The organism is Nocardiopsis synnemataformans (assembly GCF_965343085.1).
In the GTDB taxonomy this organism is placed as follows: Bacteria; Actinomycetota; Actinomycetes; order Streptosporangiales; family Streptosporangiaceae; genus Nocardiopsis; species Nocardiopsis alborubida.
Map to the genome: position 1 here is coordinate 1 of NZ_CBDRFA010000064.1, position 50,742 is coordinate 50,742.

At 72.5% G+C, this 50,742-nt stretch carries 40 protein-coding genes; 18 read left to right on the top strand and 22 right to left on the bottom strand.

The features are described from left to right. Positions 1-109: 109 nt before the first annotated feature. Positions 110-1,153 (bottom strand): SIS domain-containing protein, encoded by a 1,044-nt coding sequence (locus tag ACSIH6_RS28880; protein WP_435111486.1) that lies wholly within the window; start codon positions 1,151-1,153, stop codon positions 110-112. Positions 1,154-1,472: 319 nt separating this feature from the next. Between ACSIH6_RS28880 and ACSIH6_RS28885 the strand changes: the two genes are divergently transcribed. Both ACSIH6_RS28885 and ACSIH6_RS28890 read left to right on the top strand, forming a co-directional pair. After that, on the top strand, positions 1,473-2,210 hold the full coding sequence (locus tag ACSIH6_RS28885; protein ID WP_013154738.1) for a GntR family transcriptional regulator: 738 nt from the start codon (positions 1,473-1,475) through the stop codon (positions 2,208-2,210). A gap of 42 nt (positions 2,211-2,252) precedes the next feature. After that, positions 2,253-3,731: a PTS transporter subunit EIIC gene (locus tag ACSIH6_RS28890; protein WP_435111487.1), complete on the top strand. Its 1,479-nt coding sequence runs from the start codon at positions 2,253-2,255 to the stop codon at positions 3,729-3,731. Between the two features lie 232 nt (positions 3,732-3,963). Here ACSIH6_RS28890 and ACSIH6_RS28895 read toward each other — a convergent pair whose 3' ends face one another. Continuing rightward, a complete protein-coding gene (locus ACSIH6_RS28895; protein WP_435111488.1) occupies positions 3,964-4,578 on the bottom strand; it encodes a LysE family translocator in 615 nt (204 codons plus the stop codon). Positions 4,579-4,690: 112 nt separating this feature from the next. Here ACSIH6_RS28895 and ACSIH6_RS28900 point away from each other — a divergent pair, with 112 nt between their 5' ends. Next, positions 4,691-5,143, top strand: coding sequence for an Lrp/AsnC family transcriptional regulator (locus ACSIH6_RS28900; RefSeq protein WP_435111489.1), 453 nt, complete (start codon positions 4,691-4,693; stop codon positions 5,141-5,143). A 133-nt stretch (positions 5,144-5,276) separates the two neighbouring features. Here ACSIH6_RS28900 and secA read toward each other — a convergent pair whose 3' ends face one another. Continuing rightward, positions 5,277-8,120: a preprotein translocase subunit SecA gene (gene secA / locus ACSIH6_RS28905; RefSeq protein WP_435111490.1), complete on the bottom strand. Its 2,844-nt coding sequence runs from the start codon at positions 8,118-8,120 to the stop codon at positions 5,277-5,279. 458 nt (positions 8,121-8,578) lie between these two features. On the opposite strand from secA, the gene ACSIH6_RS28910 reads away from it, so the two are divergent. Then, the gene (locus ACSIH6_RS28910) at positions 8,579-9,103 is read left to right on the top strand and encodes a hypothetical protein (protein ID WP_435111491.1); all 525 of its coding nucleotides are present in this window, start codon (positions 8,579-8,581) and stop codon (positions 9,101-9,103) included. A gap of 144 nt (positions 9,104-9,247) precedes the next feature. Here ACSIH6_RS28910 and hpf read toward each other — a convergent pair whose 3' ends face one another. From hpf to mtrA, 6 genes are all read right to left on the bottom strand, one after another. Then, positions 9,248-9,922: a ribosome hibernation-promoting factor, HPF/YfiA family gene (hpf, locus tag ACSIH6_RS28915; RefSeq protein WP_435111492.1), complete on the bottom strand. Its 675-nt coding sequence runs from the start codon at positions 9,920-9,922 to the stop codon at positions 9,248-9,250. Positions 9,923-10,664: 742 nt separating this feature from the next. Further along, the gene (locus ACSIH6_RS28920) at positions 10,665-11,423 is read right to left on the bottom strand and encodes a ComF family protein (RefSeq protein ID WP_435111493.1); all 759 of its coding nucleotides are present in this window, start codon (positions 11,421-11,423) and stop codon (positions 10,665-10,667) included. Positions 11,424-11,546: 123 nt separating this feature from the next. Continuing rightward, on the bottom strand, positions 11,547-11,852 hold the full coding sequence (locus tag ACSIH6_RS28925) for a hypothetical protein (RefSeq protein ID WP_435111494.1): 306 nt from the start codon (positions 11,850-11,852) through the stop codon (positions 11,547-11,549). A gap of 87 nt (positions 11,853-11,939) precedes the next feature. After that, positions 11,940-13,814 carry an LpqB family beta-propeller domain-containing protein gene (locus tag ACSIH6_RS28930; protein ID WP_435111495.1) on the bottom strand — a complete coding sequence of 625 codons (1,875 nt, stop codon included), beginning with the start codon at positions 13,812-13,814 and terminating at the stop codon, positions 11,940-11,942. Then, the gene (gene mtrB, locus ACSIH6_RS28935; protein ID WP_435111496.1) at positions 13,811-15,649 is read right to left on the bottom strand and encodes an MtrAB system histidine kinase MtrB; all 1,839 of its coding nucleotides are present in this window, start codon (positions 15,647-15,649) and stop codon (positions 13,811-13,813) included. Before mtrB ends, ACSIH6_RS28930 begins: the two co-directional genes overlap by 4 nt. 16 nt (positions 15,650-15,665) lie before the next feature. Then, the gene (mtrA, locus tag ACSIH6_RS28940; RefSeq protein ID WP_013154750.1) at positions 15,666-16,343 is read right to left on the bottom strand and encodes an MtrAB system response regulator MtrA; all 678 of its coding nucleotides are present in this window, start codon (positions 16,341-16,343) and stop codon (positions 15,666-15,668) included. A gap of 422 nt (positions 16,344-16,765) precedes the next feature. Here mtrA and ACSIH6_RS28945 point away from each other — a divergent pair, with 422 nt between their 5' ends. The 6 genes from ACSIH6_RS28945 to ACSIH6_RS28970 all read left to right on the top strand — a co-directional run bounded on the left by ACSIH6_RS28945 (position 16,766) and on the right by ACSIH6_RS28970 (position 24,524). After that, positions 16,766-18,253 carry a glycerophosphoryl diester phosphodiesterase membrane domain-containing protein gene (locus tag ACSIH6_RS28945; RefSeq protein WP_435111497.1) on the top strand — a complete coding sequence of 496 codons (1,488 nt, stop codon included), beginning with the start codon at positions 16,766-16,768 and terminating at the stop codon, positions 18,251-18,253. Beyond that, on the top strand, positions 18,250-18,873 hold the full coding sequence (locus tag ACSIH6_RS28950) for a DUF4129 domain-containing protein (RefSeq protein WP_435111498.1): 624 nt from the start codon (positions 18,250-18,252) through the stop codon (positions 18,871-18,873). Before ACSIH6_RS28945 ends, ACSIH6_RS28950 begins: the two co-directional genes overlap by 4 nt. Next, the gene (locus tag ACSIH6_RS28955) at positions 18,870-20,084 is read left to right on the top strand and encodes a DUF4350 domain-containing protein (protein WP_435111499.1); all 1,215 of its coding nucleotides are present in this window, start codon (positions 18,870-18,872) and stop codon (positions 20,082-20,084) included. Before ACSIH6_RS28950 ends, ACSIH6_RS28955 begins: the two co-directional genes overlap by 4 nt. A gap of 58 nt (positions 20,085-20,142) precedes the next feature. Continuing rightward, positions 20,143-21,126 (top strand): AAA family ATPase, encoded by a 984-nt coding sequence (locus tag ACSIH6_RS28960; protein ID WP_435111500.1) that lies wholly within the window; start codon positions 20,143-20,145, stop codon positions 21,124-21,126. Next, the gene (locus ACSIH6_RS28965; protein WP_435111501.1) at positions 21,126-22,430 is read left to right on the top strand and encodes a DUF58 domain-containing protein; all 1,305 of its coding nucleotides are present in this window, start codon (positions 21,126-21,128) and stop codon (positions 22,428-22,430) included. The genes ACSIH6_RS28960 and ACSIH6_RS28965 overlap by 1 nt, the downstream gene beginning before the upstream one ends. A 66-nt stretch (positions 22,431-22,496) precedes the next feature. Then, positions 22,497-24,524: a tetratricopeptide repeat protein gene (locus ACSIH6_RS28970; protein ID WP_435111502.1), complete on the top strand. Its 2,028-nt coding sequence runs from the start codon at positions 22,497-22,499 to the stop codon at positions 24,522-24,524. Between the two features lie 131 nt (positions 24,525-24,655). Here ACSIH6_RS28970 and ACSIH6_RS28975 read toward each other — a convergent pair whose 3' ends face one another. Further along, positions 24,656-24,910 (bottom strand): DUF397 domain-containing protein, encoded by a 255-nt coding sequence (locus ACSIH6_RS28975; protein WP_435111503.1) that lies wholly within the window; start codon positions 24,908-24,910, stop codon positions 24,656-24,658. Positions 24,911-25,014: 104 nt separating this feature from the next. Then, a complete protein-coding gene (locus ACSIH6_RS28980; RefSeq protein WP_435111504.1) occupies positions 25,015-26,019 on the bottom strand; it encodes a stage II sporulation protein M in 1,005 nt (334 codons plus the stop codon). A 162-nt stretch (positions 26,020-26,181) separates the two neighbouring features. On the opposite strand from ACSIH6_RS28980, the gene ACSIH6_RS28985 reads away from it, so the two are divergent. Beyond that, entirely contained in the window at positions 26,182-27,039 is an 858-nt protein-coding gene (locus tag ACSIH6_RS28985) for an RDD family protein (protein WP_435111505.1), read from the top strand. A gap of 76 nt (positions 27,040-27,115) precedes the next feature. On the opposite strand, the gene ahcY (ACSIH6_RS28990) is transcribed toward ACSIH6_RS28985, so the two are convergent. Together ahcY (ACSIH6_RS28990) and ahcY (ACSIH6_RS28995) are read right to left on the bottom strand one after the other, a co-directional pair. Further along, entirely contained in the window at positions 27,116-28,378 is a 1,263-nt protein-coding gene (ahcY, locus tag ACSIH6_RS28990; RefSeq protein WP_435111506.1) for an adenosylhomocysteinase, read from the bottom strand. Between the two features lie 7 nt (positions 28,379-28,385). Beyond that, entirely contained in the window at positions 28,386-29,822 is a 1,437-nt protein-coding gene (gene ahcY, locus ACSIH6_RS28995; RefSeq protein ID WP_435111507.1) for an adenosylhomocysteinase, read from the bottom strand. 128 nt (positions 29,823-29,950) lie between these two features. Between ahcY (ACSIH6_RS28995) and ACSIH6_RS29000 the strand changes: the two genes are divergently transcribed. Both ACSIH6_RS29000 and ACSIH6_RS29005 read left to right on the top strand, forming a co-directional pair. Next, positions 29,951-30,361: a MerR family transcriptional regulator gene (locus ACSIH6_RS29000; RefSeq protein ID WP_435111508.1), complete on the top strand. Its 411-nt coding sequence runs from the start codon at positions 29,951-29,953 to the stop codon at positions 30,359-30,361. Positions 30,362-30,456: 95 nt separating this feature from the next. Further along, positions 30,457-31,602 (top strand): hypothetical protein, encoded by a 1,146-nt coding sequence (locus tag ACSIH6_RS29005; RefSeq protein WP_435111509.1) that lies wholly within the window; start codon positions 30,457-30,459, stop codon positions 31,600-31,602. 4 nt (positions 31,603-31,606) lie between these two features. Here ACSIH6_RS29005 and ACSIH6_RS29010 read toward each other — a convergent pair whose 3' ends face one another. The 4 genes from ACSIH6_RS29010 to ACSIH6_RS29025 form a co-directional block, all read right to left on the bottom strand. Further along, a complete protein-coding gene (locus tag ACSIH6_RS29010; protein ID WP_435111510.1) occupies positions 31,607-32,977 on the bottom strand; it encodes a protein kinase domain-containing protein in 1,371 nt (456 codons plus the stop codon). A 141-nt stretch (positions 32,978-33,118) separates the two neighbouring features. Further along, the gene (locus tag ACSIH6_RS29015) at positions 33,119-33,295 is read right to left on the bottom strand and encodes a Trm112 family protein (protein ID WP_013154764.1); all 177 of its coding nucleotides are present in this window, start codon (positions 33,293-33,295) and stop codon (positions 33,119-33,121) included. Positions 33,296-33,345: 50 nt separating this feature from the next. Further along, complete coding sequence (locus ACSIH6_RS29020) at positions 33,346-34,722, bottom strand: phosphomannomutase/phosphoglucomutase (protein WP_435111511.1); 1,377 nt, start codon at positions 34,720-34,722, stop codon at positions 33,346-33,348. 77 nt (positions 34,723-34,799) lie between these two features. Continuing rightward, positions 34,800-35,201, bottom strand: coding sequence for a DUF3499 domain-containing protein (locus tag ACSIH6_RS29025; RefSeq protein ID WP_150252010.1), 402 nt, complete (start codon positions 35,199-35,201; stop codon positions 34,800-34,802). Positions 35,202-35,472: 271 nt separating this feature from the next. Between ACSIH6_RS29025 and ACSIH6_RS29030 the strand changes: the two genes are divergently transcribed. Further along, positions 35,473-35,868, top strand: a complete 396-nt coding sequence (locus tag ACSIH6_RS29030) for a metallopeptidase family protein (RefSeq protein ID WP_435111512.1) — start codon at positions 35,473-35,475, stop codon at positions 35,866-35,868. A gap of 193 nt (positions 35,869-36,061) precedes the next feature. Here ACSIH6_RS29030 and ACSIH6_RS29035 read toward each other — a convergent pair whose 3' ends face one another. The 4 genes from ACSIH6_RS29035 to ACSIH6_RS29050 form a co-directional block, all read right to left on the bottom strand. After that, positions 36,062-37,792, bottom strand: coding sequence for a DUF5719 family protein (locus ACSIH6_RS29035; protein ID WP_435111513.1), 1,731 nt, complete (start codon positions 37,790-37,792; stop codon positions 36,062-36,064). A 102-nt stretch (positions 37,793-37,894) separates the two neighbouring features. Next, positions 37,895-41,314: a glycosyltransferase gene (locus ACSIH6_RS29040; protein ID WP_435111514.1), complete on the bottom strand. Its 3,420-nt coding sequence runs from the start codon at positions 41,312-41,314 to the stop codon at positions 37,895-37,897. A gap of 420 nt (positions 41,315-41,734) precedes the next feature. Beyond that, positions 41,735-42,022: a WhiB family transcriptional regulator gene (locus tag ACSIH6_RS29045; protein WP_013154770.1), complete on the bottom strand. Its 288-nt coding sequence runs from the start codon at positions 42,020-42,022 to the stop codon at positions 41,735-41,737. 238 nt (positions 42,023-42,260) lie between these two features. Then, on the bottom strand, positions 42,261-43,559 hold the full coding sequence (locus ACSIH6_RS29050; protein WP_435111515.1) for a hypothetical protein: 1,299 nt from the start codon (positions 43,557-43,559) through the stop codon (positions 42,261-42,263). Positions 43,560-43,799: 240 nt separating this feature from the next. On the opposite strand from ACSIH6_RS29050, the gene cofD reads away from it, so the two are divergent. The 4 genes from cofD (at position 43,800) to ACSIH6_RS29070 (ending at position 49,411) form a co-directional block, all read left to right on the top strand. Continuing rightward, on the top strand, positions 43,800-44,789 hold the full coding sequence (gene cofD, locus ACSIH6_RS29055; RefSeq protein ID WP_435111516.1) for a 2-phospho-L-lactate transferase: 990 nt from the start codon (positions 43,800-43,802) through the stop codon (positions 44,787-44,789). Next, positions 44,786-46,081, top strand: coding sequence for a coenzyme F420-0:L-glutamate ligase (locus ACSIH6_RS29060; RefSeq protein WP_435111517.1), 1,296 nt, complete (start codon positions 44,786-44,788; stop codon positions 46,079-46,081). Before cofD ends, ACSIH6_RS29060 begins: the two co-directional genes overlap by 4 nt. Positions 46,082-46,197: 116 nt before the next feature. Next, entirely contained in the window at positions 46,198-47,781 is a 1,584-nt protein-coding gene (locus tag ACSIH6_RS29065) for a Na+/H+ antiporter (RefSeq protein WP_435111518.1), read from the top strand. A gap of 370 nt (positions 47,782-48,151) precedes the next feature. Next, positions 48,152-49,411: a glycosyl hydrolase family 18 protein gene (locus ACSIH6_RS29070; protein WP_435111519.1), complete on the top strand. Its 1,260-nt coding sequence runs from the start codon at positions 48,152-48,154 to the stop codon at positions 49,409-49,411. A 148-nt stretch (positions 49,412-49,559) separates the two neighbouring features. Here the strand turns inward: ACSIH6_RS29070 and cofH are convergent. Next, the coding region (gene cofH / locus ACSIH6_RS29075; RefSeq protein WP_435111520.1) for a 5-amino-6-(D-ribitylamino)uracil--L-tyrosine 4-hydroxyphenyl transferase CofH at positions 49,560-50,742 on the bottom strand (1,183 nt) is incomplete at its 5' end.

Here is a 50,742-nt window from a genome sequence, read left to right on the forward strand (position 1 = left end):
CCTCCGTGTTCTGCCGTGGAACGGGGTGTACCCGAAACCTGAGGGCGAGCTTAGGGGCGGCGCACCGCGCGCACCAGGGTGCGGGTCCGGACGGGGTGTTGTGCTCCGCTCAGGAGGTCTGCGTGACCTTGTTCAGGCCGCGCGGCACGTCCGGGTCGTAGCCCAGGCGGCGGGCCAGGCGCTCGGTGAGCAGCTGGGCGGGGACGATGAGGTTCATCGGGGACACCCACTCGGGCACGTCGGGGACCGGCACGGACACGTCGCTGGCGGCGGCCAGGGCGTCGCCGCCGCCGAAGCCGAAGACCGGCGCCCCGGCGGAGCGGACGCGTTCGGCGAGGGAGACCGTGCCCTGGAGGGTCGGGCCGGTGGGCGCGGCCACCAGCAGCGCGGGGGTGCGCGGGTCCACCACGGCGATGGGGCCGTGCAGCAGGTCGGCGTAGGACAGGCCCATGGCGTGGAGGTAGCAGGCCTCCTTGAGCTTGAGGGCGGCCTCCAGCGCGGTGGAGAAGGCCATGCCGCGGCCGGAGATGACCGCTCCCTGGACGGCGACCATGCGCTCGACGATCTCCTCCAGGGCGTCCGAGGGCGCCGCGAGGGTCTCCTCGATGCCGTCGGAGGCCCGGTTCAGGTCGCCGGGGTCCAGGTCGGCGCCCAGGCCCAGGGCCAGGACGGCGAGGGCGGCCAGCTGGGTGCTGTAGGTCTTGGTGGCGGGCACCGCGACCTCGTTCCCGGCCCGGGTGACCAGGGCGACGTCGGCCTCCCTGGCCAGCGGGGACTCCGCGCCGTTGGTGACGCCGACGGTGCGTGCGCCGCAGTCGGCGGCCCAGCGCATGGTCTCGACGATCTCCTCGGTCCTGCCGGACTGGGAGATCGCGACGGCCAGGACGTCGGACAGGTCGATCCGGGCCCCGTAGGTGGTGGCGATGGACGGCGAGCCCAGGGTGGCCAGGCGGCCGGTGTGCGCCTGGAGGAGGTAGCTGCCGTAGACCGCCGCGTTGTCGGAGGAGCCGCGGGCGATGAACAGCACGTGCCTGGTGCGGCGGCCCAGGGCCTCGATCTCGGGGCGCAGCGGCAGGAGTTCGGCGAAGGTGCGGCGCAGCGCCTCCGGCTGCTCGGCGATCTCGGAGCGCATCGCGCTCGTCGTGGTGGTCATGGAGGGCCTTTCCTGTGGGTGGCGTGGGCGGTGGACGCGGCGGAACGCGTGCCTCGGCTGACGGACCGCGGACAGGGGCGTCCGCACGGTCGGGCCGGACCCCCGGACCGGACCCCGCGGTCCGCCCTGGTAACAGGTGCGAACCGCCTGCCTTTGGGTGGATTGACACGCGGTCGGAGCTGTGGTCTAGTCCGGACTATACCAGTCATGTCCGAATCGTCCCGGAAGTACCCGGGCCAGGTGCGCCGGACACGCACGGTCCGTCCGCGCTAAGGTCTGACGCCAACCCCGCCCGCCGACCGAGAAGGCCGCCCGCTCCATGTCGATCGATCCCAGCAACCCGCTGCCCAAGTACAGCCAACTGCGCGACCTGCTCCTGGACTGGATCACCGCGGCGGGGCTGGGCGTGGACGACATGATCCCCTCCGAGCGCGAGCTCAGCGCCACCTACGGGCTCTCGCGGATGACCGTCCGCCAGACCATCGACCTGTTGGTGGCCGAGGGGCGGCTGTACCGGGTCCCCGGCAAGGGGACCTTCATCGCCCGCCCCAAGATCGAGATGTCCCTGGTCCTGGCCTCCTTCAGCGAGGACATGCGCGCACGCGGCTTCGAGCCGGGAGCGCGCGAGCTGATCCGCCAGGTCATCCCGGCGAGCGGGCACACCGCGCGCATGCTCGACATCGCGCCGGGCACCCTGGTGCACCACATCGAGCGCATGCGCACCGCCGACGACGAGCCGATGGCCGTGGAGCGCTCCAACATCCCCGCCGCCATGGTCCCGGGTCTGGAGGACTACGACCTCGCCGAACGCTCCCTCTACGAGGTGCTGGAAAACGAGTTCGACATCCTGTTGGATTCCGGGGAACAGACCATCGAGGCCGGGATCTGCGACTCGGCCGACTCCCGACTCCTCGGCCTGCCAGCTGGGAGCCCGGTGCTGGTGATGCAGCGCCGGAGCTTCGCCAACGGACAGTGCGTGGAACTGGCGCTGTCCACCTACCGAGCCGACCGCTACCAGCTGCACTCCCGGCTGGACCCCCGGCGGCACGGCGACTGAAGTCCCGCGCCCACGAGGCGCGTGTCCGAGGAAGGACCCCCCATGAGTTCGGACCAGACCCCGGCACCGACCGCGTCGCAGCCCCCGGGCGGCGACGCGAGCCGGTCCAAACGCGGATCGTCGACGCTCGCCGTCCTGCAAAGGCTCGGCCGCAGCCTGATGATGCCCATCGCGGTCCTGCCCGCCGCCGCGATCCTGCTCCGCCTGGGCCAGCCCGACCTGCTCGGCGCCGACGGCCTGGCCGGGCTTTCCGGGATGGGCTGGATGGAACCGGTCGCGGGCGCCGTCGGCATGGCGGGCGACGCGGTCTTCCAGGCCCTGCCGCTGCTGTTCGCGATCGGTGTGGCGATCGGGTTCGCCAAGCGCGCCGACGGTTCGACCGCCCTGGCCGCGGTCGTGGGCTACCTGGTGTTCGACCGGGTGGCCACCTGGACGATGGTGACCTTCGACGGCGCCACGGGCGACCTGGGGTCGCGGCTGACCACGTACCCGCTGGCGGTGGACCCGGTGACCCGCCAGCCCATCACGGATCCCGAGGCCGTCAACGCGGTCATGCCGGTGATCAACCACGCGGTGAAGAACCCGACCGACGTGCTCGGCGGCATCGCGGTGGGCCTGGTGGCGGCCCTGCTGTGGCAGCGCTACCACCGGATCAAGCTGCCGACATGGCTGGGCTTCTTCGGCGGCCGCAGGTTCGTGCCGATCGTGACGGCGCTGGCCGGTCTGCTGATGGGCGTGGCGCTTGGCCTCATCTGGCCGGTCGTGGGCGGATGGATCCAGGACCTGGGCGAGGGCATCATCGGCGCGGGCGCGGTGGGCGCCGGAGCCTACGGGGTGATCAACCGCCTGCTGCTGCCGCTGGGCCTGCACCACGTGGTGAACTCGTTCATCTGGTTCGTGTCGGGCACCTACACCGCGCCCGACGGCACCGTGACGCACGGCGAGATCACCCGCTACTTCGCCGGCGACCCCGACGCCGGCGGTCTGCTGTCCGGGTTCTTCCCGGTGCTGATGTTCGGCCTGCCCGGTGCGGCGCTGGCGATGTGGCTGGCCACGCCCAAGGCCCGGCGGACGCAGATCGGCTCGATCATGATCCCCGCGGCGCTGACCGCGTTCGTCACGGGCATCACCGAGCCGGTGGAGTTCGCGTTCATCTTCGTGGCCCCGGCGCTGTTCGCGGTGCACGTGGTGCTGACCGGCATCTCGATGGCGGTGATGAACGCGTTGGACGCCCAGTTGGGCTTCGGGTTCTCGGCGGGGCTGATCGACATGCTGTTGAACGCCACCAAGGACAACACCCAGGGGCTGGGGTTGATCCTGTTGCTGGGCCTGGTGTACTTCGCGGCCTACTTCGGGATCTTCTACCTGCTCATCACCCGCCTCAACCTGCCCACGCCGGGCCGGGAGCAGGACCCGGACGACCCGGGCGAGACCGTGCGGGCGCACACCGAGACCAACACGGGCGAGGACCCGCCGGAGTCCGGAGGTTCGTCGAAGGGCGGGACGGGCTCCTCCGGCTGACCCGCCGGGGTTGTCCACAGGCCGGAGTCCGCTCTGGCGGCGCGGGGTTCCCCTTGGGACGCTGAAGGAAAAAGGCTGATCAAGGGGGCCTCGCGTCCCCCTCCCTCGGGGTGCTCTCCTTCCGGTCCGACCGCTCCGGTGCGTGGGGCACCCCCTCGGCCACCGACCGGAGCGGACGCGTTCGTCAGCGGCTTCCCCTTGTCTGGCGCCGGGACGGAGGCGGTGACCGTGCTCAGAGGAGGCGTTCGGCCATCAGGCCCACGCCGATGACGATCATCGCCGCCCCCGAGACCCGGCTGATGGCGCGCGCGGCGGCGGGGCGCGTCCCCAGCACCGTACGGGCGAGCACGCCCACGCACAGGTAGACCACCCCGCAGCTGACCGTGTGCACCAGGCCGAGGGTTCCGATCTGCGCGGCCATCGGCCATCCGCCCTCCGGATCGGTGAACTGCGGCAACAGGGCGAGGAACAGCAGCAGGGCCTTGGGGTTGAGACCGCTGACGCCGGTACCGGTCAGCACGCGCGAACTCCGGGAGGAGGGCACCGCGGCGCCGCCCGCTCCGGGCACCGCGGGACGGGCCAGGGTGACCGCTCCGAGCCACACCAGGTAGGCGGCGCCCGCGACGGTCAGGCCGGTGAGCACGGCCGGTGTGCTGGCCACGAGCGCCGCGACCCCGCCTGCCACGACCCCGGTGAGGCCGACGTAGCCCAGCAGCAGCCCGGACACCGCCGGGAGCACCGAACTGTCCCGCAGCCCGGCGGAGATGGTGTACGCCCAGTCCGCCCCCGGCACCAGGATCAGCAGGACGGACACCGTCCAGAACGCCGCGACCGAAGCCGGTTCCACGGACACCCCTCTCCTCGAAATACCTGTTCAGAGGGGAAGAGTAGTCATAAAACGCCCGAAAATGGTTCCACTTCTTGCGCCCGAAACGGCCACTGGTGGAAGAATCTTCTCCATGGACAACGTCGACCGGAAGATTCTTGCGGAGCTCCAGGAGGACGGCCGCCTGAGCATCACCGAACTGGCCCACCGCGTCGGACTCAGCGTCTCCCCGTGCCACCGCAGACTGCGCGAACTCGAACGCGTCGGGGTGATCAGCGGGTACCGCGCGGTCGTGGACGCCGAGGCGGTGGGACTGGGCTTCCAGGCGCTGGTCTTCGTCACCATGCGTCAGGAGGACCGGGACACCGTCGCGGCCTTCGAGCGGGCGGTCGAGGACATCCCCCAGGTCGTCCAGGCCGAACGCCTGTTCGGAGACCCCGACTACCTGCTGCGCGTGGTCAGCGCCGACCTGTCCGCCTTCCGCGTGCTCTACGACGAGGCGCTGGCCACGCTGCCCGGCGTCCAGCACCTGAGCTCGACGCTGGTGATGAAACACGTCGTCCGGGAACGGCCCCTGCCCGCCTGAGTCTGGCCCCGTGTCCGAACGGCGGGACCGCCGCCCGGACACCCGACCGGCGAACGCGCGTGGGCGCGGCCCCCCCGGGGGAGCCGCGCCCACGCGCGTTTCTTTCCGGCTGTCGCCGGGGCCTACCGTCCGCCTACTTGGCTGCCGGGTCGCCGTGGCACTTCTTGTACTTCTTGCCGGAGCCGCAGGGGCAGGGCGCGTTGCGCGCCGTGCCGGAGTACTCGTCGGCCGTCTCGCTGTGGCGCTCGACGGTGCCGTCCTCGCTCGGCGCGGAGTACTGGAGCCGGTTGGGCTGGCCCTCGCCGAAACCGGGGACGACCACGTCCTCGGCGGGCTCGGCCTCCTCCACCGGAGAGGCGGCGTCCTCGACCTCCTCGTCCTCCTCCACCGCGGTCGCGACGGCCGTCGCGCTGGCGGAGCCGCCGACGGCCGCGGCGGTCTTGGCCGCGGCGGCGGTGGTGAGGGCGGGCTCCTCCTTCTTGCGGACCTGCACCTCGACGTTGAAGAGGTAGCCGACGGACTCCTCCTTGATGGCCTCCAGCATCTGCTGGAACATGTCGAATCCCTCGCGCTGGAACTCGATCAGCGGGTTGCGCTGCGCCATCGCGCGCAGCCCGATGCCCTCCTGGAGGTAGTCCATCTCGTAGAGGTGCTCACGCCACTTGCGGTCCATGACCTGGAGGATGACCCGGCGCTCGACCTCGCGCATGGCCTCCTCGCCCAGCTCGGCCTCGCGGGCCTCGTAGGCGCTGTTGGCGTCCTCCACCACGCGGTCCGCGATCACCTCGGTGGTCAGCGTGTGCAGGTCGCCGTTCTCCTCGATGAACTCGTCGACCGTGACGCTGATCGGGTAGACCTGCTTGAACGCCCGCCAGAGCTTGTCGAGGTCCCAGTCGCTGGGGTCGCCGTTGGCGGTCTCCTCCACGACGTAGCCGCGCAGGACCTCCTCCAGCATGCTGACGACCTGGTCGCGCAGGTCCTGGCCCTCCAGGACCTTGCGGCGCTCGGCGTAGATGACCTTGCGCTGGCGGTTGAGGACCTCGTCGTACTTGAGGACGTTCTTGCGGATCTCGAAGTTCTGCGTCTCGACCTGGCCCTGCGCGGAGGCGATCGCCTTGCTGACCATGCCGGACTCGATGGGCTGGTCGTCCGGGATGTTCAGCTGGTTCATGAACGCCTCCAGACGGCTGCTGTTGAACAGGCGCAGCAGGTCGTCCTGGAGGGACAGGTAGAAGCGGGAGATGCCGGGGTCGCCCTGGCGGCCGGAGCGTCCGCGGAGCTGGTTGTCGATGCGCCGCGACTCGTGGCGCTCGGTGCCGAGCACGTACAGACCGCCGACCTCGACGACCTTCTCGTGCTCCTCCTCGTAGTCGGCCTTGGCCTTCTCCAGCGCCTCGGGCCAGGCGGCCTCGTACTCCTCGGGGGTCTCCAGCGGGCTCAGGCCTCGGCCCTGGAGCTCCTCGTCTGCGAGGAAGTCGGGGTTGCCGCCCAGCATGATGTCGGTACCGCGACCGGCCATGTTGGTGGCGACGGTGACCGCGCCGAGCTTGCCCGCGCGGGCGATGATCGCGGCCTCACGGGCGTGGTTCTTGGCGTTGAGGACCTCGTGGGACACGCCCTCGCGCTTGAGCATCCGGGACAGCAGCTCGGACTTCTCGACGCTGGTGGTACCGACCAGGACGGGCTGTCCGGCCTCGTTCCGCTCGGCGATGTCCTCGGCGAGTGCCTGGAACTTGGCGTCCTCGTGCTTGTAGACGACGTCCTTGACGTCGTCGCGGATCATCGGCTTGTTGGTGGGGATGGGCACCACGCCGACGTTGTAGGTCTGGGTGAACTCCGCCGCCTCGGTCTGGGCGGTACCGGTCATGCCGGCGAGCTTCTCGTAGAGGCGGAAGTAGTTCTGGAGGGTGACCTTGGCGAGAGTCTGGTTCTCGTCCTTGATCTTGACGCGCTCCTTGGCCTCGATGGCCTGGTGCATGCCCTCGTTGTAGCGGCGGCCCGCCAGGACGCGGCCGGTGAACTCGTCGACGATGAGGACCTCACCGTCCTTGACGATGTACTCCTTGTCCCGCTTGTACAGCTCCTTGGCCTTGAGCGAGTTGTTGAGGAAGCTGATGAGCGGGGTGTTGACGGCCTCGTAGAGATTGTCGATGCCCAGCCAGTCCTCGACCTTGGCCACGCCGGACTCGGTGATGCCGACGGTGCGCTTCTTCTCGTCGACCTCGTAGTCCTCCTCGCGCTTGAGGCGCGGGGCGATCTTGGCGAACTCGGCGTACCAACGGGAGTTCTGCTCCGAGGGACCGCTGATGATCAGCGGGGTGCGGGCCTCGTCGATGAGGATGGAGTCGACCTCGTCGACCAGGGCGAAGTAGTGCTCGCGCTGGACGGTGTCCTTGAGCGAGAGCGCCATGTTGTCGCGCAGGTAGTCGAAGCCGAACTCGTTGTTCGTACCGTAGGTGATGTCGGCCTGGTAGGCGCTGCGGCGGTCCGCCGCGGTCATCTGCGGTCCGACGACGCCGACCTCGAGACCGAGGAAGTGGTAGATGCGGCCCATGTTCTGGGCGTCGCGCTTGGCCAGGTAGTCGTTGGTCGTGATGACGTGGACGCCCTTGCCCGCGAGCGCGTTGAGGTAGACCGCGAGGGTGCCGGTCAGGGTCTTGCCCTCACCGGTCTTCATCTCGGCGATGTTGCCGAGGTGCAGCGCGGCGCCGCCCATGATCTGGACGTCGAAGTGGCGCTGGCCCAGGGTGCGCTTGGCCGCCTCCCGGACGGTGGCGAAGGCCTCGGGGAGCAGGTCGTCCAGGGACTCCCCGTCCTCGTAGCGCTCCTTGTACTCGCCGGTGAGGTCGCGCAACTCCTCGTCGGTGAGGTCGACGTAGTCTTCCTCGAGCGAGTTGACCTGGTCCTTCAGTTTGTTGAGTCGGCGCAGGATCTTTCCCTCACCCGCGCGCAGGAGCTTGTCGAGTATCCCTGGCACTTCCTATGCGCTCCTCGCAGATCGCGGTTGGCTCCACCCACGTGGAGTTCAGATCTAGGCCCGCTGACCGCTTTCCCGTGGCCGCGGAGGACGGCGGGGGGTTCCTGGGCCCTCGGCCCTACATCCTAGAGGACACGAACCCTACGCCCACCCTCTCAGGCGGAGCGGTCCGCCCGCACGTTTCCCTGTGCGCAACGAAGAAAACCAACCGATATGTTCCCGCATGTCACAGACCTGACAGAGGGGCAGGAAGGTTTTTCGCGACGCCCCGATACCAGGGGGGACCGGATACCGGCGCGGGCGGGGCGCCGATCACGTACGCCGACCACCTTCCCACGCTTTTCGCGTGGGCGCCGATGGCTCCCGGCTTTCGTGGGTAGGCACGTCATAGGAGTTCGCACCGCGGTCGAACGGCCGCGGGCGGACCGGACGCGAACGTGTTCCCAGGGGGGATCACCATGCGAACGAACCGAGACAAGAAGGATCGCGGGACCCGGGACGACAAGGGCCGCGAGGCGAGGAACCTGTCGGCCCCCTCCCCTCGTTCTCCCGACGACGTGGCCAAGGAGGTCGTCGGGGAGTCGCCCGTCCTGCGGCGCGACCCGGTGGCCGACGACCCCGCGCTGGCCTGGGAGAAGGAGCATCCCGACGGCAACAGCCGTTTCGGACGCATCCGGGGTTTTCAGCACCAGGGCGGCAGTCTGGCCCCGAGCAACAGCCATCGCGGGCGTGTGTCGTCGTGGGCGGCGGTCCTGCTCGCGTGCGCCGGGTTCGTCGTGGGCGGGGTCGGCGTCGCCATGGGGATGTCCGTGGTCCTGCTGGTGATCGCCGCGGTCCTGCTGGTGGCGGCGGCCGTCGTGGCCCTGCTCTTCGACCTGATGAGCGACGTCGTCCTCGACACGCCCCGGACGGAGGCCGAGGAGCCGCACGACACCCCGCTGCACCGGATCAAGCAGGAAGAGGCCGAGCACCGGCCCGAGTAGGCGGGAGCCCGCGGCCCGACCGACCGGGGACGAGAACCGGGCGTCGGACCGGGCACGGGGGAGAGCGCGCACCGCCGCGGCGGGTCCGAGGGGACCCGCCGTGGCTTCGTGTGCGGGGGATCCGTCGAGGGCGGTCGCGGACGTCTAGTCGACCAGTCGGAGGACGCCGTAGTTGAAGCCCTTGCGCCGGTAGACGACGCTCGGGGCGTCCTTGACCTCGTCGTGGAAGAGGTAGAAGTCGTGGCCCACGAGTTCCATCTCCATGAGCGCCTGGTCGATGCTCATGGGCTTGGCCCTGTGGAACTTCTCCCGGACGACGACGGGAACGTCTCCCTGGGTGTCGAGCTCGACGAACTCGTCGGAGAACCTTCCGTCCACCTCCGTGCCGTTGACGTCCTCCTCGCCGCCGCGGCGCTGGACGGGGGGAGCCTGCGTCGCGGTGGCGGTGGACGAGGGCAGGTCTCCGGGAAGGTCGGCGGTGGCTGACGAGACGGAGACGGGAGCGTGGTTGCCCCGGTGGACCTTGCGCCGGTCCGCGGACTTGCGCAGGCGGGCCTCGATCTTGTCGAGGGCGAGGTCGAGGGCGCCGTACCGGTCCGAGGCGGCGGCCTCGCTGCGAATGACCGGACCGTTGGTCCGGATGGTCAGCTCAACCCGCTCGCAGACGTCGGCGAGCTTGGGGTTGCGCTCTGTGGACACCTCCACGTCGACGGTCATGCCCTTCTTCTCCCACTTGGAGAGCCTGTCGAGCTTGCTGTCGACGTGCTGACGGAACTTCTCACTCACACCGGTGCGTCGACCCTTGACGATGATGTCCATAGGACCCCCTTCATCGCGTGGCCGTCAGAAGACGACGGCCAGGCTGGCTCTGCGTCCCTTCCGCCAGCAGGGGGGCGGAAGGGGTGTCGCTCGCTAGCCCCCTTCCGCTGGTGCCCCTGTCCTGTGGGGGGCACGGCTCGGTTGGAGATGCGTATACCCACCTGCGGGGGTCTCATCACGCGCCCCGCGGACACGATTGGTGAGAACCACCGTGAGGGAGGAAAGGATTACTGGGGCGGGTGAGACGGTGCGCCCTGCAAGAACCCACGGGTTGTTCGGGACCACGGCGGGACGGGCCCGGTGAGGGCGCGAGGGGATCGCCTCCGGGGGTTCGCCGTTGGCGAACCCCCGGACGATGGGATGCCACCCGTCCGGCCGACCTGGTCTTCGTCCCCACATCCGCCTGCTGAGAGTGTCGCCGCTCTTGTCCGCGACTACTGCTCTTCTCCCTGTCATGAGGGACATCTGGACCCTCCGCGGGGCAGGGCTTACCTCTAAGGCGCACCGTGATCGGTCGACGAAAAGTCGCCTTACGTGGGCCGTTTCGCCTGCGCCTGGCATCGGCTTGCCGGAGTGGCGCCCCGGTGTTCCCGGGAGCTCAGAGTCTCCGACGCAACCACGGACCCGGACGGGTGCCATACCGTGACCGTAACCTGTCCTGGCGAGGATGTCAGGTAGCGGCCACCCTCCCAACTCATCGGTAACTGCCTCAAAGCCCTTCGTACATGGACTTTTCACCTGTTCACGAGGATTCGTAAAACCTTCTTGCACCGTCCGCCTCCTCCTCGTTCGAAGGACCGCCGACAACGCCGGGCAGGCGCTCGAGGAGGACCACCGCGCCCGCCACGGGGATCCCGCGGACCCGCAGGGCGCGGGTCGCCTCGGCCACCGTGGCGCCCGTGGTGAGGACGTCGTCCACCACGACCGCGACTCCCCCGACCCCCGCGCCGGGAACCCGGGGAAGCGGACGGTCCGCGACGAGGGTGCCCGCCCGGTTGGCCAGGCGCTCGGCCCGTCCCAGCCCGGCCTGGCGCCGGGGACGGCTCCGGTAGCGCAGCAGGGGCGCCACCCTCCCCGCGCCCGCTCCGCCCGCCTCCGCCAGGCAGGCGCGTGCCAGCCGGGTGACCGGCGCCCGGGGGTCTCCCGGCGGGCCGCGCCCGGGGACGGGGACGAGCAGGGTGTCCGGACGGGCCAGGCCGGACGCGGTGTAGGCGGCGGTCAGCCACCCGCCCAGGGGCGCGGCCAGGGCGTCCGCACCGCCCTCCTTGTAGGTGAGCAGCACCCGGCGGTGGCGTCCGGCGTAGGGACCGGCTGCCCAGACGGGCGGGCAGCCCGGCCTGGGGGCGCATCGGTGGGGACGGCGCCGCAGCGCGGTGAGGCAGTCCGCGCACAGTGGCCCCGAGGGGCCCGCGCACGCCGCGCAGGGCTGCGGCAGGAGCAGGTCGAGCAGCGCGCCGAGTATCCACCGCAGCACGCCCGTGGGGTGTGTCCGATCATCCATACCTCAAGGGTCAGCGCCCGGATCGGTACCCGCCAGCCCCTTCTCGAACCTGTGGACAACGTCGAACCCGTGGACAGCGCGCCCGAAGGCCACCGTGCGCCGCGGGAGCGCCGGAGCCGCCCGCTACGGCCGGGGCCAGCAACCAGCCGGTCCCGGTGCGGGTGACGGTCCACTCTCCGCGTCCGGACCGTCCACGGCCACGCTCACCCGCGTTCCCGTCCGCGCCGTGGCGCCGCGCGGGGTGTGCGGCGGCGCGCGCATGAAGGGGTCCAGCACCAGGGAGCCCGCGGGCCCGGGATCGATGGCCCGCTCCCACTCCCGGTTGTCGCGGTGGACGAACGCCGCCAGCGGCTCCCCCGGCGCCGGGGCCGCCCGGTAGCGGCCGCGCGTCCCCGCGATGCGCCGGTAGGCGTCGCCGAGGTCGTCCATGGCACCGCCCTTCCAGGGCCCCGCGCCGGACGCATCCCGGTTTCGTCCCGGGCGGGCGGCCGGAGTCCGACCGCGCGCCCGGGATCCTCAGCCCGGGAAGGCGGGCGAGCCGCCCTCCACGACGCTCTGCCAGTTGAGCGGGTCGCTGGACACCCAGATGTTGCCGTCGTCGGAACCGGCCACCAGGGGCTGGCCAGGGGCGCCTGAGACGGTCACCATGCTCGCGACGGGGGTCCCGGCGCTGGCGGGCGGCGTGCCGCCGTCCAGCGACACCAGGAGGGCCTGGCTCGTACCGCCCTCGCGGGTGCCGAGCACGACCAGCTGGTCACCCGAGCGCCAGGAGATGTCGGTGACGTCCTCCAGCTCGCGGGCCAGGGTCACGAACGACTCCACGGAGACCTGCCCGTCGGCGTTCTCCACCACGCGGCCCACCTGGAGCGAGCGACGCCCGTCCACCTCGGTCACCACCGCGGCACGGGTGCCGTCCCGGGAGATCCGGAACTGCACCAGCGGCCTCTCGCGCAGGTCGGACACGTCCACCTGGACCACCTCGTGGCCGTCGCGCAGCAGCCACAGGTCCGTCGGGCCCGGGGACGGCGGCGGGCCGTTGAGGTTCGGGCTCTCGGCGTCGGAGTCCTCCCGCGCCTCCTCGCCGTCCTCCCCGTCCTCCTCACGGACCTCCTCGACCACCCACAGGTCGCCGTTGACGTCCCAGGACAGCTCGGTGAAGACCCCGTCGGCCAGGACCTCCCGGACGGCGGCGCCCGGGGTGGCCTCGCTCGTGACGACCTCGCGGCCGCCCGTGGTGACCCCGGCGATGGTCTGCTCGTCCAGCGACACCGCGAACCTCTCCAGAGGAACCTCGCCGGACCCCAGGGGGCCGGGCACCGGCTCGCCACTGCCGAAGGTGTCGGTGTCCCAGTCCGAGGCCGACCACAGCTGGCCCTCGTGGGAGTAGTAGACGTGGACGCCGGGCGAGGTCGCGCCAGGGCTGACCTCCGACCAGTAGGTGCTGCCCGGCCGCGGCCGGTCGGCGCTCTCGCCCTCGGTTCCGGGGAAGTCCACCTCCGTGCCGTTCACCCGCAGCGTGAACTCCTGGATCTCCGGCAGCTGGCGCAGGGTCCAGGCGATCTGGGCACCCATGCCGAACTCGTCGGCCTGCCCGGAGTCGGTCACGCTGACGACCACGCGCTCGTCCTCCACCTCCAGGGTGGGCGCGGCCTCCTCGGGGAAGGAGGAGTGCACGGAGGGGTCCAGCCAGGCGCTGGGACCGCGGATGAGCCTGAGCAGCAGGCGCTCGGTGAGTTCGTCGTTGCTGACCGGCAGGTAGACCGGATCCGGGACCAGGGCGTTCTCGTCGGGGTTGAAGTAGTACAGGTTGAACGGGCGGTGGGTGCGCTCCACGTCGAGCTGGCTGAGGATGAGTTCGTCGGGCAGGCTCTGGATGCGCCACTCGCCCTCGGGGTCGCCGTCCTCCCTGGCCAGGACGAAGGTCTCGTCGAGCAGGCGGCCGGAGTCGCCGGAGACGTACCTGCCGTCCTCGTCGATCGTGGCCACCAGTGAGCTGCGCATCCGCACGGTGGCGGTGAGCCCGTCGCCGCTGATCTCGGTGTCGAGGTCGACGGTGTCGTGGCCGGGGAAGACCTTGACCGTCCCGTCCGGGATCCACGACTCGTCCGTGCTCGACAGCATGAAGCTGCGGGCGGCCTCGTAGTCCTGCTCGAAGCTGCCCATGTCCTTGAGGAAGTCGCTGACCAGGCCCTCCGGGGCCACGCCCTCCTGGGGTCCGGCGGGCAGCAGGCGCACGTAGCCGCCGTAGGGGTCGCCCTCGGACTCGTTGCCGTCGCTGGCCACGACCGGGCCGGTGGTGGGAACGGTCGCGCAGGCGGCCATGGACACGGCCGCCACGGCCGCGGCCATGCAGGCGCGCGCGGCGCGGCCGAACCGGTGCGGTGTCCTCACAGCTTCTCCTCGCCCTCGCACTGCTCGGCGCGGACGGCCGCCGCGCCCTCCTCCGTGGCGTCCGCGCCGTTCCTGGCGGGAACCTTCTCGGCGCGGACGGCGCCGTTGCCGTTCTCGCTCTTGTCGGCCTTGTCGGCCTTGTCGGTGAACGCGGTGTAGGTGCGGCCCAGCGCGAACTCCGGCGGCACCAGCGGCAGGGGGGAGCCGCGCAGCTCGCTGCCGGAGCGGCGCGGCAGGGACAGGCGGAACTGGGAGCCCTGGCCGGGCTGGCCCCACGCCTGGAGCCAGCCGCCGTGCAGGGTGGCGTCCTCCTTGGCGATGGAGAGCCCGAGTCCGGTGCCGCCGGTGGTGCGCACCCGGGCCGGGTCGGCGCGCCAGAAGCGGTCGAAGCACAGGTGCTCCTCCCCCTCCTTGAGGCCCACCCCGTAGTCGCGCACGGCCACGGCGAGCGCGTCGCGGTCGCACGCGGCGGTGACCACCACGTCGCGGCCCTCGCTGTGCTCGATGGCGTTGACCACCAGGTTGCGCAGGATGCGGTTGATGCGGCGGCCGTCGTACTCGGCGGTGCAGGGCTCGGTGGGCAGGCGCAGCACGACCTTGATGCCGCGCCGCTCGGCGATCTGCTCGGCGTCGCCGACGGCCTTCATCACGGCGTCGCGGATGTCGAGCGACTCGGTGCCCAGGGTGGCGGCCCCGGCGTCGTGGCGGCTGATCTCCAGCAGGTCGGAGAGCAGTTCCTCGAACCGCTCCACCTGGCTCTGCAACAGCTCCACCGAGCGGCGCATGGTGGGGTCGAGTTCCTCGCGCTCGTCGAAGAGCACGTCCCCGGCCATCTTGATGGTGGTCAGGGGGGTGCGCAGCTCGTGGGAGACGTCGGAGACGAACTGGCGCTGGAGCTTGGACAGCTCCTCCAGCTCCTGGATCTTCTCCTGGAGGTTGCCCGCCATGTCGTTGAAGGACAGGGCCAGCCGGGCGAGATCGTCCTCGCCGTGGACGGCCATGCGCTCGGTGAGGTCACCCGAGGAGAGGCGTTCGGCGGACTGGGCGGCCGAGCGGACCGGGCTGACCACCTGTCGGGTGATGACGAAGGCGATCAGGCCCAGGAGGATGACCAGCAGCACGCCCACCAGGCCGACCGTGCCCTGGACGAGGTCGAGGATCTGCTGCTCGTGCTGGAGCGGGAAGATGTAGTACAGCTCGTAGGCGCGCGTGAGCTGCGCGCCGACCACCAGCGCGGGCTCCTCGCCCTGGTCGGTGGTGATGCGCGTGTACGTGTGGTACTGCTGCTCGTCCACCTCGGACTCGTGGACCTGGTTGATGAGCCGCTGCGGGACGCTGCCCTCGCCGGTGGCCCAGCCGACCTCGCCGCCCACCGAGGGCAGGATGACCACGCTGTACAGCCCGGTGTCGCCGCTGCGGCTGGTGAGCTCGTTGGCGAGGTTGTACATGAGCCGGTTGCGGTCGCCCGACTCGTTCTCCTGGAGCTCGGCCGACGCGTAGTTGAGCCCGGCGCGGTGGTCGGTGACGGCCGTGGAGATCTTGGCGTCGAGCAGGCCGCCGCGCACCTGCGAGATGAGCACGTACCCCAGGCCCACCATCACCACCAGGGACAGCACCAGGGTGGTGGAGATGACCCGCAGGTGCAGCGAGCGGCGCCAGTTGCTGTGGACGCCGCGCACCAGGGCGCGGGCGGCGCGCTGGGCGAGCGCGTAGGAGCGGGTGAGCCCCGTGCCGCCGTCGCGCCAGCGCCCTCCGGTCGCGGGCGGCGCCCCGGAGGGCGGGATCTGCGTGTCGGAGGCGGTCCCCCGCTCCTCCTCTGGTGTGGCTGCGGTCATGTGCGGCTCGGGAGGATCAGGCGGTTCCGGCCTTGTAGCCGACGCCGCGGACGGTCACGACGACCTCGGGGTGCTCCGGGTCCTTCTCGATCTTGGCGCGCAGGCGCTGCACGTGGACGTTGACCAGGCGGGTGTCGGCGGCGTGCCGGTAGCCCCAGACCTGCTCCAGCAGCACCTCACGGGTGAAGACCTGGCGCGGCTTGCGGGCCAGGGCGACCAGGAGGTCGAACTCCAGCGGGGTGAGGCTGATCTGCTCGCCGTCGCGGCGCACGGCGTGCCCTGCGACGTCGATGGTGATGTCCCCGATCTGGAGCACCTCGGGCGCGGGCTCCTCGGTGCGGCGCAGGCGCACGCGGACGCGGGCCACGAGCTCCTTGGGCTTGAAGGGCTTGACGATGTAGTCGTCGGCGCCCGACTCCAGCCCGAGGACGATGTCGATGGTGTCGCTCTTGGCGGTGAGCATCACGATGGGCACGCCGGACTCGGCGCGGATCTGACGGCAGACGTCGATCCCGTCGGCGCCGGGGAGCATCAGGTCGAGGAGAACCAGGTCGGGCTTGGTCTCACGGAAGGCCTCCAGAGCCTTGTCCCCGTCATGCACGAACGAGGGCTCGAACCCCTCGCCACGCAGAACGATGCCCAGCATCTCAGCGAGGGCGAGGTCGTCGTCGACAACCAGTACACGTCCCTTCATCGGTGCGTCCGGCGCCGGGCGTCGGACCCGCGGGAAGCGGGTACGGCGGCGCCTACTCCTCTCTCTGGAAACACTCAAGCGGCATAAACGTTCGGTGCGCCCCGAGACGCAAGAAACTGCTTCGTCCTCCCCCACCTTGCCACCTTCGGGCGGGATCGGGAGAGTGGTCGGTGTTTTTCGGTCCGTGGGAACCGTTTCGGCCTGCGGCGCGTCGACCCTGGTGACCTGGCACGCGAACCTTCGCGACTTGGCCTGTTGGTAACAGAAAGCATACAAAAGGAATGAAGTGGGTCGGTTGCGCCCGCATACGCCCGAACATCGCGGGCAGCGGTGGAACCGGCGGGTAGGTTGGTTTCCCAGAGGCCGAAAACCGCGGAAGCGTGCTCGCGCAGCGTAACCGAACCCCATGGAGGGCGGGGCAGATGACCCAGGAGGACGACCACCGGGACACGTCGGGGAACCCCCCGGACGGACCGGACGGCGGCGGGGCTTCCGAGGCCGCTCCCCCGCCCGCGTCCGGCGGGTGGGCCGCCCCGGGTCAGGAGGGTCCGCCCTCCGCCCCCTCCACGCCCCCCGGTGGGCAGCCGGGCTCCGCGCCCGCCGGGCAGGCGCCCCAGGGACAGCCGGGCTTCGCCCCTCCCGAGCAGGCGTCCGGGTACGAGCAGCGGGGGTCCAACGGCGGGCAGGCGCCCTCCGGACAGCAGCCCGGATACGGACAGTACGGCCAGCACGCCTCCGGTCAGCAACCGCCCCAGAGCGGCGGGTACGGGCAGCAGCCCGCGTACGGACAGCAGCCGGGCTACGGACAGTACGGCCAGCAACCCGGTTACGGACAGCCCGGATACGGAGCACCGGCCGGATACGGCCACCAGCCCCCGTACGGGCAGCCGCGCGCGCTCAAGCCCGGTGTGGTCGCGCTCCGGCCGATGACGCTCGGAGACATCCTCAACGGCGCGTTCAGCCTCATCCGCAACAACCCCAAGACCACCGTCGGGCTCGCGCTGATCGTCATGGCGGTCGCGAGCATCATCAGCTCGGTCGGCTTCAGCGGATACATGTCCGACTACGGGGCCTTCATGGACCAGGTGATGTCCGACCCCGCGTCCGTCGACCCCAACGACCCGTTCCCGTTCAGCGGCTGGTCCCTCGCCGCCGCGTACGGCGGCGGCCTGCTGTCCCAAGCCGGGATCATCCTGGTCACCGGCCTGCTCACGGCCGTGGTCGGCATGGCCGTCCTGGGTCACAAGCTCAGCCCGGCGCAGGCCTGGGCCGCCGTGAAGGGCCGGATCTGGGGCGTCGTCGGCCTGGCGGTCCTGAAGCTGCTGTACCTCTTCATCGCCTCCTTCGTCATCATGCTGGTGGTGGTCCTCGGCCTGGTCCTGGGCCTCTTCGTGGGTGTCTCGGGCGATCAGGCCGTCGGGGTCGTCATCGCCGTGGCCGCGGTGCTGCTGGGACTCGGCGGCACCGCGCTGGCGGCCTGGATCTACATCCGCATCTACTTCGCCATGCCGATCGTGGTGCTCGAACGCCTCGGCGTGGGTGCGGCCCTCGCCCGCTCCTGGCGCCTGACCCAGGGCAGGTGGTGGCGGACCTTCGGCATCTCACTGCTGGCCTTCGTCCTGATGGGCTTCGTGAGCAGCCTGCTGAGCATGCCCTTCAGCATCGTGTCGGTGATCCCCACCCTCGTCGCGCCCGGTGAGACCTGGGCCGCGGTCGTGGCGGGCGCGGTCATCTACGTGGGCAACGTCGTGGTCTACGCGCTCACCACGCCCTTCACCGTGGGCGTGGCCACCCTGCTCTACGTGGACGCGCGGATGCGCAGCGAGGGCCTGGACCTGAAGCTGCACAACGCGGCCCAGGCTGGCTACGAGGCGGGCCCGGAGATCTACCTGCCGGAGCCGCGGACGTGAGGGCACCCGCCGTCGGGGAGGTGACCCGCGAGGAGGGGCAGCGGCGCGCCGTCGAGGAGCTGAGCGACCCCCTGTACGGGGAGCAGGAGCCCTCCCTGTGGGACCGCTTCGTCTCCTGGCTGGAGGAACTCCTCGCGGGCCTGGTCTCCGACGCCCCGGGCGTCCTCAGCGGCTGGACGATCCTGGGACCGCTGCTGGTGGTCGTCGCGGTCCTGGTGGTCTGGCTGGTCTTCTGGCTGCGCCCGACCCGGAGCCGTCGCGCGGGCGCGCCCGTGCACGAGGGCACTCCGATGTCGGCGACCGACCACCGGGCCGCCGCCGACCGGCACGAGAGCGCCGGTGAGTTCGCCGCCGCCGTCACGGAGAGGCTGAGGGCCATCAGCGTGGACCTGGAGGAGCGGGCGATCATCGCTCCGCGCGCGGGGCGCACCGCGACCGAGCTGGCCGCGGAGGCCTCCGCCGTGCTGACCGCGGAGGCCGAGGGGCTGAGCGAGGGCGCGCGGGTCTTCAACGACGTGGCCTACGGCGACCGCCCCGCGACCGCCGACTCCGCGCGCCTCCTGCGCGAGCTGGACGCGCGGCTCAGGGCCGCCCGGCCCGCCGGGGAGGTGAGCCGATGACGGCCACCGCTCCCCCCGCCGCTCCCCCGCGCGGCACCGGCCGCGCGCCGTCCGGGGAGGGCTCGCGCGCCCTGCGGGTGTGGCGCTCGGTCCGGGTCCCGGCCGCCGTGGTGGCCGCGCTCGTCACGGTCTCGGTGCTGCTGTCGCTGGGCAGCGAGCAGTTCCCCACCGGCCACCTGGAGCCCGGTTCCATCGCCCCGGACGGCACGCGGGCCCTGGTGAACGTGCTGGAGGAGGACCGCGACGTGCACGTGGTGCGCTCCTCCGCCGCCGCCGAGGAGGCCGTGGCCGACGCCGGGGACGACGCCGTGCTCGCGGTCTTCCTGGACCACAGGCTGCTCCCCGAGGAGCTGGAGTCCCTGGCCGCGCTCGACGTGGACACCGTCCTGGTGCGGCCGTCCACGCAGTCCCTGGAGGCGTTCGCCCCCGGGGTGACGATGACCGGCCGGGAGGAGCCCGAGGGGTTCCCCACGCCGGAGACCCCCTACGCCCCCGAGTGCGGGCTGTCGGCCGCCGAGGCCGCGGGCGAGGCCTACGTCGCCGGTGAGCTGTACACGGCCGGGTCCGGCACGGACGCCGTGGGCTGCTACCCGGGCGGGAGCGGCGCCGCCCTGGTCCAGGTGGGACAGGGCGGGGCCACCACGACCGTGCTGGGCACCGGCAGGCCGCTGACCAACACCGCGCTCTCCGCCGGGGGCAACGCCGCGCTGGCGATGAACCTCCTTGCCGCCGAGGACGTGGTGTGGCTGCGTCCCGACCCGCCCCAGCAAGAGGGCGGCTCCGGGCTGTGGCAGCTGCTGCCGCTGGGCCTGCGCTGGTCCCTGGTACCGCTCGTTGCCGCGCTGGCGCTGCTCGCCCTGTGGCGGGGGCGCCGGATGGGCGCCCTGGTGCCCGAGTCGCTGCCCGTGGTGGTGCGCGCCTCGGAGACCACCGAGGGACGTGCGGGGCTGTACCGGTCGCGCAGGGCCCGTGACCGGGCCGCGGCCGCGCTGCGGTCGGGGTTCCTGGACCGGGTGGCGCCCAAGCTGGGGCTGGGCGCGGACGCCGCGCCCGACGCGGTCGTGGCGGCGGTCGCCTCACGGACCGGCGACGACCCCGCCCACCTGCGGGCACTGCTCTACCCCGAGCCCCCCGACCCGTACGCGGGCGACGACGACATGCTGGTCAGGCTCGCCGACGAACTCGACGAGCGCACCCGGAGGCTCCGGTGACCCTGAGCCGCGGGGACCAGCGACCGACCACTGAGGTATCGAGAGAGGTAGACGGCACGTGAGCGCCTTCACACCCGAGGCACTGCCATCAGCCGACGAGGCGCGCGCGGCCCTGGTCGCCCTGCGCCGCGAGGTGGCCAAGGCGGTCGTGGGCCAGGACGAGACGGTGACCGCGATGGTCGTGGCGCTGCTGTGCCGCGGCCACGTGCTGATGGAGGGCGTGCCCGGCGTCGCCAAGACGCTGCTGGTGCGCACCCTCGCGGCGGCGCTGTCCCTGGACCACAAGCGGGTGCAGTTCACCCCGGACCTGATGCCGGGCGACGTGACGGGCTCGCTGGTCTACGACCAGCACACCGCGAAGTTCGAGTTCATGGAGGGGCCGGTCTTCACCAACCTGCTGCTCGCGGACGAGATCAACCGGACCCCGCCCAAGACCCAGGCGTCGCTGCTGGAGGCGATGGAGGAGCGCCAGGTGACCGTGGAGGGCAGGCCGTCCGCGCTGCCCGACCCGTTCATGGTGGCCGCCACCCAGAACCCGGTGGAGTACGAGGGCACCTACCCGCTGCCCGAGGCCCAGCTGGACCGGTTCCTGCTCAAGGTGACCGTCCCGCTGCCCGAGCGGGCGGCCGAGGTGGAGATGCTGGGCCGCCACGCGGCCGGTTTCGACCCGGGCGACCTGGCCGCGGCCGGGGTGACCGCGGTGGCGGGCGCGGCGGAGCTGCGCGCGGCCCGGCTGGCCGTGGAGCGGGTGCGGGTGGCGCCCGAGGTGCTGGGCTACATCGTGGACCTGTGCCGGGCCACCCGGCAGTCGCCGTCGCTCCAGCTGGGCGCGTCCCCGCGCGGTGCCACGGCGCTGCTGCGCACCAGCCGGGCGTGGTCGTGGCTGTCGGGCCGCGACTACGTCACCCCCGACGACGTGAAGGCGCTGGCCAAGGGCACGCTGCGGCACCGGATCGCGCTGCGCCCCGAGGCCGAGCTGGAGGGGGCGACCACCGACGGAATCCTGGACGGTGTGCTCGCCTCCGTCCCGGTGCCGCGCTGATGGTGGTCACCGGCCGGGCGGTGCTGCTGGCGCTGGCGGCCACGGTCGCGGTGGCGCTGTCCGGTCTGATCGGCGCCGGGGCCGCGGCCGTGGCCCTGGGCGTGCTGGCGGTGCTGCTCGCCCTGGACGTCGTGCTGGCGGCGAGCCCCAAGGCGGTGCTGCTGTCCCGGGAGGGGGACACGTCGCTGCGCCTGGGCGACTCGGCGACGGTGTACGTGACCGTCGCCAACCCCACGCGGCGGAGGCTGCGGGGGTCGGTGCGCGACGCCTGGCCGCCGAGCGCGCACGCCGCGCCGCGCAGCCAGCCGCTGCGCGTGCCCTCCGGGGAGCGGCGTCGGGTGACGACCGTCCTGACCCCGACGCGGCGCGGCGACGCCCGGGCCGCGGGCGTGACCGTGCGCAGCCTGGGGCCGCTGGGACTGGCGGGTAGGCAGCGGACGCTGCCCGCGCCGTGGACCGTGCGCACGCTGCCGCCCTTCCACAGCAGGCGCCACCTGCCGGGCAAGCTGTCCCGGCTGCGCGAGCTGGAGGGCCAGCACACGGCGATGGTGCGCGGGCAGGGCAGCGAGTTCGACTCACTGCGCGACTACGTGCCCGGCGACGACGTGCGGTCGATCGACTGGCGGGCCACGGCCCGCGGCGACGGCGTGGTGGTGCGCACGTGGCGGCCCGAGAGGGACCGGCGCATCCTCATCGTGCTGGACACCGGGCGCACGTCGGCGGGTCGGGTGGGCGACACCCCGCGCCTGGACCACGCCATGGACGCGGCGCTGCTGCTGGCGGCGCTGGCGGGCAGGGCGGGCGACCGGGTGGACTTCCTGGCCTACGACCGGCGCACGCGCGCGCAGGTGCGCTCGTCGGGCAAGGGCGGCCAGCAGGTGGGCCGGATCGTGGAGGCCATGGCGCCGCTGGAGGCGGAGCTGGTGGAGTCCGACCCGGCGGGCCTGGTGGGGACCGTCCTGGGCACCCAGGGGCGGGCCCGGCGGCTGGTGGTGCTGCTGACCGACCTGAACGCGGCGTCGCTGGAGGAGGGGCTGCTGCCGAGGCTGCCCGTGCTCACCTCCCGGCACCTGCTGCTGGTCGCCGCGGTCAACGATCCGGCGGTGGAGCTGATGGCCGCCGAGCGGGGCAGCGCGGACGCGCTGTACCGGGCGGCCGCGGCCGAGCGGACGCTGGGCGAGCGGCGCCGGGTGACCGCCGAGCTGCGCCGCATGGGGGTGGAGGTGGTCGACGCCGACCCCGAGCACATCGCTCCGGCGCTGGCGGACGCCTACATCAACCTCAAGGCCCAGGGCAGGCTGTAGGGCCGGGTCTTCCTCCGTCACCGTCCGGGTGCCGCCCCTCCCCGGGGCGGCGCCCGGGCGTGCAGTATGGAGGGCATGACCTCTCCCCCCGGGGCCCACGGCAACGCCTCCTCCGGTGCCGTCCACGGCCAACTGCTCCAGGTACGCGACATCCACGGCGGTGTGACCCTCCAGGCGCCCGCTCCCGCTCCGCCGCCGCTCGCCGACGTGTCCCTGGACCCGCCGCGGCTGGCGACGGCCGTACGGGGGCGTGAGGAGCTTCTGGAGGCCCTGGGCGGGGCGATGGAGACCGGCGCACCGGTTCCGCACGTGCTGACCGGGCCGGGCGGGTTCGGCAAGACCACGGTGGCGGCGGCGCTGGCCGATCGGGCGCGGCGCGACGGGTGGACGGTGTTCTGGGTGCGGCCCGGGAGCGTGGCGGCGAGCATGGTCGAGGCCGCCGTGGAGGTGGGCGGTCCCCGGCAGGAGGCCGAGCAGGTGAAGGGGGCGCGGCGCCAGGCGGCCCGGTGGGTGTGGCGGCACCTGGACGCGGCGGCGCGGCCGTGGCTGCTGGTGATCGACAACGCCGACCGGCCCGAGGAGCTGGACCCGGAGAACCGGCCCGGGGACCAGCTGGGGTGGATGCGGGCGAGTCCGGGCGGGTTCGTGCTGGTGACCAGCCGGGTGGACGACCCCGCACAGTGGGCGCCCGCGCGGGTGCACCGGATCGGGGAGCTGGAGGGGTCGGCGGCGTCCGAGGCGCTGGCCGACCACGCGGGGGCGGGCGGTTCGGCGGAGCTGGCGGGCGCGGAGGAGCTGGCCCGCCGTTTGGGCGGGGTGCCGCTGGCGCTGTCGCTGGCCGGGCGGATCCTGGCCACGCACCGGGTGCTGTTCCCGGACGCGTACGCGCTGCTGGCACGGCTCGGCGAGGGCGTCGTGGCCCTGGACGAGCTGGCGGCGCCCTTGGTCGGGGGCGCCGAGGCGGAGCGGAAGCTGCTGTCGGGGGTGTGGGAGCTGTCCCTGCGGCTGGTGGAGGAGCGCGAGCCCAGGGCGGTGCCGCTGCTGAAGCTGTTGGCCGTGCTGGGCCCCGACGCCAGTGAGGTTCCGCTGCGCAGGCTCCCGCTGTCGGAGCTGGACGGCGGCGTGCTGGGTTCCCTGACCGATGCGGACATGGCCAGGGCCGTGAACGCGCTGGTGGTGCACGGGCTGGTCTCGGTCGTCTCGCCGCAGGGGGAGACCGCGCTGCGGCTGCACCCGCTGGTGTCGGAGACCGTGCGCGCGGGGTTGGTAGAGGCGGATCTGGGACTGGTCGACGAGGCGGAACGGCTGCTCGGCTGGCAGCGCGACCGCGACCTGGGCTTCGAACTGCGGGCCCATGACGCCGTCACCCGTCTCTACCTCCGGCTGTGCTCCCGGGTGGACCCGGCCGTCGTCGACAGCGTGGTGTCCGGCGCCCGCAGCCTGACGTTGCTCAGCCTCACCGACGAGGCTCTCGGTATCCTGGAGAACGCGGTCACGGAGGCGGTGGAGGTGCTCGGGCACTCCCATCCGGCCACGCTCCGGGCCCGGCACGCACTGGGCGACGCCCTGCGAGCGCAGGAGCGGATCGAGGAGGCCGAGGAGGTCTACCGGTCGGTGTACCGCGATCGCGAGGCCGCTCTCGGGCCCGCGCACCCCGAGACCCTGAGCACCCGGCACCAGGTCGCCCTGATGGCCGGGCTCCGCGGTGACCTGGACACCGCCGAGGAGGGGTTCCGCGCCATCTGGGAGGCCCACGCGTGCCCGGGCTGGAAGGAGCACCCGACCGCGCTGGAGGCACTGCAGAACCTGGCCTATATCCGCATGCTCGGAGGCGACACGGAGGCGGCCGAGAGGGACTTCCGCAGGGTACGTCGGGCACAGGCGCACCTCCTGGGAGAACGGCACCCGAAAACCGTCATGGCCGACTATTACCTCGCCCGGACCGCCTCAGTCCGTGGGGACCACGCGACGGCTGTCGAGTTGTTCGGCCACGTGGTCGAAGCACGTACGTCGGCGCTGGGAGAGGACCACCCCGATACCGCGCTGGCACGAGAGCACAGGGAGGAGTCCCTTCGCCAGCTCAACGAGGGCTGACACCATCCAGGGCATGTTCCTCGGGCTCATCCGGCTGCTCTGGTGGAACCGATCTGCGCCGAACGGGCACCACGAGAGGCGTCTGAGGCTGTAGGCGTTAGGCAGAAAGCCCAACCCGGCAGGACTCAGATCTACCGGGCGGTCGGCAAGCGCATGAAGCCCAACCATTCCCTCGCGCCAATATCCAGCACCGTGCCGTCCCGATTCTGGGTGTCCCGCACCAGCACCACGAGGCGGTCAGTGAACGCCACCTCGACGCAGTTACCGTTCTCGAAGCTGCTGTAGCTGCTCTTGTGCCAGACCGGCTCGGTGAGAGCTACCTCCAGGCAAGCACCCTCGAAGCTGCTGTGGGAGCTCTTGAACCAGCGGAGGGATTTGGTGTCCATGGCCCGGATGATGCCACCAGGCCGACCACCGGAACAGCCCGTGGCCGCAGGTGGCCAGAGACCGGACGACCCGGCACGCCCGCGCAACGGACCGGCCGGTGGCCTCAGGCCACCGGGACGGCCGCGGGGGCGTTCTCCAGGTCGCCGGTCTCGCCCTCCCGGTAGGCCTTCTTGCCCACCGTGAACACGTAGACCACGAACAGCAGCTCCGCCAGCGCGCCGATGCCCAACGCCACCGGGATCGGGATGACCCCGGCCGCGGCGTTGCCGGTCACCACGCCCTCGATGAGCCCGGAGATGAGCAGCACCACCACCAGCCCCAGGGCCACCGCGATGGCGGCGCGCCCCTCCTCGCCCAAGGCGCGCATGCGGGTGCGGTCACCGGGCGCGATGATCGTCCACCCCAGTTTGAGGCCCACCCCGCCCGCGACGAAGACGGCGGTCAGCTCCAGCATCCCGTGCGGCAGGAGCAGCCCGAAGAACACGTCGCCCTGGCCGTGGGCGAGCATGATCCCCGCGGCGACACCCACGTTCACCGCGTTCATCAGCAGCACCGCCAGGGTCGGCAGCCCCAGGGCCACGCCGTAGATGATCGCCTGCGCCGACACCCACGCGTTGTTGGTCCACACCTGGGCGGCGAACGAGCCCCGGGGGTTCTCCATGTAGTAGTTCGCGAAATCGTGGTCGACGTACTGCGCCATGAAGTCCGGCGTGCCCAGGGCGTGCAGCACGTCGGGCTCGGACACGATCCAGAGGGCGGTGACCGCGGCGATCGCGACCATGCCCGCGCTGGTGCCGATCCACCACCACCGCAGCCGGTACAGCACCGCCGGGAACACGCGGGTGAAGAACCCGCCGACGTCGCGCCACGCGGAGGCGTGCGCGCCGGTCACCGCGGAGCGGGCCCGCGCCACCAGTGCGGACAGCCTGCCCACCAGCGCCGGGTCCTGCCCGGAGGAGCGCACCACCGACAGGTGGGTGGACACCCGCTGGTAGAGCTCGACGAGTTCGTCGATCTCCTCACCGTCCAGCGAGCGGCGCCTGCGCACCAGTCGGTCCAGCCGTTCCCACTCCGGGGCGTGCGCCGCGGCGAACACGTCGATATCCACGCAAGGGACCCTATCCGTTTCGCGCGCGGTCCGGTTCGGGCGCCGGTTGCCGGGCCCCTCCGTCCCGCCTGTTCGGAGCGCGCTCCGGACTCCGCTGCGAACAGCCGTCCCGCGTGCCGGGTAATGTCGGAACGACGGTTTCAGACAGCCCTGAGGGAGCGAGTGCTGGTGTCCTATCCCGGCAACGGCGACACCCGCGCCGACGTGTACGGCGTGACACCTCTGGTCACGGGTGACGCCGTGGTCCTGGACCTGCGTCCGGCCGGTTTCGCCACCAGGGCCGCGGCCCTGGCCATCGACGCCCTGGTCCAGACCATCGCCCTGATCGCGCTGAGCGTCCTGGTCCTGTGGATCGGCAGGGAGCTGGACCCCGCGGTCACCGCCGCCGTGTCCCTGTCGAGCGTGATCCTGGTCCTGGTCGGCTACCCGGCCGTCTTCGAGACCGTCTCCCGGGGGCGCTCCCTGGGCAAGATGGCCCTGGGCCTGCGCGTGGTCGGCACCGACGGCTCCCCCGAGCGGTTCCGGCAGGCGCTGGGCCGGGCGCTGGCCGCGTTCGTGGAGATCTGGGCGACGAGCGGCGTGGTCGCGCTGATCACGTCCATGATCAACCGCGACGGCCGCCGCGTGGGCGACTTCGTGGCCGGGACGATGGTGGTGGAGGAGCGCGGCGGCAGGCCCCGCGAGGAGGTCGTCCCGATGCCCCCGCACCTGGCGGCCTGGGCGTCGAACACCGAGCTGTCGCGGCTGTCCCCGGAGACCGCGGCGGCGGCGCGCCAGTACGTGCTCCGGTACGGGGAGCTGGCCGAGCACACCCGCCACGAGATGGGCGTCCGGCTGGCCGACACGGTGGCCGCGCAGATCAGCCCGCCCCCGCCGCCGGGGACCACCCCGCCCTACTTCCTGGCCGCGGTGCTCGCCGAGCGCCGACGCCGCCACGAGATCGCCGCCCAGCGCTCCCAGCCCGGTCACCCGCAGGGCGGCTCCCAGCAGCAGTGGTACGGCCCGCGCTCCTCCCGCTGAACCGGGGCCGCCTGGAGGCGGCGGTCGCCGCGACCACGCTGAGCGCAAGGCGACCGGTCGGGCGCGGGAGCGCCCGTCAGGCGTGCCAGGAGCGCAGGTAGGCCTCCTGTCCGGGGGTGAGCGCGTCGATGCGCACCCCCAGCGCGGCCAGTTCGAGCCGGGCCACCTCGGTGTCGGTCTCGGCGGGCACCTCCACCACGCCCGGCTCCAGGTCGGAGGCGTTGCGGGCCAACCAGGCCGTGGTCAGGGCCTGCACCGCGAAGGACAGGTCCATCACGGCGGCCGGGTGCCCCTCGGCGGCGCCGAGGTTGACCAGGCGCCCCTCGGACAGCAGGAGCAGTCGGCGCCCGTCGGCCAGCACGTACTCGTCGGCCTGCTCGCGCACGCCCCGGTTGACCTCCACGGACCGGCCCTCCAGGGCGTTCAGGTCGATCTCCAGGTCGAAGTGGCCGGAGTTGGCGAGGATCGCGCCGTCCTTCATCAGGTCCAGGTGCTCGGCGCGGACGACGTCGCGGTTGCCGGTGACGGTGACGAACACGTCCCCGACGGGGGCCGCCTCCTCCATGGTGGTGACGGTGTAGCCCTGCATGACCGCGTCCAGGGCCTTGACCGGGTCGACCTCGGTGACGACCACGCGGGCGCCCATGCCGCGGGCACGCTCGGCCAGGCCCCGGCCGCAGTAACCGAACCCGGCGACCACGACCGTGCGCCCGGCGAGCAGGGCGTTGGTGGCCCGCAGGATGCCGTCGATGGTGGACTGGCCGGTGCCGTACCGGTTGTCGAACATGCGCTTGGTGGCGGTGTCGTTGACCGCGACCATCGGCAGTCGCAGTTCGCCCTCGGCGCTCATCCGGCGCAGCCGGATCACGCCGGTGGTGGTCTGCTCGCAGCCGCCCAGCACTCCGTCGAGGAGGTCGGGGCGGGCCAGGTGGGCCGTGTTGACCAGGTCGCATCCGTCGTCGAGCAGCAGGTGCGGCCGCGACTCCAGGACCGTGACCAGGTTCCGGTCATAGGAGGCCGGGTCCATTCCGGCCCAGGCGTGGACCGAAACCCCGTACCCGGTGACCAGGGCGGCGGCGGTGTCGTCCTGTGTGGACAGCGGGTTGGACGCCGCCAGCCACACGCTCGCGCCGCCCGCACGCAGGGCCCGCAGCAGGTTGGCGGTCTCGGCGGTCACGTGCAGGCACGCGGCCACGCGCAGGCCGTCCAGGGGGCGTTCGGCGGCGAAGCGCTCGCGCACGCTGCGCAGCACCGGCATGGAGCGCTCGGCCCAGTCCACGCGGCGGACCCCGGCCCCGGAGAGGCCGAGGTCCGCCACCTGGTGGGAGGGGAGTGTCATGTGCTGCCTAGTAGCGGTAGTGGTCGGGCTTGTAGGGGCCCGCGACGTCCACGCCGATGTAGGCGGCCTGCTCCTTGGTGAGCTGGGTCAGCTTGACGCCGAGCGCGTCCAGGTGCAGCCGGGCGACCTTCTCGTCGAGGATCTTGGGCAGCGTGTACACGTCGGTCGGGTACTCGTCGGGCTTGGTGAACAGCTCGATCTGCGCGATGACCTGGTTGGTGAAGCTGTTGGACATCACGAAGCTGGGGTGGCCGGTGGCGTTGCCCAGGTTGAGCAGGCGGCCCTCGGAGAGCACCAGGACGGACGTGCCGTCGGAGAAGGTCCACTCGTGGACCTGCGGCTTGATCTCCTTCTTGACGACGCCGGGGACCTTGGCCAGACCGGCCATGTCGATCTCGTTGTCGAAGTGGCCGACGTTGCCGACGATCGCCTGGTGCTTCATGCGGGTGATCTGGTCGGCCATGATCACGTTGAAGTTGCCGGTGGTGGTGATGAAGATGTCACCGGTCTCCAGCACGTCCTCCAGGAGCGTGACCTGGTAGCCGTCCATGGCCGCCTGGAGGGCGTTGATCGGGTCGACCTCGGTGACGACCACGCGGGCGCCCTGGCCGCGCAGGGCCTCGGCCGCGCCCTTGCCGACGTCGCCGTAACCGCACACCACGGCGACCTTGCCGCCGATGAGCACGTCGGTGGCGCGCATGATGCCGTCCGGCAGCGAGTGGCGGATGCCGTACTTGTTGTCGAACTTGCTCTTGGTGACCGAGTCGTTGACGTTGATCGCGGGGAAGGCCAGGGTGCCCTCGCGGCGCATCTCGTACAGGCGCAGGACACCGGTGGTGGTCTCCTCGGTGACGCCCTTGATGCGCTTGGCGATCTCGGTCCACTTGGTGGCGTCGCGCTCCAGGCTGGCGCTGAGCAGGCGCAGCACGACGCCCATCTCCTCGCTGTCGGCGCTGTCGGGGTCGGGGACCGCGCCCGCCTTCTCGTACTCGGCGCCCTTGTGGACGAGCATGGTGGCGTCGCCGCCGTCGTCCAGGATCATGTTGGGGCCCTCGGCGCCCGGCCAGGTCAGCGCCTGCTCGGTGCACCACCAGTACTCCTCCAGGGTCTCGCCCTTCCAGGCGAAGACCGGGACGCCCCTGGGGTCCTCGGCGGTGCCGTCGGGGCCGACGACGACCGCCGCGGCGGCGTGGTCCTGGGTGGAGAAGATGTTGCAGCTGACCCAGCGCACCTCGGCGCCCAGGGCGACCAGGGTCTCGATGAGGACCGCGGTCTGGACGGTCATGTGCAGCGAGCCCATGATGCGGGCGCCCTGGAGCGGCTTGCTGTCCCCGTACTCGGCGCGGGTGGCCATGAGGCCGGGCATCTCGTGCTCGGCGAGCCGGATCTCGTCGCGTCCGAAGGCGGCCAGGGAGAGATCGGCGACCTTGAAGTCGAAAGCCATGCGTTCCTCACTCGTGATGGTCGTGGCGCACCCGATTCTAGGGCCGCGGCCCGAACGACCGTACGAAGTTGACATTTAACTGTCAGTTTTGCGCTCTTTGGTGGGGGAGTTCGGTTAGGGTCGCGGACATGGCCGCCCTCGACGACGACCCGATCCCGTCCGACCTCCAGCCGCTCGGCCCCGTGGCGATCTCCGCGGCCGCCGACCGGGTGGGCACCACCGCGCGGATGCTGCGCTACCGCGAGGGCCTGGGCCTGCTGCCCCGCACCCAGGAGCAGCCCACCGGGCGCGGGCACCGGCACCGCCGGTTCACGGAGGAGGACCTGCGCACGATCGCGGTGGGCCTGGAACTGGAGCGCGAGTTCGACATCCCGCCCGCCGCGCTGGCCTTCGCCCTGCGCGTCCTGGCCGAGCCCGAGGTCCTGGCGCGGGTGCGCTCGCACGGGGAGCGGCTGGGCAGGCTCGCCGCGGCGCCCGCCCGCGCACTGGACTTCGAGAAGCAGAAGGCGATGCGGCTGTTGCACGGCCGCCGTCCCTGACCACCCCCGGTTTACACGCCGACGCGTCCGGTAGCGGCCACAGGTCGGGACCCGTGACAGGTTTTGGCCAACTGCCCACTGGCTACGGAAGACACGTGGATACCCTACGTTGCGGTGCGGACCTGGACCGGATTCCGGCCCTGGTACGCGAGGACCTCATGGACGTCGACCGGCTGCGGGCCATCTGGGCCCAGCACCGGCAGAGCCAGCCCCGGGAGGCGCGGGCCGCGGCGCGGCGCGAGCTGACCGGCCGCCGTGTACGGGCGCTGGGCGGCGGACCCGCACTGGAGGAGCTGGTGGTGTCCGCCGCGGCGGACGGGGCCTCCGGGCGGCAGTTCACCGCCGCGTTCGTCTCGGAGCTGGCCGAGCGCGCCAGGAACCTGCCCGAGGACTGTCCCGCGCGCTCCCCCCTGCGCCCCGTGGGCTCCGAGCAGGCGCTGCGGCTGGCGCGGGCCGCCTCGGTGCCCGCCCATCCGGTGGTGCGCGCCGCGCACACCTACGCCGAGGGCGTGGCGGTGCTGGCCGAGCTGGACCCCGAGCGCCCCGAGGGTACGCACGCGTGGGCACTGCCGTGGCTGCTGGCGTCCCTGGTGCTGCGGCGGGCGGACTTCCCGCCGCTGCTGCCCGACCCCCTGGCGCCTCCGTGGAGCGGACGCGACGCCGACGAGCGCCTGGCCGGGATGGTCCGCCACTTCGCGCGCCTGGTGACCGGCACACTGCTCGACGAGCTGAGCTGGACCCCCGAGCGCGTCCCCGAACCCCGCTCCCCCGTGTCGCCACTGGCGGCGGTGACGCGCCGCCGCGTCCTGGACTACGTGCGCTCGCGCCGGGAGTCGCTGGCCATGATCCTGCGGGCGCTGGACGCCGCGGCGCGCACGTCGGTGTACTCGGGCGGGTCGGACGACTCCGAGCCCGGGACCGCCTCGGAGGTCGTGGCCCGGAACCTGCTCACGCCGGGGGCCGCGCACTGGTGGACGGCGCTGGAGCTGACGGTGGGCGGCGCGTCCCTGTCGCTGTTCGTGGTGGTCCAGGAGGTGGGCCGCCCCCGGACGGGGGTGCTCGCGGTCACCGCGGACGCGCGCCTGACCACCGCGGAGGGAGCGCGCGACGCGCTGGGCATGTCCGGCACCGACAGCGTGACCGTGATGCCCACGGACTGCGTGGACGACCGCTGGCCCCAGGTGCGCGACCTCGTGGACGAGGCCGTGTCCCGGGCCATGAACGAGCTCACCCGGGTCTGAGCGGTCAGCCGCTGACGGCGATCAGAAGCAGCACGAGCAGCAGGATCACGATGGTGATGAGCACCGCCGGGATCACCCAGCTCTGCTGGAGCACCGAGTTCTGCTCGACGGGGCGCGGCATGGGCTGTTGCGCCCCGGGGCGGGCGTAGGTCTGGTTGGGGTTCATGCCCGTGGCCATGGGGTTGCCGGCGCCGTGCGGGCCGTGGGGCATGCCGGGCGGCGGGGGCGGGTAGGCGGGGGCGCCCGGACGGGGGTTGGACGTCCCCGGGTGGCCGGGGATCCCGGGCCTGGGGTTGGAGGTGCCGGGGTGGACGAAGCCGTGGCGGGGGTCGGAGCCCATCGGGTGCCCCGGCATGCCCGGGCGGGGGTTGGAGGTGCCGGGCTGCATGTACCCGGCGGCGGCACCCGCCTGCGGACCGCTGTGCGGCTGCTGGGGGCCCGTGTGCGGCTGCTGCGGCCCGGTGTGCGGCCGGTAGGGCATCTGGGCGCCGGTGAACAGACCGGTCTGGGCGATCTTCTCGCCCTGCTTGACGACGTCGTCGGTGGACGGAGCGGAGGCCTCGGGTCCGTCGTGGCCCAGCAGGCGCATCAGGAGCGTCTGGGCGTTGGGCCGGTTGTCCGGGTTCTTGTCCAGGCAGGACTCGACGATCGGGCGCAGGGCCTCGTCCATGTCTGTCAGGTCCGGGGGCGCGCTGACCACACGGTGGACGACCGCCGGGACGGTGTCGGAGCCGAACGGCGCCCGCCCGGTGGAGGCGAAGGCGATGACGCAGCCCCAGGCGAAGATGTCGCACTTGTCGGTGATGCCGCGGCCCTCGATCTGCTCGGGCGCCATGTAGGAGGGCGTGCCGACGATCGAGTTGGTCATGGTGGCGGTGCCGTCGTCGATCCGGGCGATGCCGAAGTCGATGACGCGGGGGCCGTCCGGGCCGAGCAGCACGTTGCCGGGCTTGAAGTCGCGGTGGACGATGCCCGCCTTGTGGATGGCGACCAGGGCGGTGGCGGTGGTGATGGCGAGCCGCTGGAGGGTGGAGCCCTTCTGGGTCGCGCCCTTGGCGATGGCCTCCTGGAGGTCCTTGCCCGGCACGAACTCGCTGACCACGTAGGGCGGGTCCCCGTCGAGCTGGGCGTCGATGATCGCGGCGGTGCAGAAGGAGGCGACCTTCTGCGCCGCCCGGACCTCCTTCTCGAACCGCTTGCGCAGGTCGCTGTCGCGCGACCACTGGTCGTTGAGGACCTTGACCGCGTACTGCTCGCCCCCGGCGTCCTCGGCGAGGTAGACGATTCCCTGGCCGCCCTTGCCCAGCCGTCCTGTCACGCTGTACTCGCCGAACGAGGAGGGGTCGCTCGGCAGTAGCGATTCGGGACCGGGCATCGGTGTCCTCCGGGAGATAGGGGTGAGAGGGCGCGCAGCACCAGGGTACGGGTTGTGGGGAACGCGGTGGTGCGTCCCGTCGTGCCCCGTTACCCCGGCGCAACCGTTATGACTGCTGGAACGCCCGGGGCGTTCCCGGTCTCACCCGATTTTTCGCGCCTCGTCGACCAGCAGGACCGGGATGCCGTCCCGGATGGGGTAGGCCAGGCCGCTCTCGTCGCAGACCAGCTCGTCGGTCTCGGGGTCGTGGCGCAGCGGGGCCTGGCTCTGCGGGCAGGCCAGGATCTCCAGCAACCAGCCGTCGATCTTCGTGCTCATGTCCTCGTTCCTCTGCAATGGGGTGTCCCTCTGCCCCCAATGATGCCTGGTCAGGCACGGACGATGGCCAGGACCTCGTCGCGCAGACCAGCCATGGACGCCTCGTCGGGGGCCTCGACGTTGAGCCGCAGCAGCGGCTCGGTGTTGGAGGCGCGCACGTTGAACCACGATCCGTCGGGAAGGGAGACGGTCAGGCCGTCGAGTTCGTCGACGGTGACGCCGTCCCGCCCGGCGAAGGCCTCGCGTACCGCGGCCATCCGCCCGGGGGCGTCGGCGACCTTGGAGTTGACCTCGCCGGACCCGGCGTAGCGCGAGTAGGCCTCGGCGATCCGGGAGAGGGGGCGGTCGTCGTTGCCCAGCACCCGCAGGACGTGCATCGCGGCGAGCATACCGGTGTCGGCGCGCCAGAAGTCGCGGAAGTAGTAGTGGGCGGAGTGCTCCCCGCCGAAGATCGCGCCCGTCTCGGCCATGGTCGCCTTGATGAAGGAGTGCCCGACCCGGGTGCGGACGGGCTCGCCGCCCTTCTCCCGGACGATCTCGGGGACGGCCTTGGAGGTGATGAGGTTGTGGATGACCGTGGCGCCCGGCTCGCGCTCCAGCTCCTGGGCGGCCACCAGCGCGGTGACGGCCGAGGGCGGCACGGCGTCGCCGTTCTCGTCCACGACGAAGCAGCGGTCGGCGTCGCCGTCGAAGGCCAGGCCGATGTCGGCGCCGGTCTCGCGGACCTTCGCCTGGAGGTCCACCAGGTTGTCGGGGTCCAGGGGGTTGGCCGGGTGGTTGGGGAAGGTGCCGTCCAGCTCGAAGTAGAGGGGGACGACCTCCAGCGGCAGGCCCTCCAGGACGGCGGGGACGGTGTGGCCGCCCATGCCGTTGCCCGCGTCCACCGCGACCCTGAGCGGCCGGATGCCCGAGAGGTCGACCAGTTCGCGCAGGTAGTCCGCGTACCCCGCCAGCAGGTCGCGGCGCGTGACCGTCCCGGCGGGGCCGTCGTGGGCGGGCGCTCCCCCGGCGGGCTCCTTCCCGGCCAGAATCTCCTCGGCCAGGCCGCGGATCTCGTCCAGGCCCGTCTCGCCGCTGACGGGCGCGGCCCCGGCCCGGCACATCTTGATGCCGTTGTACTCGGCGGGGTTGTGGCTGGCGGTGAACATGGCGCCGGGCAGGTCCAGCTGGCCCGAGCCGTAGTAGAGCAGGTCGGTGGAGCCGAGACCGGCGAACACCACGTCCAGGCCCTGGCCCGTGACGCCCTCGGCGAAGGCGGTGGCCAGCTCGGGCGAGGACGGGCGCATGTCGTGGGCCACCACGACGGCCTCCCCGCCGACCACACGGGCGAAGGCGGCGCCGATCGCCCGGGCGATGTCGGCGTTGAAGGTGTCGGGGATCACGCCCCGCACGTCGTATGCCTTGAAGATGCTTGCGAGGTCAGCCACGTCTTCTCCGGCCAGGTCGGTCCTGCTTGGGTTCGGTCCCGCGCGGCCGGGCCGCGCGCGGTACAAAACTAGTCGGCTTACCCGCCGGAGTGCCGGGGGGGCTGCTGTTCGCCGCGCCCCGGATCGGATCTGACCACGCGCAGGTGCCCCCGGCGCAGCGTCTCGGTCCCCTCGCCGATCTCGTCGGAGGGGTCCTTGCGGGCAGGCGGGCGGGCCGCCTCACGTACGGCGTCGGCGAGGGCCTCCAGGTCGTCGCTGCCCGGGCCGCCGCCCGACGTCTCGACCGGGAGTCGGACGACCTCCCAGCCGCGCGGTGCCGTCAGCCGGTCGGCGTGCACGGCGCAGAGGTCGTAGCAGTGCGGTTCCACGTAGGCGGCGAGCGGGCCGAGGACGGCCGTCGAGTCGGCGTAGACGTACGTGAGCGTGAAGACGGCAGGCTGTCTGCAAGCGGTACGGGAGCAGCGTCGAACAGGGCTCACAGCGTTCGACTGTATGCCTTTACTGAGGGACACGCCAGCATCGTTCCATGAGCTGGTCCGTTCGCGCTCGTCCGCGGCCTCCGCGCGCCGTCCTCCGGCCGCCTCCCGGGGGTCGGCACACCGCCTCCGACCCGTCCCCCGTCACCGTCCGGCGGCCCACTCCTCGGGCGCGTGAGCGCTTTCGCCCCGGGAGGGACTACGCGCGGGGCCCGTGATGGCTTAGTCTCGAAGTGTGCGACGAGTGCGCCTTTCCAGTGGCCAACCAGACCGAGTGCGGCGCCGGGACCGCCGAGGCCGAGGCATCCGCGGTCCTCTCGTGCCCTCTGACCTGCCGGTTTTCCGGAGCCGAGCGCAGGCCTTCGACGATCTTGTCCTGGACGCCGTCGAACGCCTCGAACGCCTGTGGGCACACGAGCTGGCCAATGTCGACTTCCTCGTGGAGGACGTCCCCCCGGTTCCGCCCCACGGCCCCCTGACCGAGGCGATCCCGTTCTCCCGCCTGGAGACCGATCCCTCCGGCCGGGCCCGGATCGTGGTGTACCGGCGTCCGGTGGAGATCCGGACGAAGGATCCGGAGGAGACGGCCCTCCTCGTCCACGAGGCGGTCGTCGAGGAGGTCGCCAACCTGCTCGGCGTGGAACCGGAGTCGGTGGACCCCGAGGGCTGACCTCCTTCGCCCGGGGTCCCTCAGGGCTGCCCCGGGGCGCTGGCCCCCGGCCAGCGCCTGGTGCGACGCCCCCTCCCTTCGCCGTGATCTTGTACCTGTGGCCAGTCTCGACCGCCCAACCTGGCTACAGGTACAAGATCAGCGCGGGTCGGAGCCCCATGCGTCACACCGGCAACAGGCCCGACCAGCGCGCCTAGGGGACCACTCCCACCATGCTGTCGCGCACCACCGGGAGCTCGGTCCGCACCGGCGCGGGAGTCACCGGCAGCACGCCCAGACCGCCTCCGCCGCCGCGCAGCACGCGGGCGACGTGGACGGGCGCGGAGCCGTCCAGGACCTCCAGGCGGACCGCGTAGCCGTCCTCGGACCCGGTGCCCGGAGGCGCCTGCCAGCCGTCGTCCCCGCCGAACGCGGTGGTGGTCCCGGCGGCGACTTGCACGCGCACGGCGTCCCCCTGGGTCGCGTCGGCGCCGATCGGGGTGGCCATGAGCGTGGCGTCGCCCCCGACCGCGGTCAGGAGCAGCTCGGTGTCGGCGCCCTCGGGGACGTCGGGCAGGACCGCGGTGGTGTCCAGCGGGAAGCCGAGCGGCGGCACGGCGGAGGTGTGGGCGGCCTCGACCACCTCGACGTCGTCCCCCTCGCCGGTGACCGCCTCCGCGGCGACACCGGCGACCACGGGCGCGTCCGCCTCCACCACGACCGCGCCGGGCTCCCCGGCCAGGACGGTCTCCAGGCTGAGCCAGGAGGAGGCCGCCGGGGGCACGCTGAAGGTCAGCGGGTCGTCGGCGGTCCCGGTGCCCTGTCCCTCCTCGCCCTGCCCGCCTTCCTCCTCCGCCTCGTCCTCCGAGGCCGGGGTGACGGTGTGCACTCGCACCTGGACGGGCTCGTCGCCCGGCGCGGCCACGTGCAGGCGCCGACGGCCCTCGCCCCCGGGAACGCCGGGGATCACGTGCTCCCGCGCGGGCGCGGCCGTGGGCGGAACCCAGTCGGCGGTACCGGAGGAATGCTCGGCGAGCAGGGAGGCCGCGACCCGTCCCGTGCTGGTGCGCACGTGGACACCGACGGCGCTGGTTCCGCCGACCAGCTCGGTCAGGTCCAGTTCGGTCGACGCCCCGGCGGGCAGGGCGATGCCCCTGCTCTCCTCGGAGTAGGAGGGGCCGCCCTCGGTGTAGACGTCCACGCTGACCGTGGCCCGGGAGTCCTCGGGGTTGGCCAGGTGGACGGTGAGCGCGTCGAGTCGCATGCCCTCGGTGTCGTCGCCGCCGGGGAGGGCGAACCAGGTCCCCACGGAGGGTTCGAGGCAGCGGACCTCGGTGGCCGAGCCGTCGGAGAGGGTGGTCTGGGCGGTGTCGAAGCCCGAGGCCAGGGACCCCTCGGCGCGGACGGCGGTGGGGTCGTCGATCCCGGCGGTGTCGGTGTTCCACACGCGGCCGGGTTCGGTCAGCTCCTCGCCGACCGTGTCGCCCCGGGTGCCGTCCGCGCTCCCGGCGTCGCCGGTGCTCCCGTCCGCGCTCCCCGTGTTTCCGCCGTTCCCATCGGCTGCACTGCCCTCATCGTCCCCGGTGTCACCGCTGCTCTCACCGTTCCCGCCGTCACTGTCACCCTCGGTGTCACCGCCGTTCCCGTCCTCCCCGCTCTCCCCACCGTCCACGTCCTCCTCGGGGGCCTCGGGAACCGACTCGGCCCACAGTTCGCCCTCGTCGTCGCGGCTCACCCTCGGAGCGAACGCGGCCACGGAGCTCTCCCCCGACTCGTGCGGGGCGGGGCACACCCGCACCGCGTGGTCGGGCCGCACGGTCCCGGGTGCGGTGACGCCCAGTTCGGCGGTGATCGGCCCGGTCGCGAACGCGACGCCGAACAGCGCGGCCAGGGCCAGCGCGACCAGCCCGAACAGCGCGAACCGGTTCTCCACGATCAGTCGCACGGCCTGGTCCTCCCGCTCGGTACCGGACACCCGGCGGGCCTGGTCGGCCCGGCCGTCCCGGTCTCCTCGTCCGCTGCTCCCCGGCGCGTTCGCCTCTCCCGGTCACCGATCACGGCGCCGCTCCCCCCTGCGCACGCCGCGGGTTCCCCGGCGGCGACCCCTGCCCCGGACGGCGGACAGGGCGCCGGTGTCCTCCCCCGGGGCCGAGGGACCGGCCGGGCCGCCCTCCGGCGCGTCCGGTTCGGCGTCCCCGCCCGCGCGCACGCCGGAGTCCTCACCGTCGGGTCCCGAGCGGCCGGAGCCGGCGCGTGAGCCCCGACGCGAGGACCCGCGCGACCTCCCCGAACGCCGCAGCCGCTCCGGCCGCCGCGGACGGGGTGTGGGTGTGGCCTCGATCAGCCGCACGTCCTCCTCGGTCCGCACACCCGGCGCGGCGAGGACCGCGACCACCGTGAGCAGGAGTCCCTGCGTGAGCAGCCAGGCCGCGCGGACGTAGTCGGTGTGCCAGACGCGCAGCTCGCCGCCCTCCACGGGCAGCGTCCAGGCCTGGGTTCCGCTCTGGGTGGGGACGGGGTCCAGTTCGACGCCGTCCAGGCTGGCGCGCCAGCCGCTGTCGGCGGCCTCGGCCAGGGCGAGCCGCCGCCCGGTGTCGCCCTGCGGGACCGGGGCGCTCACCTCGTCCGCGGCCCCCCGCACCGCGAGGACCTCGGCGTCGACGCCGTCCTCGGAGACCACCCGCAGCGCGCCGGTGGGGACGGCCAGCCGCCAGAGCGCGTAGTGCTGCGACAGCGACTGGCGCTCCAGCCCCGGTGTGCCGTCCAGGGTGTCGACCATGGTGACGTCGGCGGGTCCGCTGATCTCCGGGCGCGGGTAGAGCACGTACTGGATGCCGAAGTCGGCCAGGGTGTACATCTGGTCGCCGCCCTGGCCCACGGCGAGTTCGGCCACGGCCCGGTTCATCGCCTCGCGGACCCCGCTCTCGGGCACGAGCTGCTCCTCGCCCAGACGCGGCTCGCGCCCGCGCACGACCAGGTAGTCCACGCCGCCCTCCCCGTCGGCGGTGACGACGAGGGTGCGCGGCCGGGTCTCCTCCCCGTCGTCGGAGCCACCGCCCTCGACGGTCCCGGCCTCGACCAGCACGCCGGGAACGACGGGTTCGGCGCGTGCGGTGACCGGTCCCCGCACGCCCTCCCACATCCACACGCCCGCGGCGCAGACGGGGGTCGCCAGGGCGAGCAGTCCCACGGCGAGCGCGAAGACCCGCCGCGGCCCGCCCAGGCGCACCATGTCACCGAAGGAGCGCGCGGCGGTCGCCGCCGACAGCAGCACCGCCGTGGCGGCGAAGGTCAGGGCCACCCCGGGCCAGACCGGCGCCGGGGGGCCACCGTAGTAGGGCTCGACGACCACCCGGCTGGTCAGGATGGCCACGAGGATCCCGAACAGGGCGAGCGACCACCCCGCCGCGGCCAGCATCCGGTTGCGGAGCAGCAGCAGGGAGCACAGCGCGGCCACGGCGAACCCGGCCGTGACCCAGAACGGCGGCGTCCCGGGACCGCCCGGCGAGAGCATGAGCAGCTCCTGCGGGGTGGCGCCCGGCGCCGACAGTTCGGGGCGGTGCAGCCCGGCCTCCAGCAGCCACAGACTGGGGTGCAGGAACAGTTCGAGTGTCCACGGCATCAGCAGCACGAGCGGGACGGCCAGGCCCAGCGCGACGCTGACGTAGATCCGGCGGCCCAGGTGGCCGAAGGCGACGGCCACCAGCAGGCCCGTGACCAGTGACAGCAGCCACACCATCGGGACGAACGCGGTGGCGACCGTCAGGACCAGGCCCACCCCCCAGGCCGCGCGGCGTGAGGGCTTGGGCGGCATCGACACCAGCCGCACCAGCAGCAGCCCCAGCACCGGCAGCAGGACGTGGACCAGGGCGGTGCCCAGGCGGCCCTGGGCGACCGCGCCGGTGGCCACCGGCAGCAGCGCGTAGGCCGCGGCCATCCACAGGCGGGCGGGGCCGAAGCCCAGCACCTCCCGGGCGAGCAGGTGGGCGGTCAGCCCGGACAGGGGTACGCAGCCCAGCAGGACGATCGTGACGGCCAGCCAGGGCTTGCCCAGGGTGAGCGTGGACAGCAGGGCGAGCAGGCCGACGTAGGGCGGGACGGGGTCGTCCGCGCCGAGTCCGCTGTCGGGGCTGCCGGAGAGGTAGAGGTTCCACAGGTCGTCCGCGCCGCCCGCGACCGGGGGCAGGGCGCCGCCCGCGAGGAGGTCGCCCAGGAGCAGGGAGCGCTCGGCGACGAGGGCGACCGCGGTCAGGGCGAGGACCAGCAGCACCCCGGGGCGCAGGAGCACGCTGCGCACGAAGCCGGCGGTGTCGGTGGGAACCTCGTCCTCTTCCTCGGCGGCGACAGGTGGCGCGGTGACGGCCTGGTGGCGGCCGGGGGTGTTGCGCACGGGCTCGCCGGACAGGATTCCGGTGACCACGTCGTGCACCTGGCGCATGGCCACGCCGCGCGCGAGGAAGGGCCGGATGGCGCTGTAGGTGCGGCGGCGGTCGCGTCGGCGCCGGAAGCGGGCGCGCACCAGCCGGAGCGGCCGCATGTAGACCAGGGTGATCGCGGCGGCCTCGTCCAGGGCGTTGGCGGGCTGCTTGATGAGCAGGTACCCCACCACGCGCAGCAGCGAGGCCACGGAGTTGCGCAGCAGCGCGGCCACCATGCCGCCCAGGGGCAGGTTGGCCAGCAGCACGAAGACGGCGTGGCGGCGGTCCACCCGGCGCGGGTGGTTGCGGGTGGCGGAGATGGGGCGGCGGCGCCGAGCGGCGGCCTCGGCGTGGTAGGCGACCGCGTCGGTGACGAGCAGGGCGCGCAGCCCGGCGCCGCCCACCCGCCAGCAGAAGTCGATGTCGTCGCGGAACAGCGGCAGGGAGGGGTCGAAGCCGCCGAGGCGGTCCCACACGTCGCGGCGCACGAGCATGCCCGCGCTGGAGACCGCGAGGACCTGGCGCGTGCCGTCGTGCTGGCCGTGGTCGAACTCGCGCTGTTCCAGCCCGGTCTCGCGGCGGCCGGCGCCGTCGATGGTCACACCCGCCTCCACCAGGAGGCGGCGGTCGAACCAGTCGCGCAGCTTGGGGCCCAGGACGGCGGCGCGGGGGTCCTGGTCGGCGGCGTCCAGCAGGTGGGCGAGGGCGTCCCGGTCCGGGGTGAGGTCGTCGTGGACCAGCCAGATCCACTCGGTGGCGTCCTCGTCGAAGCCGCGTACGGCGCTGGTGGAGCGCGGCAGTTCCAGGGCGGCACGGACGGCGTCGCCGTACCCGGTGCTGGCGGGCAGGCCCACGACGGCGTCGGCGGGCAGGAACCGGGCCAGGACGTCGGCGCTGTCGTCGGCGCTGCCGGTGTCGGCGGCGACGGCCCGCTGCACGGGCCAGGACTGGTCGCGCAGCGCCTGCATCGTCTCGGGCAGCCAGCGGGCGCCGTCGTGGGACACGATGACCGCGGTGACGACGTGTCGGGCGAAATCCTGGTCAGGCACGGCTGTGGTGGGTTCTCTCCGGGAGGGGCGCGGCCCCGATCGGGGCCGCGGGTCCGGCCGGGCGGGGCCGACGGGCGCGACCGCGCTCCGGACGCGGTCCGCGCGCGGGACGTCACGGCCGACCGCGGCCCTCATGACCTCGTCGGGGCCGGACACGGCCCGCGCGGGACATCACCCTACGCCACTCGGCACCATTGCGGGCTTATTCGTCACACGCCGCTGCGGCCCGGCCATATCGGAGCATTCCCACCACGACGGGAACACCGAACCCGAACACACGTCCGAATGGCGTCCGTCATATCGGAGCATTACCGTCTCCGGCCGCGTCCCGGACGCAATCGCCGCGCACCCCGGAAGGGGGCGAACATGAGAAACGCGCGCCCGGGCTCGTGGCCCGGACGCGCGTCTCAGCACGCGGCCCTAGAGCATCTCCGCCAGGAAATCGAAATCTCCCCCGGCGGCTTTCTTCAGCCTGCGGCGCTCGCGTTCGGAGAGTCCCCCCCAGATGCCGAAGCGCTCATCGTGCTCCAGCGCGTATTCCAGGCACTCCGCACGTACCTCGCACGACTGGCAGACCTTCTTCGCTTCCCGCGTCGAGCCGCCCTTCTCGGGGAAGAACGCCTCCGGGTCGGTCTGCGCGCACAGGGCACGTTCCTGCCAGCCCAGATCCTCATCCGAGCCGTGCGCCAGCGGGATGACCTCGCTCATGCGCACCTCCTGTTGCCCCCCATAGATGTCCCCGGCCCTTTTCGTCCCCCGGGCCGGGTGGAATCCCACCTTGAAATTACACGCGGGTCGCTTGCTGAGAGTCAAGCGCCCTGCGTGGCAATCCACTGAATATCATGCAACGAACCGCCAGCGGCAGTCCGGTGATGTCCGTTCTGCGAATTACCACGCAATTCACGACCTTCCGAGGCGGTGGGGAGCGCGGGCCGCCGGAGCCGGGTCAGCGCTTGTCCTCGCCGCCGTACCAGCCCTGCTGGCCACCGGTGCCGCCCTGTCCCTGCTGGTCAGAGCCGTATCCGGTGCCCGATCCGTACTGGCCTCCGTACGATCCCCCACCCTGTCCGGGCGTCTGGTTACCGTTGTTCTCACCGGAGTTAAAGAAAGGATCAAGATTGCTGTCGGCCGGGGTGTCCTGCGCCTGCTGCCCCTGGTCAGCGCCCTGGTACCAGCCGTACTGGATCGCGTCCTGGGCGGCCTGCTCACCGGAGGCGGGCTGCTGCTCGGTGCCCTGCGGGGCGTACTGGGACGGGTCGTAGGCGTACTCGCCCGGCTGGCCGTAGGCGGCCTGCTGCCCGGAGGCGTCGGCCCCGTACTGCTGACCGTAGGCCTGCTGCGCGCCCGTGCCGTACTGCTGCTGCGCCGGGTCGGTCCCGTACTGCTGACCGTACGCCTGCTGCTGCGCCGGGTCCACGCCGTACTGCTGGGCGGGGTCGTAGCCCTGCTGTTCGTAGCCCTGCTGGACGGGCTGCTGCCCGGAGGCGTCGGCCCCGTACTGCTGACCGTAGGCCTGCTGCGCGCCCGTGCCGTACTGCTGCTGCGCCGGGTCGGTCCCGTACTGCTGACCGTACGCCTGCTGCGCGCCGGTCCCGTACTGCTGCTGGGCGGCGTCCGCGCCGTACTGCTGACCGTAGGCCTGCTGCTGCGCCGGGTCCACGCCGTACTGCTGGGCGGCGCTCTGGGTGGGGTCGGCGGGCTGGCCCGGGTAGGCCGGCTGGGCGAAGGACTGCTGCGCGCCGGTGGCGGGCGGGAACTGCTGCGGGTAGGCGTTGTTCTGCGGCGCCACCACTCTGGGGACCAGGGTGGGGTCGTTGAAGGCCTTGAGCGTGGCGAAGCCGAAGACGCCGAGCACCGCGCCCTGGGCGACGGTGCTCAGCATCCGGGCGAAGCCGTGGCCGATGTTGATCGCGTCGATGAAGCCGCAGATCACCGTGATCAGGCAGAAGAGCAGGCCCACACCGGTGACGATCATCGCGGTCAGCACGACCGGGGAGGCTCCGGCCCTGGTCCTTTCGCTGGTCAGGACCAGGGCCACGGCGACGGCGACCAGGACCGTGATGGTCACGCCGAAGAAGTTGGCGGAGCCCGCGTCGTACATGGCCGAGGCGAAGGAGGTCTCCGAGCGCCAGCCGCTGGATCGGACGATCACCTGGATGAGCCCGGAGAGCATGAGCACGCCCGCGGCTGCAAGCAGGACCCAGGCCCCCGGAAGGCGCAGGCGTTCTAGCGTTTCGTTCTTCAAGAGAGGTTCCCCATCTACTGCTGCTTCGCCGTCGGGTCGATGGAAACGGCGTCGGGCTGTCACGTGTGGATCGGCCGCGTCCGGGCATGGATGTGGGGACACCGGGCGGGGCCGAAGAGTGGGATGGCGACCGCAGCCCCGGAGTTCACGGACCTCCGATACCGGAACGGTCACGCACGGATCGTGCCCACGGCGGGGCAGACGACCCATACACGCCTCCAGACTGCCAGACTTGGACGCATGCGGATAGTCGTACCGGCTGGCGGTATCGGCGGCGCGCGGTTCCTCCGCGGCCTCAGGGCGGCGCTCGGAACCGTGGCGTCGGCCACCGAAGAGCACACCACAGACAGCAGCATCACCGTCATCGGCAACACCGGTGACGACATCACCCTGTTCGGGCTGAGAATCTGTCCGGATCTGGACACGGTGATGTACACCCTCGGCGGGGGGATCAACGAGGAGCAGGGTTGGGGCCGGACCGACGAGTCCTTCACCGTCAAGGAGGAGCTCGCCGCCTACGGGATGAAGCCCACCTGGTTCGGCCTGGGCGACCGCGACACCGCCACCCACATCGTGCGGGCGCAGATGCTCGCCGCCGGGTTCCCCCTCTCGGCGGTCACCGAGGCGCTGTGCGACCGGTGGCGGCCGGGCGTGCGGCTGCTGCCGATGACCGACGACCAGGTCGAGACGCACGTGGTCGTCGACGACGGGGAGGGGCGCCGGGCCATCCACTTCCAGGAGTGGTGGATCCGACACCGCGCGGCGCTGCCCGCCGAACAGATCGTCAGCGTCGGCGCCGAGACGGCCAAGCCCGCGCCCGGTGTGCTGGAGGCGATCGCCGAAGCCGACGCCGTGATCCTGCCCCCGTCCAACCCGGTGGTCAGCGTGGGCTCCGTCCTGGGCGTTCCCGGGATCCGCGAGGCCATGGTGGGCAAGACCGTGGTGGGCGTCTCCCCCATCATCGGCGGCGCGCCGGTGCGCGGCATGGCCGACGCCTGCCTGACCGCGATCGGAGTGGAGACCAGCGCGGGCGCGGTCGCCGCGCACCTGGGCGCCGACCTGCTGGACGGTTGGCTGGTGGACGAGGCCGACGCGGGCACCGAGGTGGAGGGGATCGAGGTGCGCTCGCGTCCCCTGTACATGAGCGACCCCGCCGCCACCGAGGCGATCGCGCGGGCGGCCGTGGACCTGGCCGTGGAGCTGGCCCACGGGCGGGGAGGCGGCGAGTGAGCGCCGAACTGCGCGTGCGCGGGCTCGGCGGCATCCCCGAGGTGCGGTCGGGCGACGACCTGGCGGCCCTGGTCGCCGAGGCGGTGGCCGCCTCCGGGACCGCGCTGGCCGACGGGGACATCCTCGTGGTCACCTCCAAGGTCGTCAGCAAGGCCGAGGGCCGCGCCCGCCGCATGGACCGGGAGGAGGCGGTCGCCTCCGAGACCGTCCGGGTGGTGGCCCGCGCGGGCAGGACCGGGATCATGCAGACCCGGCAGGGGCTGGTCATGGCCGCCGCGGGAGTGGACGCCTCCAACGTCGAGCCCGGCACCGTGCTGCTGCTGCCCGAGGACTCGGACGCCTCCGCCCGCGCGCTGCGCGCCGGGCTGGGCGAGCGCCTGGGCGTGAACGTCGGCGTGATCGTGTCCGACACCTTCGGGCGCCCGTGGAGGGTCGGGCAGACCGACGTGGCCATCGGCGCCGCCGGGCTGTCCGCCGTGCAGGACCTGCGCGGCACCACTGACACCCACGGCAACCTCATGGAGGCGACCGTCAACGCGGTGGCCGACGAGATCGCCGGGGCGGGCGAGCTGGTCAAGGGCAAGACGAACGGGGTCCCGGTCGCGGTGGTCAGCGGCTTGGGAGACCTGGTCACCGAGGAGGACGGCCCGGGGGCGGCGGTGCTGATCCGTCCGCCCGACGCCGACCTGTTCCGGTACGGGTCGCGGGACGTGATCCCGGCCCGGCGGACGGTGCGCTCGTTCACCGACGCGCCGGTGGACCCGGCGGCGGTGCGTCGGGCGGTGGCCGCGGCGGTGACGGCCCCCGCGCCGCACCACACGACGCCGTGGCGCTTCGTGCTGGTGGAGTCGGCGCACACGCGCAAGCGGCTGCTGGACGCGATGCTCGCGGCGTGGGTGGCGGACCTGCGCGGCGACGGGTTCACCGAGGAGCAGATCGCCCGGCGCACGCGGCGCGGCGACGTGCTGCGCGGCGCGCCGTACCTGGTGGTGCCCTTCCTGGTGGCCGACGGCGCGCACCCCTACCCGGACGCGCGCCGGGCCGACGCCGAGGGGTCGATGTTCCTGGTGGCGATGGGTGCCGGGGTGCAGAACCTGCTGGTGGGGCTGGCCGTGGAGGGGTTGGGATCGGCCTGGGTCTCCTCGACCATGTTCTGCGCGGACGTGGTGCGCGAGGTGCTGGAGGTTCCCGAGGAGTGGCGGCCGATGGGCGCGGTGGCCGTGGGGTACGCGGCCGAGGCGCCGCGGGAGAGGCCGCCGCGCGACCCGGAGGACTTCGTCGCCGTGCGCTGACCCGTTGACGCGGTGGTCGCCGGGGGCGTGTCCCCCGGCGACCGGCGCGTCAGGGCGACCGGCGGACCCCGGCAGCGCCATGCTGGTGCGTCCGGGGGTCGGCGGGGAGGTGCGGGGTGTCCGTCGAGGGATATGTGGTCGCCACGCTGGTGATCGTGGTCGCGGTGATCTGCGGCCGACTGGTCGCGGGGCGGCTGCGGGTGCCGGGCGCGGTCGTGCTGGTGCTGCTGGGCATGGCCCTGGGAGTCGTGCCCTGGCTGCACTCGCTGTCGATCTCTCCCCAGGTCATCCTGCTGGTGTTCCTGCCCCCGCTGATCTACAACGCCGCGTTCTTCTCCTCCCCCAAGGACATGCGCGAGCTGGCGCGCCCCATCGTGGTGATGGCGGTGGGGGTGACGCTGCTGACGGCGTTCGGCCTGGCGGGGATCGTCCACCTGCTGATGCCCTCGGTGGGGTGGCCCGCGGCGATCGCCCTGGGCGCCGCGGTGGCGCCGACCGACGCCGTGGCGGCGTCGGCGATCCTCAAGCGGGTGGGCACCCCGCGCCGGGTGCTGACCCTCCTGGAGGGCGAGTCCCTCATCAACGACGGCGTGGCGCTGACCCTGTTCAGCCTGGCCGTGACCGCGATGGCGCACCCGCTCACGCCCCAGGAGGGCCTGGTCGAGCTGCTGAAGGTCGTGGCGGGCGGCCTGGTCTACGGCGCCGCGGTGGCGCTGGCGGTGTCGTGGTCGCGGACCCGCATGCGGGATCCGTCCCTCCAGCTGATGGTCGTGCTGGTCACGCCGTTCGCGGCCTACATCCCGGCGGAGATGGCGGGGTTCTCCGGGGTACTGGCGGCGGTGGTCGCCGGGTTCTACCTGGGCACGCGCGGCGAGGGACTGCTTCCGCCGCGGGTGCGGGTGAACGGGCAGACGATCTGGGGTGCCCTCGTGGGGCTGTTGGAGTCGATGCTGTTCGTGGTGCTGGGGTTGCAGCTGGACTCGGTGGTCACGGCGGTGCGGGACCAGTTCGCCTTCCTGGACCTGGTGTGGGTGGCGCTGGCGACGACGGCCACGGCGGTCGCCCTGCGCATGGGGCTGATGCTGGTGGTGATCCCGCTGCACCGGATCCCGCCGTTCTCGAGGCTGGAGGGGGCCGACCCTCGGGAGCGGTTGGTCATCGGGTGGAGCGGGATGCGCGGGGCGGTGTCGCTGGCGATCGCCCTGTCCCTGCCCGCGACGCTGGGCGGTGAGCCGTTCACCGAACGGGGCGCGCTGGTCTTCGTGGCGGGGGTCGTGGTGCTCGGGACGCTGGTGGGACAGGGGATGACGCTGCCGCTGCTGCTGCGCAAGCTGGGCATGGCAGGCGAGGGCGCGCGGCGGATGGAGTTCCTTCGGGCGGACGAGCAGATGAGCTGCGCGGCGCTGAGCAAGGTGGACGAGCTGCTGCGGGAGGGCGAGGTGGACGACCGCACCGCCGACTCGCTGCGCTCGGTGTACACGCGGCGCGTCTCGCAGGTGCGCGGGCTGATGGACGCCGGGGACGGGCGGGCGCGCGAGCGGGCGGACAGCGGCAGGGCCGTGCACGCGCAGATCACGCAGGCGCGCAGGGACGCGCTGGTGTCGATGTACCGGGAGGGCGACATAGACCACGCCGTGTTCCAGGAGATGAGCCGGGACCTGGACATCCGGGACACGGGCGCGGGTCCGTACGGCTCGTGAGTTCCGGGGCGGCCGGGGCCGGCCCGTAGGGCCCGTGAGGTCCGGTGCGGGGCCGCGCTCCCCGTGGGAACCGGGGCCTCCGGAGACCGTTCCGCACGCTCCGTGTGAATGTGTGGGAACCAGAGCCCGCGGGACGCGAACGCCCGCGCGGGCGCGCACGGAGTGTGATCAACGGTACGCGCTGCGGTCGCCTCTCCTGGTACTGAAGGGGTTCCTGTGACTCGGGAAAGGTACTGAGACCCGCAGAAAAACTACAAACTTTCCTTACCGTTTTCGTTGACGCAGCCGCGTGACAACTTTAAGGTTTCCTAACAATTAGCGGCTCACAGAGCCCCTTCGTCTCCCCCGCTCGACGACAGGAGCACCCCCGATGCCCGAACACCGCCTCAGGAAAGCCCCCAGAGCCGCGAAGGCCGCGCTGACCGGCGCCCTCGCCCTCCTGACCGCCGGACTCCTCGCCGGTTTCAGCCAGCTCTCCCCCGCGCCCGCCGAGGTCGAGACCGTGTCCGACAGCGACTCCGCCCAGGTCCAGCAGACCGGCCAGTGGCTCACCGGGTACTGGCACAACTTCTCCAACGGCTCCACCGTGATGCCGCTGTCGGAGATCCCCTCCTCGTACAACCTGGTCGCCGTCGCCTTCGCCGAGAACCACCCCACCCTCGACGGCGGGATCACGTTCGACCTCGCCAGCCAGGAGCTGAACGGCTACACCGACCAGCAGTTCCGCGACGACATCGCGGCCATCCAGGCCGAGGGCCGCAAGGTCATCATCTCCGTGGGAGGCGAGCTCGGGCACGTGGACGTCGCCAACGCCACCCAGGCCCGCAACTTCGCCGACACCACGTACCAGCTGATGCAGGAGTACGGCTTCGACGGGGTCGACATCGACCTGGAGCACGGCATCAACGCCCAGTACATGTCCGACGCCCTGCACGACCTGAGCGGCCGGGCCGGGGCGGACCTGATTATCACGATGGCGCCGCAGACCATCGACTTCCAGAGCCCGAACCGGGAGTACTACAAGCTCGCGTCGAACATCTCCGACATCCTCACCATCGTCAACATGCAGTACTACAACTCCGGCTCGATGCTGGGGTGCGACGACCAGGTGTACCACCAGGGCACCCCGGACTTCGTCGCCGCGCTGGCCTGCATCCAGCTGGAGATGGGGCTAAGCCCGGACCAGGTGGGCCTCGGGCTGCCCGCCGTGCAGTCCGCCGCCGGAGGCGGGTACATGGCGCCCAGCCAGGTCGTGCGCGCCCTGGACTGCCTGGAGGCCGGGATCAACTGCGGGTCCTTCTCCCCCGCCACCCCGTACGGCCCCATCGGCGGTGTGATGACCTGGTCCATCAACTGGGACGCCACCAGCGGCTACGCCTTCGCCGAGACCATCTCGGCCCGCCTGGCCGGCGGCCCCGGCGGCGGCGGGCCCACCGAGGAGCCGACCGACGGGCCCACCGAGCAGCCCGGCGACTGCGCCGCCGCGGCCTGGACGGCCGACAGCGTCTACACCGGCGGCGACGTGGTCTCCCACGGGGGCTCGGAGTACCGCGCCCAGTGGTGGACCCAGGGCGAGGAGCCGGGCACCACCGGCGAGTGGGGCGTCTGGAGGCTCGTCGGCGCCTGCTGACCCGAGGCCGCGTGGAGGGGCCCACCCCTTCCGCCACACGCGGCTCCCCGGCGGCCCGTCACACACTCCCCATCGGCTGACGGGCCGCCGACCCCCACGAGAGAGGGGGCGAAGCGCCGTCCCCCGGCGCTTCGCCCCCTCTCTCCCTCTAGGCCAGCGGCAGGGAGGGGCGCCGGACGCTGGGGGCCACGCCGTCGCTGGCCTCGGCCGCGCGCTGGCGCTCCCCCGGCACCGGACCGTAGGTCGTGGTGCGCTGGCGGACGGGGCGGCCCGTCGGCTCGACCAGGGCGCGGATGTCGCTGATGGTCTTGAACGACCCCTGCCCCGACCCGGCCATCCGACTGATGGTCTCCTCCATCAGGGTGCCGCCGACGTCGTTCACCCCACCCGAGAGCAGCTGGCGGCAGGTGTCCTCGGCCAGCTTGACCCACGAGCACTGGATGTTGTCGACGTGCCCGTGCAGCAGCAGGCGGGCCAGGGCGTGCACGGCGCGGTTCTCCCGGACCGTCGGTCCGGTGCGGGCCAGCCCGGCCAGGTAGATGGGCGCGTTGGTGTGCACGAACGGCAGCAGGACGAACTCGGTGAACCCCCGGCGGCCGTTGCGCTCCACCGCCCGCTCCTGGAGGGAGCGCAGCAGCTTGATGTGCGCCACCCAGTGCCTGGGCGAGTCCACGTGCCCGTACATCATCGTGGACGTGGTGGGGATGCCCAGGTCGTGCGCGGACGTGATGACGTCGATCCACTCGGCCGCGGGCAGCTTGCCCTTGGTGAGGATCCAGCGGACCTCGTCGTCGAGGATCTCCGCGGCGGTGCCCGGCACGGAGCCGAGCCCGGCCTCGCGGGCGCGCAGCAGCCACTCGCGGACCGGCAGGTTCGTGCGCGCCGCCCCGTTGACCACCTCCATCGGGCTGAACGCGTGGACGTGCATGTCCGGGACGCGCTCGCGCACGGCGGCGGCGATGTCGAAGTAGGCGGTGCCGGGCAGGTCCGGGTGGATGCCGCCCTGCATGCACACCTCGGTCGCCCCGGCCTTCCAGGCCTCCTCGGCCCGGTCGGCGACCTGCTCCAGGGAGAGCGTGTAGGCGTCGGCGTCGGTGCGGCGCTGGGCGAACGCGCAGAAGCGGCACCCGGTGTAGCAGACGTTGGTGAAGTTGATGTTCCTGGTCACGACGTAGGTGACGTCGTCGCCGACCGTGTCCCGGCGCACCCGGTCGGCCAGGTCGGTCAGCGCCTCCAGCTCGGCCCCGTCGGCGTGCAGGAGGGCGAGCGCCTCGTCGTCGGACAGGCCCGCGGGGTCGGACTCGGGGGGGGGGGGGGGCGCAGCGAGGTAG

Excerpts from the sequence above, each read along its gene's own strand:
- ACSIH6_RS28880 (WP_435111486.1), bottom strand. The coding sequence starts at position 1,153 with ATGACCACCACGACGAGCGCGATGCGCTCCGAGATCGCCGAGCAGCCG.
- ACSIH6_RS28885 (WP_013154738.1), top strand. The coding sequence starts at position 1,473 with ATGTCGATCGATCCCAGCAACCCGCTGCCCAAGTACAGCCAACTGCGC.
- ACSIH6_RS28890 (WP_435111487.1), top strand. The coding sequence starts at position 2,253 with ATGAGTTCGGACCAGACCCCGGCACCGACCGCGTCGCAGCCCCCGGGC.
- ACSIH6_RS28900 (WP_435111489.1), top strand. The coding sequence starts at position 4,691 with ATGGACAACGTCGACCGGAAGATTCTTGCGGAGCTCCAGGAGGACGGC.
- ACSIH6_RS28910 (WP_435111491.1), top strand. The coding sequence starts at position 8,579 with ATGCGAACGAACCGAGACAAGAAGGATCGCGGGACCCGGGACGACAAG.
- hpf (WP_435111492.1), bottom strand. The coding sequence starts at position 9,922 with ATGGACATCATCGTCAAGGGTCGACGCACCGGTGTGAGTGAGAAGTTC.
- ACSIH6_RS28920 (WP_435111493.1), bottom strand. The coding sequence starts at position 11,423 with ATGGATGATCGGACACACCCCACGGGCGTGCTGCGGTGGATACTCGGC.
- ACSIH6_RS28925 (WP_435111494.1), bottom strand. The coding sequence starts at position 11,852 with ATGGACGACCTCGGCGACGCCTACCGGCGCATCGCGGGGACGCGCGGC.
- mtrB (WP_435111496.1), bottom strand. The coding sequence starts at position 15,649 with ATGACCGCAGCCACACCAGAGGAGGAGCGGGGGACCGCCTCCGACACG.
- mtrA (WP_013154750.1), bottom strand. The coding sequence starts at position 16,343 with ATGAAGGGACGTGTACTGGTTGTCGACGACGACCTCGCCCTCGCTGAG.
- ACSIH6_RS28945 (WP_435111497.1), top strand. The coding sequence starts at position 16,766 with ATGACCCAGGAGGACGACCACCGGGACACGTCGGGGAACCCCCCGGAC.
- ACSIH6_RS28955 (WP_435111499.1), top strand. The coding sequence starts at position 18,870 with ATGACGGCCACCGCTCCCCCCGCCGCTCCCCCGCGCGGCACCGGCCGC.
- ACSIH6_RS28965 (WP_435111501.1), top strand. The coding sequence starts at position 21,126 with ATGGTGGTCACCGGCCGGGCGGTGCTGCTGGCGCTGGCGGCCACGGTC.
- ACSIH6_RS28970 (WP_435111502.1), top strand. The coding sequence starts at position 22,497 with ATGGAGGGCATGACCTCTCCCCCCGGGGCCCACGGCAACGCCTCCTCC.
- ACSIH6_RS28975 (WP_435111503.1), bottom strand. The coding sequence starts at position 24,910 with ATGGACACCAAATCCCTCCGCTGGTTCAAGAGCTCCCACAGCAGCTTC.
- ahcY (WP_435111506.1), bottom strand. The coding sequence starts at position 28,378 with ATGACACTCCCCTCCCACCAGGTGGCGGACCTCGGCCTCTCCGGGGCC.
- ahcY (WP_435111507.1), bottom strand. The coding sequence starts at position 29,822 with ATGGCTTTCGACTTCAAGGTCGCCGATCTCTCCCTGGCCGCCTTCGGA.
- ACSIH6_RS29000 (WP_435111508.1), top strand. The coding sequence starts at position 29,951 with ATGGCCGCCCTCGACGACGACCCGATCCCGTCCGACCTCCAGCCGCTC.
- ACSIH6_RS29010 (WP_435111510.1), bottom strand. The coding sequence starts at position 32,977 with ATGCCCGGTCCCGAATCGCTACTGCCGAGCGACCCCTCCTCGTTCGGC.
- ACSIH6_RS29015 (WP_013154764.1), bottom strand. The coding sequence starts at position 33,295 with ATGAGCACGAAGATCGACGGCTGGTTGCTGGAGATCCTGGCCTGCCCG.
- ACSIH6_RS29045 (WP_013154770.1), bottom strand. The coding sequence starts at position 42,022 with ATGAGCGAGGTCATCCCGCTGGCGCACGGCTCGGATGAGGATCTGGGC.
- cofD (WP_435111516.1), top strand. The coding sequence starts at position 43,800 with ATGCGGATAGTCGTACCGGCTGGCGGTATCGGCGGCGCGCGGTTCCTC.
- ACSIH6_RS29070 (WP_435111519.1), top strand. The coding sequence starts at position 48,152 with ATGCCCGAACACCGCCTCAGGAAAGCCCCCAGAGCCGCGAAGGCCGCG.